Source organism: Mesorhizobium sp. SP-1A, assembly GCF_032460275.1.
Taxonomy (GTDB): domain Bacteria; phylum Pseudomonadota; class Alphaproteobacteria; order Rhizobiales; family Rhizobiaceae; genus Mesorhizobium.
Genome location: NZ_JAVXZD010000001.1, coordinates 793719 through 850493, shown reverse-complemented (window position 1 = coordinate 850493; position 56775 = coordinate 793719). Strand labels below are relative to the sequence as shown.

Genomic DNA, 56775 nt, shown 5'->3' with positions numbered 1-56775 from the left:
TCAAAACCGTGATGCGCTACGCATTCGACGAGCTTGGGCTTTATCGCCTGGACACCGATATCATCGAATATAATTCTGCTTCGCTTCGCCTTTACCTGGAGCGGTGTGGCTGGAAAAAGGAGGGCACCAGAGAAAAATGGTATTATAGGAAGGGAAAGCGCTGGGACAAAATTTTGATTGGAATATCCGAACCTCAATACAGATCATTCGTTTCGAACAGTGATATATAAGGCCAGCCCCTGTTGCACATAGACTTGATTTCCGACGCCGCTTCCTGGCGCGAAGCTATTGCCGAAATAGGACGGTATGACTACGCGCACACCTATGACTTCCATCAACTCAGCAGTTCTCGCGGAGAGGGCGAGCCTATCGCATTTGCCGCCCGCGACGAGAACAAAGGCACAATAGCATTCTGGCCCACATTGAAACGCAGCATAGACGGCAGCGGAGCCTTTGACCTGACAAGCGTCTATGGATATGCCGGACCAACAGTTCGCTCCGGCGCCGAGGGGACTTCGCCGATCGAGGCCATATTCTGCGCAATGAGCGACTTTGGCGCCGTGTCAGTATTTTCGAGAATGCACCCGCTTTTCACCGACCAGCTCGGAATGGCCGTTCGCGGCGACGAGATCGGCAGCATCGTTTTCATCGAAATCACCGCGCAGAAAGATGTCCTTCAATCCTATAGGGGCAGCCATCGAAGGGAAATCGTCAACGCGACCGCAAAAGGTTTGACAATAACCTGCGGAACAGATGAAAAATCCTTGGAAGATTTCTTATCCATATACACAGATACAATGAAAGAAGTTGAGGCAAAAGAATATTATTATTTCGACAAAGAATACCTTTCTTCCATCCTTAATTCAAAAGACTTCAAAACAATTATCTTGACCGCCAATTTTGAAGGCAAGCCGGTCGCTGCATCAATGTTTATCATAACCGGCTCGACTATGCAGTACTATTTGAGCGGAACGGTGGCGGCGTTCCGCAAGCTTGCTCCTTCCAAGGCGATCATCGCAGAAGCCCATCGTATCGCCGTGGAGCTTGGGCTCAAGAAGCTTGTATTGGGAGGCGGTGTCGGTTCCGCGAAAGACGCTCTCTACGCATTCAAGAAAGGCTTTTCCCAAGCAACCCTGCCCTTTCACGTCACTCGCCGGATACTGGATCAGCGGAAATATATCGATTTGTGCGTGAAACGTCGCATAGTTCCCGACCAGGTACAGTTCTTTCCCGCTTATCGCGCTCCGCTTTGAGGATTGCTCTTACGTGCTGAACACGCCCTTTTCCCCATGGCCGTCCTTCACCGAGCAAGAGGTCGAGGCCGTCTCGCGGGTGCTGCGCTCCAACCGCGTCAACTACTGGACAGGCGAAGAAGGCAGATCTTTCGAGCGTGAGTTCGCCGAGTGGGCCGGAACGGACCACGCGGTTGCCATGGCCAACGGCACGCTGGCCATCGACGCCGCATGGCCGGCGCTCGGCATAGGCGAAGGCGACGAGGTCATCTGCACGCCGCGCACCTATTGCGCGTCGGCTTCCTCCATCGCCATGGCGGGCGCACGGCCGATATTCGCGGACGTGGACCTGGACAGCCAGAACATCACGCCGGAAACGGTCGAACCGCTCATCACGAAGCAGACGCGCGCCATCATGTGCGTGCATCTCGCAGGCTGGCCCTGCGACATGGAAGGCTTCGTCGACCTTGCCCGCAAGCACGACATGGCGCTGGTGGAAGACTGCGCGCAGGCGCATGGCGCAGCGATAAGTGGACGGCCTGTAGGATCGTTCGGAAATATCGGCTCGTGGTCGTTCTGCCAGGACAAGATCATCACCACGGGCGGCGAAGGCGGCATGGTCACCACCAGCGACGAAGCGTTGTGGAAGAAGATCTGGTCATACAAGGACCACGGCAAAAGCTGGGACGCGGTCTACAAGCGCGAACACGCGCCGGGCTTCCGCTGGCTGCATGAAAGCCTTGGATCCAATTTCCGGCTCACCGAGATGCAGGCGGCGATCGGACGCATACAGCTCGCCCGCATGCCCGAATGGCACGCCGCACGGAAGTCGAATGCCGGCCGGCTGACCTCAGCTTTCCGGGAGATCGACGGCTTGCGCAACCCGGAAGTGCCGGCCGAAATGGAACATGCGTGGTATAAATTCTATGCCTTCATCGAGCCGGAAGCCCTGAAGGACGGCTGGTCGCGCGACCGCATCATGAATGCGGTCACGGCGGCGGGGGTGCCCTGCTATTCCGGCAGTTGCCCGGAAGTGTATCGCGAGAAGGTGTTCATCGAGGCCGGCATGGCGCCGCCCCAGCGTTTGCCGAACGCGCTGGCCTTGGGCGAGACCAGCCTGATGTTCCTGGTGCACCCCACCCTGACCGAGGCCGAGATCGCGCGCACCTGCGACGTGGTCGCTTCGGTCATGAAGGGCGCGGTTCGCTAGAGCGTCTCACCTTTCACCCTTTTGCTGGAAATGCTCCAGGCGTCTTCCCGAAAGGTATGGAGGCGGCGATCAGGACGGCGTTGAAGATGAAGAAACTGTCCATGATGTCGTGCCTGAACATGATCTGCGTCATCCCGGCTATGACGTAAACCGCACTGACAAGAATGGCGAGGAAAAGCCTGCGTTTGTAGTCGCCGTCCTTCGGTGCGGCCATTGCTATCACAATGGGCATGGCCAGGACGCCGATGACGGCTGCCAGCCCCAATATGCCGCCGTCGAGCGCAACGCTCAGAAAACCGTTATGCGCGTGCGAAAAGCGCAGCGCCAGCTCACCGCCAGCGCCGGGAATATTTGCCGCCACCGCCTCCATCCGGTTCTGCACGCCGTAGCCCAGAAACGGCGACTGGGCTAGGGCGCGCAGCCCCCCCTGCCAAAGCGAAACGCGGATATCCAGGCTCGTGACGCCTTGCGATTGGCGGAACTTGCCGGTCGCACTTTCGATGCTCGCCAGCTTCTCGGCTATCTGCGCGCCTGCCACGAAATATCCGATGCCGAGGATCGCCACCAGGCAGATCGCCCGCACGGGTGTTATCAGGGCAATCCATCGCCGAGGCGCAAAGACAAAACAGACGAACAAGACGATCGGAAAAGCAAGCAGCACGCCGCGGGTCATGGCCAGCGCGGAGGCAAGCAGGCCACATCCAAGCCCTATCCAAGACATTCGCTCGTAAAAGGCGTTGGGAGACTTCATGTTCAGGGCCGAAATACCGGCCAGGCAAAGAGAAATAATGGCAAAAACCGCGGAATTGCCCATGCCCCCTTCCGCTTCGTGCGCGCGGTGCAGCCATTGCCCGACCGCCACCAGCGCGCCTGCCATAGAGCCGCAGGCAGCGCCGCAAATGTAGACGGACAGGTAGTCGACGCGAGGGCTGACGCGAAGCCTCGGGATCAACACCCACAGCGACAGGAACGGCAGGCACGCCACCATCTTCGCGAACACGCCTGCCGGATGGGCTCCGAGCAGACCGGTCAGCAATATGACAGCCGGAAACGCCGTGAAGGCCCACGCGAGCGCCCTGTCGGTGCCGTTCATCCGAAAGGGAAAGCGTTTCAGCGCCAGCGACAGAACGGCCCACACGAAGAAGGCGACCAGAAGAACCGAGATCGCACTGCCGGCAACCGGCGGCAAAGCGGCCATCAGGAAAACGGCTACAAGATTATTGCGATCGAAAGAGGGCTGCCGCAGCAAAGCCCGCCCCGACGCCAGTGCGCCCGACTCCTGATTTTCCGCTTGTGAAGAAGACAACAGGTTTTCCTCTGGGCCTTGATGCTCCGGTCCTAAACCGCGCGCATTATTTTTCAAGCAGGTTTCAGTCATTGCATCGCGCGGGCGCAAATCCGGGGCCTTGATCGCCCCGCACACAGCCTATAGACAGCCAGTTCAAGCATCCTCCCGGCTCAATACGCGGCTTTGGCCGCCTCTCCCGCACGCGAAAGTCACAGATATGACCATTGCATTCATTGATCTCGCAGCCCAGCAGGCACGCATCCGCGCACGCCTGGACAGTGCCATCGGCGAAGTGCTCAACCAAGGCAGGTACATCATGGGCCCGCAGGTTGCAGAGTTCGAGCGCCAGCTCGCGGCATTCTGCGGCGCGACCCATTGCCTTTCCTGCGCCAACGGCACGGATGCACTGCAACTGGCTCTCATGGCCTTGGGCGTCAAGGCAGGCGATGCAGTCTTTGTTCCCGCCTTCACCTTCGCCTCGACGGCCGAGGTCGTGCCGTTCCTGAACGCCACGCCCGTTTTCGTGGATTGCCTGCCGGACACGTTCAACATGGACCCGGAGAGCCTGAAGCGCGCCATCGTCCACGCCAAATCGCTCGGGCTCAATCCTGCCTGCGTGATTCCGGTGGATCTCTTCGGCCTTCCGGCCGACTACGACAGCCTCGTCCCGATCGCGCGGGAGAACGGCATGAAGGTCATCGGCGACAGCGCGCAGGGCTTCGGAGCGGGCTATAAGGGCCGCATCACCGGCGCCATATGCGACATCACCACGACCTCGTTCTTTCCCGCGAAGCCGCTCGGCTGCTATGGCGATGGCGGCGCGCTCTTCACCGACAGCGACGAGCTGAAGGCATTGATCGATTCGTTCCGCGTCCATGGCAAGGGCTCGCACAAGTACCAGAACGAGCGCGTCGGCATGAACAGCCGGCTGGATACGCTCCAGGCAGCCATTCTGATCGAGAAGCTTGCCATCTATGCGGACGAGATCGAGCGCCGGCAGGCGGTCGCCGCGCGCTACGACGCGGGCCTGTCGAACCGCTTCAACACGCCTTATGTGCCGGATGGGCTGAAGAGCGTGTGGGCGCAATATACGCTGAAAACCGACTCCGAGGCCGCCCGCGACGCGCTGCGTGCCCGGGCCAAGGATGCGGGCGTGCCGACCGAAGTCTATTATCCGGTCCCGCTGCACCGGCAGAACGCCTACAAGGAATTCCCGGTCGATCCCGCCGGCTTGCCGGTAAGCGAGGACATGTCGAGCCGTGTCGTCAGCCTCCCGATGCACCCCTATCTCGAGCGCGAAGCGCAGGACCGCATCATAGCGGCCGTCATAGGCTGAGATAATCTGCGGCTGACAGGAGTTTTTGCGATCCCGCCTGGTTGAGCGGGATCGCTGTACAGCTGAAATGACAGCCGGCCCGGCAAGGCGCTGCCCGGTTGCAAAACCGCACCATCTATCTTGGCGTTTCACCGACGCGGCATGCAGCAGCGCGCGCTGCGACAAGCTAAAGGTCTTCCACGCGCAACTGGCTGCGCTGTTCCGAGGCTCCCGCTTCAGGGCGGCGGTATTCCGGAACGATGTGGTGAAGAAGCTCCACCACGCGCATCTTGTCTTCACGCGCTACGGCTTCCTGCAGCGTCGCGAGCGTCTTGTGGAGCAGGACCTTGTCGATCACGCGAGGCGAGGCGATGAAGTAGTCGTCCTCGTCATGGCGGTGATAGACCTCCGAGGGATCGAACAGCTCCTCATACAGCTTTTCGCCCGGGCGCAGGCCGGTGAAGACGATGTCGATGTCGCCGTACGGCTTGAGCCCCGCGAGCTGGATCATGCGCTCGGCGAGATCGACGATGCGGACGGGATTGCCCATGTCCAGCACCAGTATCTTGCCGCGCTCCTGCGCATCGCCGCTTCTATGGGCCGACGCGTTGAGCACGAGGCGCACCGCCTCCGGAATCGTCATGAAGAAACGCACTATGTCCGGATGGGTGACCGTGATCGGGCCGCCCTTTGCGATCTGGTCCTGGAAGCGGGGCACAACCGATCCGTTCGAGCCGAGCACGTTGCCGAAACGCACCGTCTTGAAGCGTGTCGTCTGGGAACCGATGTCGAGCGACTGGCAGTAGGCCTCGGCCGCGCGCTTCGTCGCTCCCATGACATTGGTCGGGTTCACCGCCTTGTCGGTCGAGATCATCACGAAATCCGCAGTGCCATGCAGGAGTGCCGCGTCCGCGACGTTTCGCGTGCCGAGAAGGTTGGTCTTGACCCCCTCGACGGGATTGTCCTCCACCAGCGGCACGTGCTTGAGCGCTGCGGCATGGAAAACCGCATGCGGCTTGAACTGGGAGAAGATGCTCGACACGCGGCCCTGGTCGCGGATGTTCATGATCGAGGTCACGATATCCAGGTCGGGGTAGCGCTCCCGCAGCTCGACGTCGAGCAGATAGAGGTGGAATTCCGAACTGTCGGTGATGATCAGCCGGCCCGGGCCGAAATGAGCGATCTGGCGGCACAGTTCCGAACCGATGGAACCGCCGGCGCCGGTGACCAGAACCACCCTGCCGTTGACCAGCTTGGCCACCTCGCCCAGGTTCGTCGTCACCTCCGGCCGGCCCAGCAGGTCGCCAAGGTCGATCGCCTTCGGCTGGAGCGCCGCCCCGTTCGTCAACAGCGATGTTTCGCTGAAATCCGGGATGCGCGAGGCCTTGATGTCCAGGCGGGCCGCCTCTTCCACAATCTCGGCCAGGTGCTGCCGGCTGGGCGAGGCCGCCGTCACGATGAGTTCGGAAACCTTGACGCCCTTCCTGTTGAAGCGCTGGATCACCTGTTCGAGCGCGGTGAGGTCGCCCAGCACCTTCACGCCGTGAACGATTCGCGACTGGCTCAGTATGGAATCATCGAGGATGCCCACCACATTGAAGTCGTTGCTCGCCCGTCTGCAGGCGCGAATGAAGCTCTCGGCATTGTCGGAGAGGCCGTAAAGCAGCACGTTGCGCGATTTTCGTGCCTGTGCGCCGGAGGAAACGGCCGGGAGGGCGAACGACCTCTCCATCAAAAGGCGGTAGGCCAGACGCGTGCAGGACAGGCCCGCGATCAGGTACAGCAGCGTCAGCACCGGCACCGAGCGCGGCACGTGGAGGCCGCGCGACTGCAGGAAGGCAGCCACGGTATAGGCGACCACCGCGGCAAGGCTGACCTTGAAGATCGTTATCAGGTTGGGGATCGAGACATAGCGCCAAGATCCCTTGTGCATGGAGAATATCCATGAAGAGGCAAAGAAGAATGCGGTGAAGGTCACGGTCTTGTCGACAAGACCCGGCAACACATGCAGCCGGTCATAGCCATATGTGGTCATATAGGCGAGCACGAAAGCGGCAGCGGCCGTCAGGAGATCGAGCACCGATGCGCCCACACGCCAGAGGCGCATGCGCTCAACGAAGTCGGGAGCTTTCATTCAGGGGACCTCATCCTTCCCGCCCTTGTATCCCGGCGAGTGACCCTCTTCAATGCTCCCGGCAGGATTTTGCTGGCCAGAGAGAAACTTGAACGCCCGCGATTTCTAGCAACGCACAAGTTTTTCGCAGTTCAGGGCACCATCGTCACACGTTGCGAAAACTCGACATTGCGTATCATCATGCTGACATCGCCGCTGGACTGATAATTCGGAAGCATGACCAGCTTCACGGTACGGGTCGCGGGCCGGAACTGGTTGGTGCTTATGTCCCCCTCGCCGGTGATGACCCCGCCTACCCTCACCCAGCCCTGGTTCGAACTGAGCACCATCTTGGCGGCGCCGGCATAGCGATAGACGCCGGGTCCGGAGCGGAGTTCGGTGCCGCTCGCGTCGAACGTCTGGACCCCGAAATAGAACATGGACGTCTGCGGCGATCCGTCAGGCCTCGGCAGCACGCGCACTTCCGCGCCGAGCTGGTAAACCCGGCTCGTGTCGACGGCTATCGTCTCCTTGGAGAACACCACCTTGGGGCCCTTGACGGTGATGGCCGGAGCTTCCAGCACGAAGCGCTCCGCCGGCGGCCAGACCTTGTCGAACCATTTGAACTGCAGCCCGAGCAGCGCACAGAGCCCCACCAAGGCGAGAATCCAGACGATGACGCGCAGATAGAACCACAGGAAAAACGCCGGCGGGTTTTTCCCGCCTACGCCGTCATCCGTCCCGGCCATTGCCTTTGGCACAGATCGCCCTTTCTGCCGGAAGCTACCGGAACGGCGCGGTTCGCCGCACCTTTCCGGCAGGCTCAAATCATTTCTCGTGGGGAAGCAGCGACCAGACGGCCGGCACGATGGAGCAGGCGAGAGCCACCTTGATGAGGTCGGGCAGGATGAAGGGCGCAACGCCGAACTGCCAGGCCTTTTCGGCGCCGATCAGCGTCGCCAGCCAGCCGAACCCCATCGCCAGCATGACGATTTCCGCCACAAGGACAGCTCCGGCGAACTTCAGCAGGGAGCGATCCCAGCCCCGGTCGGCGGCCCAGCCGACGATCGCGGCCATGGCCACGAAGCCGGCGAGATAGCCGCCGGTAGCGCCCAGCATGTAAGCGAGGCCGATGCCCTTTTCCGGCGTGGACTGGAAGACGGGGTAGCCCATCGCGCCCTCGGCCAGATAGAGAAGCAGGGTGGCGACCCCGAGCCGCAGCCCGAAGGCGGCCGCGATCAGGAACACGGCGAGCGTCTGCAACGACATGTCGACCGGCCCGAACACCACCTTGGTCTTGGCGGACAGGGTCAGCAGAATGGTCCCTCCGACCGCCAGCGCGAGCTGGGCCATCAGGCGCGCGGCGCCCTTCTGCGGCAAGGCGAGAGAAACAAGCGGGCGTGTGGTAGCGATTGCCATGGTCATCCCCATCCGGTCCGGCAGCGCGTCGCATGCGCATCGCGTTTCCCTATATTGGCTTCCATGTTAAGCGGCAATCCGTTTCGCCCTCTTCGCCCCGAGTTCCGCAAGGTTTCCGACGATGGCCCTGAAATTCGACGCCGAGTTCAATCCGGCCCATGGCGAGGCGGTGGCTGTCGCCCCCGGCGTCCTGCGCGTCACCGCGCCAAACCCCTCGCCTTTCACCTTCCACGGCACCAACAGCTATGTGGTGGGGCGCGAGACGCTGGCGGTCATCGATCCCGGCCCGGACGACGACGCACATCTTTCAGCCCTGCTCAAGGCGATCGCCGGCAGGCCGGTAAGCCATATCTTCGTCAGCCACACCCACAGGGACCACTCGCCGCTTGCCACGCGGCTCAAGGCCGAGACGGGCGCGGTCGTGCTGGCGGAAGGGCCGCACAGGCCGGCGCGCCCGTTGCGGATCGGCGAGACCAACCCGCTCGACGCCGCCGCCGACATGGATTTCCGGCCGGATATCGCGCTCGCCGACCGGTCGCTGGTCGAAGGCGACGGCTGGGCGCTCCGCACCGTGCTGACGCCGGGGCATGCTGCCAATCACGCCGCCTTCGCGCTGGAGGGCACCGGCATCCTGTTTTCCGCCGACCATGTCATGGCATGGTCGACCACCATCGTCGCGCCGCCGGACGGAGCGATGAGCGACTACATGGCTTCCCTTGACAGGCTGATCGCGCGCGACGACAGGCTGCTGCTGCCCGGTCACGGCGGCGCGGTGACGGCGCCGCGCACCTTCATGCGGGGGCTGAAGACGCACCGCAAGATGCGCGAGCGCGCCATCCTGGAACGGCTCAGGGCCGGCGACCGCACCATCAGGGCCATTGTGGAAGCGATCTATCGCGACACCGATCCGCGCTTGCACGGCGCCGCCGCCCTGTCGGTGCTGGCGCATCTGGAGGACCTTGTCGCACGCGGGCTTGTGCGCAGTGAAGCAGAGCCGTCCCTCGACGGCGTGTTCCGCCCCGTGCCCTGACCTATTGGTCCGGCGCCGTTCCGGTCCGGGCCGAGATCTCCTTGTCCAGTTCCGTCATGAAAGCTATCACCCGCGCGGCGTTGTCGCCGAGATCGTGACGGCCGTAGCGCGAGGACGAGCGCATATCGACGATGGTGGACTCGCCGTCGGCGGCGACGCGGATCGCCACGTCGCATGGAAGATCGAGGATGAAGCTGCGCGCCAGCACCGTGACCGTGGCTTCGTCCCGCGCATCGTCGGTGGACGGCAACGGCGCGGTCGGTTGCCACCCCATTGCGTTCACCACGGTTTCCACCGCGTCGAGCGTCTCATCGAAGGGCAGATCGTAGCGATGGCCGATCACCAGCGGATAGGCCTCGCTCTGGAGACGGACCTCCCCGGGCGTGGGGGAGGCGAGCGGATTCATGACGCCGGTGCGCAGCGAGGCCTCGAGCGCCGGCGGATCGTCCTGATCGGTCGAAATGTCGCGAAGCAGCGGATAGGCAAGCATGCGATAGGCGACGAATCCGTACGGCACCAGCACGAGTGCCGCCAGCAGCGCGCCGATGGTGAGGTCGCGGCCGCCGAGCGCGCCGTATTTCCACATCCGGGCAAAGGCCAGGCCGGCCAGAAGCAGCGCCAGCGCCGCCAGCAGCGCGGCAAGGCCGAGCACCCACAGGAAGGCTGGCGTCTCGGTCAGGCCGAAATGGTGCCCGACCCAGTCCGTGACCAGCAGCACAAGAGAAAAGGCGCCGATACCGCGTGCCCATCCGGCCGCCCTCGACACCTGTCGCTCGGGGTATTCCGTCATCTGTCGCCGCACCAGCCTGCCGATCCCGGCTGAGCTTTAGAGCCTTTTAGGAGCATACGGAAGCGTCATTGCGCGCCAGGCGACTCCGTCGGCAGGGAATGGTCCCGGAACATGGCGCGCAGCGCCGTCTTCTGGATCTTGCCGGTCGCCGTATGCGGAATCTCCGGGACGAATGCGACCTCGTCCGGCATCCACCACTTGGCCACCTTGCCGTCCAGAAACGCCAGGATCTCGTCGGCCGAAGGTTCCCTGCCGGGCTTGCGCACCACCACCAGCAGCGGCCTCTCGCCCCATTTCGAGTGCGGCAGGCCGATGACGGCGGCTTCCGCCACGTCGGGATGGCCGACGGCGAGGTTCTCCAGCTCTATGGTGGAGATCCATTCGCCGCCGGACTTGATGACGTCCTTGGCGCGGTCGGTGATGCGCATATAGCCGTTCGGGTCGATATGGGCGACGTCGCCGGTGTCGAACCAGCCTTCGGCGTCGAACTGTTCCGCGCCCGCGCCGCCGTAATAGGCGCGTGCGACGGCGGGGCCGCGCACTTTCAGCCGCCCGAAGGTCCGGCCGTCCCAGGGCAGTTCGACCTCGTTGTCGTCCGTCACCTTCATCTCGACGCCGAAGGGCGCGAACCCTTGCGTCTGCTGCACGTCGAGGCGCTCCTCGCCCTCGAGCCCGGCATATTCGGGCTTCAGCGTGCAAAGCGTACCGAGCGGCGACATCTCGGTCATGCCCCAGGCATGCACCACCTCGACATCGTACTCGTCCCGGAATTTGCGGATCATCGCGCGCGGGCAGGCGGAACCGCCGATCACCACCTTGTTCAGATAGGGAAGCTTCTTTCCGGTCTCCTCCAGATATTGCAGTAGCATGAGCCAGACCGTCGGCACCGCCGCTGTGAAACTGACCTTTTCCGTATCGAGCAATTCATAGAGCGAGGCGCCGTCCAGCCTGGCGCCCGGCATGACCAGCTTCGCGCCGATCATCGGCACGCTCTGGCCGAGCCCCCACGCATTGGCGTGGAACATGGGCACCACCGGCATGATGGTGTCGCGCGAGGACAGGCCCATGGCGTCGGGCATGGCGGCCATCATGGCGTGCAGCACGTTGGAGCGATGGCTGTAGAGCACGCCCTTGGGCTCGCCGGTCGTGCCGGAGGTGTAGCACATGCCCGCGGCGGTGCCCTCGTCGAAGCTCTTCCAACTGAAGTCGCCGTCCGCCTCGGCGAGCCACTCCTCGTAGGCCACGACATCAGGCAACGCCGTTGCTGGCAGATGCGCGGCATCGGTCAGCACCACCACCTTTTCCAGCGACGGCACCTGTGGCGCGATCTTTTCGACAAGCGGAAGGAAGCTCAGGTCGACGAACAGCAGCCGGTCGCCGGCATGGTTCATGATCCAGGCGATCTGTTCGGGAAACAGGCGCGGGTTGAGCGTGTGGTAGATGGCGCCGACGCCCATGATGCCATACCAGGCTTCGAGATGGCGCGCCGTGTTCCAGGCCATGGTGGCGATGCGGTCGCCGAGCCCGAAACCGTCGCGCTCCAGCCGCTGCGCGGCCTTCAGCGCGCGCGCTCTCAATTGCGCATAGGTGGTGCGGACGACCGGCCCCTCGAGCGAGCGGGTGACGATCTCGCGGCCGCCATGCTGCCTCGCCGCGTGATCCATCAGCTTGTGGCAGAGCAGCGGCCATTCCTGCATCAGTCCGAGCACGCGCGTTCCTCCCTTTTTGAGCCCATTGTGGAAGGAAGCGCGGCAATGTCCAGATATGGCCGAACGCTTTCCGCGGGCGCCACAATCCGGCCACTCTAGGCGGGAATCAATGTCTGCCGAGGGGCAATCTCGACAAACGTAACGAGGTTCACATGGGTCCTCAGCGCGACGAACCCCAACTCGACACGCTCGAGATCGACGAGCAGGAACTCGAAATGGCGCTTTCGGAAAGCCTGGCGGAAGAAGCTCCGCAGGGCGATACCGTGCCGCGCGGGCAGGCCGTTTCCGAACAGGATTTCGTGCGCGTGGTCGACGGCGCCCTTGAAGCCGTGGACGGCCATCTTCTGTTCAAGCTCTGCGTGCGCGACGGCGAGGACGGCGAGCACGTCGCCGTGGCCTCGGTGGGCGAAGGCGACAACCGCCAGTTCCTGCTCCTGACCCTGCCCGTGCATGGCGGCGTGCTGAAGGTCGAGACCACAGCCAAGAGCGAGAACCCGGTGGCAGGCATAGCGGCCGCCTATGCCGGCCTCATGGACGTGTTCCAAGCCGCGGCCTGAGCCGGCTTTCTTCCGCGAAACCGCCTTTGCCGGCGCTCAGTTTACCGCGCTCAGCGTCGCGGTCGTGCCGTCCGATCCATCGACCTCGACATCCGACAGCCTGACGAAGGCGAAGCCCTTGGCCTTGAGCGCCAGGATGCCCTTCACGACACCCTCGCCGGCAGAATGCGTCGGCTGGTTGATATGGGAGATCACCACGTCGCCGTCGCGCGCGGACGCGATGCGCTTCTGCGCCATGCCGGCGCCCAGCAGCGAACCGCCGTCGCCATTCACCGAATAGCCGGCGATGCGGAAACCGAGCTTGCGTATCTGTTCGATCGCCGAAGGACTGTAGAGCGCGGTCGAACCCCGGAACCAGTGCGGGTCGGCTGCCCCGGCTGCGCGGATGGCGGCAGCGCCGCCTTCCACCTCCGCATCCACCGCCGCGGGTGAGCCGGCCGCCGCGATGCCGTAGATCGTCGCCGGGTGGTCCACCGCCGGCACGTGCATGGCGCCGTGGTTCTCGATCTCGAACAGGTCCGGATGGGCCTGGAGCATGGCCAGGGCCGGCGCGTTGTGCCTGAGCCAGCGGCTGGTGACGAAAACGGTGGCCGGCACCTTGTTGTCGATCAAAGCCGACAGGATGCGCATGTCGGTCCTGCCCATGCAGGCGTCGAAGGTCAGCGCCACGCGCGGCCCCGCCGTTCCGCCCGGCGCGACATGGAGGCTCGGCTCGACCAGCCCCTTCTGCCCGGCCAAGGCGGGGCCGACGCACAGAAGGGTTGCGGCGAGAAGGCTGGCAAGAAGACGCATGACGGCTCCGACAGGGCTCAGCGGATGCGAATGTCGAATTCGTTCCGCAGAGGCGGGCTTTCCTCCGCGAAAGCGGCAAACTTGCGGCACTGCGCGAGGGCGTTCTCAAATCGAGTCGCACTCGCGCGGCAGACGCCTGTTTTTGCTTGCCTTTCAGCCCTTGCCGATGGCCGATTGCGCGGCGGCCAGGCGGGCGATCGGCACGCGGAAGGGCGAGCAGGACACGTAGTCCAGCCCGACTTCCTCGCAAAAGCGTATCGAGGCGGGATCGCCGCCATGCTCGCCGCAGATGCCGAGCTTGATGTCGGAGCGGGTCGCCCTGCCCTTCTCGGCGGCGATGCGCACCAGTTCGCCGACGCCGTCGATGTCGATCGACACGAACGGATCCTGGTCGATGATGCCCTTCTGGCGGTAGGCCTCCAGGAAGGAGGCCGCGTCGTCGCGCGAGATGCCGAAGGTCGTCTGCGTCAGGTCGTTGGTGCCGAAGGAGAAGAATTCGGCCGACTCGGCGATCACATGGGCGCGGATGGCGGCGCGCGGCAGCTCGATCATCGTGCCGGTGAGGTATTCGATCCGGACACCGGTCTCCTTCATCACCGCCTCGGCCACCTGGTCGATGCGCGCCTTGACGTAGTCCAGTTCCTTCTTGAGGCCTACCAGCGGCACCATGATCTCAGGCACCACCAGCGCGCCGGCCTTCCTGCCGGCTTCCACGGCGGCCTCGAAGATGGCGCGCGCCTGCATCTCGGCGATCTCCGGATAGGTCACGGCCAGCCGGCAGCCGCGATGCCCGAGCATCGGGTTGAACTCGTGCAGGAGTTCCGTGCGATGGCGCAGCTTGTCGGCCGAAACCTTCATGGCGGCGGCGACCTCCGCCACCTCCTCCTCCGTCTTGGGCAGGAATTCGTGCAGCGGCGGATCGAGCAGGCGGATCGTCACCGGCAGGCCGGCCATGATCTCGAACAGTTCAAGGAAGTCCGACCGCTGCATGGGCAGCAGCTTGGCGAGCGCGGCGCGGCGCTCCTTCTCGGTATCGGCCAGGATCATCTCGCGCATGGCGACGATGCGCTGGCCGTCGAAGAACATGTGCTCGGTGCGGCACAGCCCGATGCCTTCCGCGCCGAAGGAGCGCGCCATGCGCGCGTCGGCCGGCGTCTCGGCGTTGGTGCGCACCTTCATGCGGCGCGCGGCGTCCGCCCATTCCATGATGGCGGCGAAATCGCCGGAGAGCTCGGGCTGCAGCATGGCGACGGTGCCCTTCAGCACCTGGCCGTTGCTGCCGTCGATGGTGATGACCTCGCCCTTCTTCAGCGTCACGCCCATGGCCAGCAGCGTGCCGTTGCGCTGGTCCACGCGCAGGCCGCCCGCGCCGGAGACGCAGGGCTTGCCCATGCCGCGCGCCACCACCGCCGCGTGGCTGGTCATGCCGCCGCGCGTGGTGAGGATGCCTTCGGCGGCGTGCATGCCGTGGATGTCCTCCGGGCTCGTCTCGACGCGCACGAGGATGACCTTGCGGCCCTGCGCGCGCAGGTCTTCCGCCTCGTCGGAGGAAAAGACGATCTCGCCGGTGGCCGCGCCCGGGGACGCCGGCAGGCCGACGCCGATGACGTCGCGCTTGGCCTTCGGGTCGATGGTGGGATGCAGAAGCTGGTCCAGCGAGGCCGGGTCGATGCGCGTCACCGCCTCCTGTTTGGTGATCAGCCCCTCATTGGCCATGTCGACGGCGATCTTGAGCGCGGCCTTGGCCGTACGCTTGCCGGAGCGGGTCTGCAGCATCCACAGCTTGCCGCGCTCGATGGTGAATTCGAGGTCCTGCATGTCGCGGTAGTGGTTTTCCAGCCGCCGGGAAATATCCACGAAGGAGGCGAACGCGTCCGGCATCAGCTTCTGCAGCGAGGGCCGGTCCGAGCCGGCGGCGATGCGCGCGGCCTCGGTGATGTTCTGCGGCGTGCGGATGCCGGCCACGACATCCTCGCCCTGCGCGTTGACGAGGAACTCGCCGTAGAGCGCCTTCTCCCCGGTGGAGGGGTTGCGAGTGAAGGCGACGCCGGTAGCCGAAGTCTCGCCCATATTGCCGAAGACCATGGCCTGCACGTTGACGGCCGTGCCCCAGCTTTCGGGAATGTCGTGCAGGCGGCGGTAGGTGATGGCGCGCTGGTTCATCCAGCTCGAGAACACCGCGCCGATGGCGCCCCACAGTTGCTCGCGCACGTCCTGCGGGAACGGCTTGCCCAGTTCCTCCTCGATGCGGGCCTTGTAGAGCGCGATGACCTTTTGCCACTCCAGCGCGGTGAGATCCGTGTCCAGGTCGTGGCCGAGGCTCGCCTTGCAGTCTTCCAGGATCTCCTCGAACACCTCGTGGTCGAGGCCCAGCACCACGTCGGAATACATCTGGATGAAGCGGCGGTAGCTGTCATAGGCGAAGCGCGCGTCGCCCGAATCGGCGGCGAGCGCCTCCACCGTCTCGTCGTTGAGGCCGAGATTGAGCACCGTGTCCATCATGCCCGGCATCGAGGCGCGCGCGCCCGAGCGCACGGAGACCAGAAGCAGCCTTTCCGGATCGCCGAAGCTGCGGCCGGTAAGCCGGCCGATATGGCCGAGCGCTTCGTCGACCTCGGCTTCCAGCGCGGCCGGATAGGCGCGGCCGTTGGCGTAATACCAGTTGCACGCCTCCGTGGTGATGGTGAAGCCGGGTGGCACGGGCAGGCCGAGGCTGCACATCTCGGCGAGATTGGCGCCCTTGCCGCCGAGCAGGTTCTTGTCGCCGGCACGGCCTTCCGCCGCTCCGTCGCCGAAAGTGTAGACCCACTTGGTCATGCTTGCTCCCTGTTGGCGGATGTCCGTCCCCATGTCCGAGGCGAGCGATAGGGGGACAAATCGGTAAAGGCAAGGCATCAGCGGAATGCCCGGCATTTACAATCGATTAGAGGCGTTCACGTTCCTTTTCGGCGCCGTCCGGAACGCGAGCACTTGCGCGCCGGCGGCAGCCGCATTAGAACATATCAAGAACATGAAGGTGCGACATGAGACAGACCGGCAAGCTCGACTATATCGAAATGGCGGCAACCGCCGGCACGCTGGACAGCGTCAAGGCGTTCTACAGCGAGGCTTTCTCCTGGTCCTTCACCGATTACGGCCCGACCTATTCGGCCTTCAGCGAAGGACTGGACGGCGGCTTCCAGGCCGAGGGCTCGGAAGCCGCGGCCAAGCCGCTGCCGGTTCTCTATTCGGAGAACCTCGATGAAACGCTGGCGGCGGTGAAGAATGCAGGCGGCCGGATCGTGAAGCCGGTCTTTGCCTTTCCCGGCGGCCGCCGCTTCCATTTCACGGATCCGGCCGGCAACGAGCTGGCCGTGTGGGGCGAATGAACCAATCCGTCGAGAGGGGCAAGGTCCCTTCCCGGCATGCCGATTCCTATCCGGAATCAGCGGTTAGCAATTGTGCTTTTGCCCGGCTCTGCCTATAAGGCCGCTCACATCGATTCAGGGCCTGGCCTTCAGGCGCTGCAACGGTGGGGCGTCGCCAAGCGGTAAGGCATCGGTTTTTGGTACCGACATTCCCAGGTTCGAATCCTGGCGCCCCAGCCAGATTTCCTTGAATCCCTGCGGGCAGTTGCCAGGCGCGCCTCACGCGCCGCGCGAACCGTTGGCCCAGCTAGCAATTGGCCCCGCTAGAAATTGGCCAGGGTCTCGACGATGCGCTGGGCCGCGCGGCCGTCGCCATAAGGGCTCTCGGCGCAGCTCACCTTCCTGTATTCGTCGGGCGAATCCAGCAGAAGCTCCGTTTCGGCGACGATGCGGGCGGTGTCCGTGCCGACCAGCCGCGCCGCATTCGCGGCCACGGCCTCCGGCCGCTCCGTCACCTCGCGCGTGACCAGCACGGGCTTGCCGAGCGCCGGCGCCTCCTCCTGTATACCGCCGGAATCCGTCACGATGATGTGCGAGCGGTTCATCAGATAGACGAAAGGCAGATATTCCAGCGGCTCGATCAGGAACACGCCTTCGACGCCCGACAATATCTCGGACGCGGCGCGGCGCACATTCTCGTTGAGATGGACCGGATAGACGATCTGGACGTCGCCGCGCCGGGCGAGCCGCGCCAGCGCCTCGTAGATGCCGCGCAGGCCACCGCCGAAATTCTCGCGCCGATGCGCGGTGACGAGGACGAGCCTCTTGTCCGGCTGGAGGAAGGGGAACTGGTCCTTGCACAGCCGCTTCACGGCGGGATCGGTCCTGATCCGCTCGGAGGCGATGAGCAGCGCGTCTATGACCGTGTTGCCGGTGACGACTATCCTTTCCTCGGGAATGCGTTCGGCGAGAAGCGCGGTGCGCGCGGTCTCGGTCGGCGCAAACAGCCAGCGCGCGAACAGGTCGATGACGCAGCGGTTCATTTCCTCCGGCCAGGGCTGCCACATATTGTGCGTGCGCAGGCCCGCCTCGACATGGCCGACGGGGACCTGCTGGTAGAAGGCGGCTGTCGCCGCCGCCATCGCCGTGGTCGTGTCGCCGTGGACGAGAACCATGTCCGGCTTCGCGGCCGAGAGGACGTCGCTGACGCCCTGCAGCACGTTCACGGTGACGTCGGTGAGCGTCTGGCCCGGCCGCATGACCTTGAGGTCGATGTCGGGAACGATGTCGAAGGCCGAAAGCACCTGGTCCAGCATCGAGCGATGCTGCCCCGAGACACACACGACAGTCTCGAACCTTGGATCGGATCGGAACGTCTTGACCACGGGCGCCATCTTGATCGCCTCCGGCCTCGTTCCGAACACGATGACGACCTTCTTCATGGTTGCCCGCGCCCACGCCGATGATGCTTGAATTTAGCTCTCTTGATCGGGTCGGGCGGAGTTAGCCTTTTGACATAGGAGGCCGCGAACCACCCTCCTAAGGATGCTGGACGTTCCCCATGCGACCTGCCACGGGTGAGCCGCCGAACATGGTTGACAGAGGGTGAACCGCACAAACCGTCAAAAAGGCCAAGTGGCCTGCCGCCTCGAACTGCCGCCAGACTGACGGCGAGCCTTTTTCGGGTCGGAGGCGCTTCCATGAAACGGCAGAAAATTCCGGAACAGTCGAAAGTCACTGAAAAACAGATCATCGGCATGCTGAAGCGGCCACCGGCCCGGCCCCGCCGATGGCCGGCGGTTCCGACCGGCGGCGCCGGCATCAGGGCGCGGTCCGAATTCCGCACTGTTTCGGTGATCGGGCTGGGCTATATCGGCCTGCCGACCGCCGCCACGCTCGCCAGCCGCGGGCTGGACGTGATCGGCGTCGACATCAGCAACCGGGCTGTGGATGCCATCAATGGCGGCCATACCTATTTCAGCGAGCCGGACCTCGACGGACTGGTGCAGGCCGCCGTGATGAGCGGACGCCTGCGCGCCTATACGGAGCCGAGGCCCGCCGACGCCTTCATCATCGCCGTGCCGACCCCGGTGCAGCGCGACAAGGCGCCCGACATGCGCTTCGTCGAATGCGCGGCGCGCTCGGTGGCCCGGGTGCTCAAGGAGGGCAACCTGGTCATCCTGGAATCGACCAGCCCGGTCGGCACCACCAGGAGCCTGGCCGGCATCATCGCGGAGGAAAGGCCGGACCTGATCGACCCCGCGAACGTCGAATGCGGATTGAAAATCTCCCTCGCCTACTGCCCCGAGCGCATCCTGCCCGGCAGGATGGTCTACGAGCTGACCGAGAACGACCGCGTGGTCGGCGGCGTCGATCGCGAAAGCGCGGCGCGCGCCAAGGCGCTCTATTCCACCTTCGTGCGCGGCGCGATCTACGAAACTTCGTCTTCCGCCGCCGAACTGGTCAAGCTGATCGAGAACGCCTATCGCGACGTCAACATCGCTTTCGCCAACGAGGTCGCCAACATCTGCGACCGCATGGACCTCGATCCATGGGAGACGATCAAGCTGGCCAACAGGCATCCGCGCGTGAACATCCTCAATCCCGGCCCGGGCGTCGGCGGCCATTGCATCGCCGTAGATCCGTGGTTCCTCATCGCCCAGCATCCCGACCTGACCCCGCTGCTGCGGGCGGCGCGCAACGTCAATGACGGGCGGCCCTCCGGCGTGGTCAGGAGAGTGATGGAAGCGGCGGCGATCGCGGGAAGCCGGCGGGTCTGCTGTCTCGGCCTCGCCTACAAGAGCGACGTCGACGACCTTCGCGAAAGCCCCGCGATGGAGGTGGCGACCGAACTGGCCGAGAAGGGCTACGACGTCGTCGCGGTCGAGCCGAACATCTGCGCATTGCCCGAGCATCTTGCCCATGCCGGCCATGTCAGCCTGGCGGCCACCGAGGACGCCGTCAGGCAAAGCGACGTCGTGGTGCTGCTGGTCGGCCACAAGGCCTTCCGCGACATCGACCGCCAGATGCTCGCCGGCAAGAAGGTGGTGGATTGCGTGGGCCTGTGGCCATGGGCAAAGACCGCCGACGAGGCGCAGGCGATCGCCCGCGCGCTCATCGCCAGGACGGCGCTGGAGGCGGCCTATTACGTGCAGCCCGCCGCCGCCGTGCAGGGCCCTACCAAACTATGAGCGCCAGTCGCCGCGGTACCAGTCCACGAAGCGCTTCAGCCCCTCCTCGATCGAAGTCCTGGGGCTGAAGCCGAAATCGCGTTTGATCGCAGTCAGGTCGGCATAGGTGCGCTCGACGTCGCCCGGCTGCATCGGCTCATAGGCGCGGACCGCCTCGACGCCCAGCAGGCGCTCCAGCACGGCAATGAAATCGCCGAGCCGGACCGGCCTGTTGTTGCCGACATTGTAGACGCGCGCCGGCGGCGTGAGACCGGACGGCGGCCGGTCGAGGACAGCCAGCACCGCCTCCACAACGTCGTCCACATAGGTGAAGTCGCGCCACATCTCGCCATTGTTGAAGACGCGGATCGGCCTGCCGGCGAGCATCGCCTCGGTGAAGAGCCAATAGGCCATGTCCGGCCGGCCCCACGGCCCGTAGACGGTGAAGAAGCGCAGGCCCGTCTGCGGAATGCCGTAGAGATGCGCGTAGGTATGGCTGATCAGTTCGTCGGCCTTCTTGGTGGCGGCATAGAGCGAGACGGGCCGGTCGACCCGGTCCTCCTCGCTGAACGGCACCTTGGTGTTGCCGCCATAGACGGAACTGGACGAGGCGTAGACGAGATGCTCGCAGGCCGGCAGGTTGCGGCAGAATTCCAGCACCTCCAGATGGCCAACGACGTTTGAGCGGATATAGGCGCGCGGGGCCTCCAGCGAATAGCGCACGCCGGCCTGGGCGGCGAGGTGCACGACCCTGGCGACGCCGAGCCGGGCGAATCGCTCAAGCGCGCCCTCCTCGCCGATATCCAGTTCATGGAAGGAAAAGCCCGGCTTGCCCTGGAGCCGCGCCAGGCGGGCGCGTTTCAAGGAGGGATCGTAATAGGCGTTCAGATTGTCGACGCCGATCACCTCGTCGCCCCGTTCCAGAAGGCGTTGGCAGACATGGCTGCCGATGAAGCCGGCGGCGCCGGTGACGAGTACGGGCAAGGGATTCTCCTGTCGGCTCGAACGGCCGCTTCCGGCCGGCAAGACCGGGACCGTTCGACATTCAGCGGTTGGTCCTAGCACCAGGGAGGCATGGCCTTCAACCGATCGGGCTCCGCCCGGCTTCGTCCGGAAATGCACCGCTTTCATGGCCGCACAAATTTGACCGTATGGACAAAGGGATAGCGCCGCTCCATAGTTTTCCGGTCGATTTTCCCTACACAGCCGACTCCAAACGACACAACCACACAGAGGGGCAATGCAATGGCGAACATCATGGGTGGACGCTCTCAGGGGCTTACGCGGCGAACCGTGCTGCAACTGGGCGCGGCGGGCGCCGTCGCGGCGATGCTGCCGGGTCGCCTCTTCGCGGCGGACAAGAAGCTGAAGGTGGCGGCGATCTTCGCCACGCCGATCGAGGAGCCGTGGGACAACCAGGTCCATGTCGCGCTGCTCAAGGCCGAGAAGGAACTCGGCATCGAGTACAAGTGGTCGGAGAAGGTGCAGGCCGCTGATTTCGGCCGCGTCATGCGCGAATACGCGCAGGGCGGCTACGAACTGGTGATGGGCGACGCCTTCGCCGCCGAGCGCGAATCGCGCCGCACCGCCAAGCAGTTCCCCAAGACCGCCTTCCTGTTCGGTTCCGGGGCCGGACCGGCCGAGCCGAATTTCGGCGTGTTCGACAACTGGATCCACGAGCCGGCCTATCTGTCGGGCATGATCGCCGGCAAGATGTCCAAGTCGGGCACGGTCGGCGCCGTGGCCGCCATGGGCATCCCGGAGGTCAACCGCCTGGTCAACGCCTTCTTCGCCGGCGCGAAGGAGACGAACCCGAACGTGAAGAAGAAGGTTTCCTTCATCGGCTCCTTCTTCGACCCGCCCAAGGCCAAGGAAGCTGCCATCGCGCAGATCGATGCCGGCGTGGACGTCATCTATGCCGAGCGCTTCGGCGTGATCGAGGCGGCGCAGGAAAAGAAGATCTACGCCATTTCCAACATGTCGGACCAGTCGAGCCTGGCGCCCGACACCGTCATTACCGGTCCTGTGTGGGACATGTACCCGACGGTCGAGCAGGCGGTGAAGCTGGTCAAGGCCGGCGTCTTCACCGCGCAGGACTACGGCGACTTCTCGCGCATGGCCAAGGGCGGCTCCTCGCTCGCGCCGTACCACAAGTTCGACACGATCCTGCCGGCCGACCTGAAGGACACGATCGAGAAGAAGAAGGCCGAGATCCTGGACGGCACCTTCCGCGTCGACGTGGACGAGAACACGCCGGTCTCGGACTGAGCCTGACAACTCGTCGAGCGCAGTGCTCCTCCGCACCCCTCCGGCCGGCAGGCCAGAGGGGTGCAATCAGCTTCCCCTGTGGCGGTCCACAGGCGCAAACCAAGGCACCCGGCAGGACCATGTGGCAGGACCATGTCGCCTAACCCTCCCCTCATAGAAATGCGCGGCATTTGCAAGAGCTTCGGCCCCGTGAAGGCGAACGCCGACGTGGACCTGTCCGTTGCGCCCGGCGAGATCCTCGGCCTGCTGGGCGAGAACGGCGCCGGCAAGACGACGCTGATGAACATCCTGTTCGGCGCCTACCAGCCGGACGCGGGCAGCATCCTCGTGCGCGGCGCGCCGGTGAGGATAAGCAGTTCGGCCGATGCGCTGGCCGCCGGCATCGGCATGGTGCACCAGCATTTCCATCTGGCCTCGCGGCTGACCGTGCTGGAAAACCTCCTGATCGGCATTCCCGGCCGGGGCGGCCGGCTGGACCGTGCCGGTGCCTTGAAGCGGCTGGACGAGATCGCACGCACGCACGGGCTGAGGCTCGATCCCGACCTTGCCGTCTCCTCCCTTTCCGTGGGCGAGCAGCAGCGGCTGGAAATCGTGAAGGCGCTGTTCAGGGGCGCGCAGTTGCTGATCCTCGACGAGCCGACCGCCGTTCTGGCGCCGAGCGAAGTGGACGGGCTGTTTACGGCGCTGCGCTCCATGGCCGCGCAGGGGCTCGGCATCATCTTCATCTCGCACAAGCTGAACGAGGTGCGCGCGCTCACCCATCGCTGCCTTGTGCTGCGGCATGGCCGCATCGCCGGCCGCATCGACAATCCGGCCGAAACGACCTCGGCCGAAATGGCCCGCCTGATGTGCGGCCACGAGATCACCTCGCCGCAAAAGGGACCCTCGACGCCCGGCGCGGAGATGCTGACGCTGTCCGGCATCTCCACGCCCCGCCACGGCGGCGCCGAACTGCGCGACGTGTCGCTTGCCGTGCGCGGCGGCGAAATCCTCGGCGTCGCCGGCGTCTCGGGCAACGGCCAGCGCGCGCTGGCCGACGTGATTTCCGGCATGCTGACGCCGACCGCCGGCACCATGACCATAGCGGGCAGAGAGGTCAAAAGCTTCCAGCCGCGCGAGGTGCAGGCGCTGGGGCTCGGCCGCATTCCCGAGGACCGCATGACGACCGGGCTGGTGACCAACCTGCCCCTGGCGGACTCCATGGTGCTGCCGCGCATCGGCACGGCGGCGTTTTCCAGCAAGGGCCTCTTGAAGCCCGGCGCCATCCGCGCCTTCGCCGAGGAGCAGATCAAGGCTTTCGACATACGCTGCCCCGGGCCGATGGTGCGGGCCGGCGCGCTCTCGGGCGGCAACCTGCAAAAGGCGCTGCTGGCGCGCGAGCTGGCCTTCGATCCCAAGGTGCTGATCGCCGCGCAGCCGACGCGCGGCCTCGACATCGGCGCCGCGCGCTTCGTGCACGAGAAATTCCTCGACCTGCGCGCCAGGGGCTGCGGCATCGTGGTCATCAGCGAGGATCTGGAGGAACTGCTGGTCCTCTCCGACCGCATCGCGGTGATGTATGAGGGGCGCTTCGCCGGCACGCTCGACGCCGCCGAGGCGACCATCGGCCGGCTCGGCCTTTTGATGACCGGCGCGGAACGGAGGGCCGCCTGATGCTGCGCCTGGAAGCCCGCACCAGCACCCCGGCCTGGCTGAACCTGACCCTGCCGCTGCTCGCGGTGGTGGTGGCGCTGGTCCTGTGCAGCGGCCTGATCGCCGTCGCCGGCGCCGGCGTGCTGGACGCCTACGGCATCATGTTCAAGGCCGCGTTCGGCGACAGCTACGCCATCACCGAGACGCTGGTGCGCGCGGCGCCGATGATCTTCACCGGCCTTGCCGTCGCCGTCGCCTTCCGCGCCAAGTTCTGGAACATCGGCGCCGAAGGGCAATTGCTGGCAGGCGCAATGGCAAGCTGCTTCGTCGGCGCTTTCCCGATGCCGGGACCGCTCGCCATGCTGTCGATGGCGGTGGCGGGCGCGCTTGCGGGCGCGGCGGTTGCGCTTGTCCCTGCGCTGCTGCGCGTGCGCTTCAAGGTCGACGACGTGGTCAGTTCGCTGCTGTTGAACTCCATCATCTTCTACGCGCTGATGGCGCTGATCGAGACTGTCTGGAAGGACCCGTTCAGCGGCTATCCCATCTCGCCGCCGATCGAGGATACGGCCAATTTCCCGGTGCTGATCGAAGGCACGCGGCTGCATCTCGGCGTGCTGGCCGCGTTCGTCGCAGCGCCTCTGGTCTGGTTCCTGATCGTGCGCACCACGCTCGGCTTCAGGATCCGCGTGACGGGAGAAAACCCGGAAGCCGCGCGCTACGGCGGCATCAATGTCGGCCGGGTGCTGGTGGCGGCAGCCGCACTTTCGGGCGCGCTTGCCGGTCTGGCGGGCGTCGGCGAAGTCGGCGGCGTGCATTTCCAGGTGATGAGCGACATCTCGCCGGGCTACGGCTATTCCGGTATCGTGGTGGCGATGCTGGCGCGGCTGAACCCGCTCGGCGTGGTGCCGGCCGCACTTTTCCTCGCCGCCGTGATGACCGGCGCGGAGGCCATGTCGCGCGCGACCGGCGTGCCGGCCTTCCTCAGCGACGTGATCCAGGGCACGGCGCTGCTCGCCATGCTGGTGGCGCTGCTGTTCACCGCCTATCGCATCCGCCGCACGGGAGCCACCCAATGAACGCGGTGCTGGAGCAGATTTTCCAGGTCGGCTTCCTGGCGGCGATCATCCGCATTGCCACGCCGCTCGCCTTCGCCACGCTGGGCGAGATGTTTTCCGAGCGCGCCGGCGTGCTGAACCTCGGCATCGAGGGCATCATGCTGCTCTCGGCCATGGTCGGCTTCACCGTGGCCTATTTCAGCGGCAGCCTGTGGCTGGGCGCATTGGCCGCCGTCCTGGCGGGCGCGGCCATGGGCGCGCTGCATGCCGTGTTCACCGTTGCGCTGGGCCTCAGCCAGCATGTCTGCGGCATCGGCATCACCCTGTTCTGTTCAGGCCTCGCCTATTTCCTCTACAGGCTGATTTTCGGCCAGCAATCCGTGCCGCCGGCCATCAAGGGGTTCGGGACCGTACCGATCCCGATCCTGTCGAGCATCCCGGTTCTGGGGCCTGCCGTATTCAACCAGTTCACGCTGGTCTACATCGCCATCCTGGCCATTCCGGTCGCCGCCTTCGTGCTCTACCGCACGCCCTGGGGCCTTTCGGTGCGCATGGTGGGCGAAAACCCGCGCGCGGCGGATTCGGCCGGCGTCAGCGTCATCGCCACGCGCTTCCAGGCCGTCATCCTCGGCGGCGCGCTGATGGGGCTGGCCGGCGCGTTCCTGACCATGGCGCAGTTCAACGCCTTCACCTTCGGCGTCGTCTCGGGGCGCGGCTGGGTGGCCATCGCGCTGGTCGTGTTCGGCCGCTGGGACCCGTGGCGCGCGGCGGGCGCAGCACTTCTGTTTGCCTTCGTGGACGCGCTGCAACTGCGCATGCAGGCGGCCGGGCTCGGCCACATCCCCTACGAAGCGTTCCTGATGCTGCCCTTCGTGCTGACCATCGTTGCCATGGCGCTGATGTCGCGCAACGCGGTGGCGCCGTCGGCCCTGCTCAAGCCGTTCCGGCGCGAGGAGCGCTGAGGGCAACGGCAACACCCCTCATCCGTCTCGGCGCTGCGCGCCGAGCCACCTTCTCCCACAAGGGGAGAAGGAAAAGCGCGGCTCCGCCGTCCACGTGGAGTTTCCCTGTCCCCGGTCCGTCACGCGGCGCTGAGAGGTCTTCCCTTCTCCCCTTGTGGAAGAAGGGTGGCCGAGCGCAGCGAGGCCGGATGAGGGGTGCCTGTCGCACGAAAGCCGCGCCGCCGCTCAGCTCGCCTCGCGCATGGCCTCGGCAGCCTGGAGATCCACCGAGACGAGCTGGCTGACACCCTGCTCGGCCATGGTGACGCCGAACAGGCGGTCCATGCGGGCCATGGTGATGGGATTGTGGGTGATGACGACGAAGCGCGTCTCGGTGGAGGCCGACATTTCGTCCATCAGGTTGCAGAAACGCTCGACATTGTGGTCGTCCAGCGGCGCATCCACCTCGTCCAGCACGCAGATCGGCGCGGGGTTGGTGAGGAACACGGCGAAGATCAGCGACATGGCCGTCAGCGCCTGCTCGCCGCCGGAAAGCAGCGTCATGGTCTGCGGCTTCTTGCCGGGCGGGCGGGCGAGGATTTCCAGCCCGGCGTCGAGGGGATCTTCCGATTCGATGAGCTGCAATTCGGCCGTGCCGCCGCCGAACAGATGCGTGAACAGGCGCTGGAAATGGCCGTTGACCACGTCGAAGGCGGCAAGCAGCCGCTCGCGCCCCTCGCGGTTCAGGCTCTGGATCGCCTGACGCAGCTTGCGGATGGCCTCGATGATGTCCTCGCGCTCCGAAACGATGGTTTCCAGCCGTTCCGAAAGCTCGCGCTGCTCCTCCTCGGCACGCAGGTTGACCGCGCCCAGCCGTTCGCGCTCGACCTTCAGTCGGTCCAGCCGCCGCTCCACCTCGCCCATGTCGGGCATGGGTTCGTCGGCTTCCAGCCCGGTGTGGCGGATGACGAGATGCGGCGGCGTGTTCAACGCCTCCTGAATGCGGGCCTCGACCTCCCGGCGGCGCTCGTCGGCGGCCGTCAGCCGCTCCTCGGCGCGGGCGCGGGCCTCGCGCGCCTCAGCCAGTCCCTGAATGGCTGCGGTGGCGGCCTTGTCCAACTCGCCCTGCCGGTTCTCGGCCTCCTGCAGCCGGTCGGCGGCCGCCTTGCGCAGGGTCTCGGCTTCGGAAAGCTGCGAAAGCAGCGCACGGCGGCGGGCGTCGATCTCGTCCGGCGCTTCAGCCAGACGCTCGCGCTCCTCCTCCGCCTCGGCCTTGCGCTCGCCCAGCGAGGCGATCTGCTGCGAGGCGTTTTCCGCGCGCGACAGCCAGTTGCGGCGCTCGGTGCCGATCGCCTCCAGCCTGCGCGTGCGCGCCTGCGCCTCGCGCGTCAGCCCGTCATGCACGGCGCGCGCATCGGCCAAGGCGGCGCGGTCGCGCGCGACATGGGCGGCCGCCTGCTCCAGCCGAAGCTGAAGATCGCCAATGTCGGGTGCATCGGCGAGCTGGGCCTCGGCTTCCTCGACCGCAGCGGCGGCTTCCTCATGGCTTTCGACCACCCGGCCCTGCGCCTCGGCCAGCGCGTCGCGCCGGCTGGACAGTTCGCCCGCCGCCTTTTCCGCCTGCGACAGGGCGGTGCGGGCGGCATCCAGCGCATGCTGGGCATCGCGCACGGCCTGGCGCGCGGCGCGCTCGGCTTCCGCGTTGCGAGCCAGCGCGGCCTGGGCCTCGGCCAGAGCCGTTTCGGCGGCGCGCAAGGCGCGGGTGGCCTCGATCGCCTCGGCGTCAAGCTCGGCAAGACGGTTCTTCTGCGCCAGCCGCAAAGCGGCGGGCGTCGGCGCGTCGGCGCTCGCGGTAAAACCGTCCCAGCGCCATAGCGCGCCTTCGCGGCTGACCAGACGCTGGCCGGGGGCCAGAAGCTTTTGCAACCGCACCCCGTCTGCGGCTTCCACGATGCCGATCTGCGCCAGCCGGCGGGCAAGCTGGCTCGGTGCGCGCACCACGCTGGCGAGGCTTCTTGTCCCCTCCGGCAAGGCCGGATCGGCGGGCTGGATCCCGCTCTCGCCCCAATGGACAGGCGCGGCGCGATCCAAAGGCACGTCGAGGTCTTCGCCAAGCGCCGCCCCCAGCGCGGTCTCGTAACCGCGCTCGACGCCGATCTGCTCGAGAACGGCCGGGAACAGGTCGCCGCCGCCGGCCGCATTCAGCATCTTTGCCAGCGTGCGCGCTTCCGTCTCGACCCGCGCCAGCTCGGCCTTGGCCTCCTGCAGCGGCGCGCGGGCAGCCTCCTCGCTCTCGCGCGCCCCGGCGACCGCCTGTTCGGCATGTTCGGCAGCGGCTTCGGCCTCCTCCAGCGCGGCGACGGCCTGCTCGACCAGCAGCCGCTTTTCGGCCGGGTCGGCAAGCGCCGCGATGCGGGCGCCGATCTCGGACAGGTCGCGGTCGATCTCGGCGAGCTGGCGGGCGAAGCGGTCGCGCCGTTCGGCTGCGTCGCGCAATGTCCGCTCGATCTGCGTGCGCGAAGCGGCGGCCTCGGCCCTTTCGGCGGTGAGCCCGGCCAGCCTCTCCTCGCTGGCGGCCAGCGTCGCCGCCGCTTCCTCGAAGACGGCGCGGGTGGTCGCTTCGCGCTCGGCCGCGCCGGCATTCTCCTCGTTCAGCGTGGCCTCTTCCTCGGCCAGCCGCTCCAGCACGTCCGCGTTCTCGCGCACCATGCGCTCCTCGCGGGCAATGTCGGCGTCGAGCTGCTGCAGGCGGCGGTCCAGTTCGCTCTGGCGCGAGCGGATGCGGGTCGCCTCCTCCTCGATCTGCGTCCTGGCGATCGAAAGCCGCTGGAAGGCGGCGGCGGCGGCGGCCTCGGCCTCGCGCAGTTCCGGCAGCTTGTGCGCGCCGATCGCCTGCGCCTTGGCGGCCTCCATCTGGGCGGCCGCGCGGTCGCCGACCAGCGCGGTTGCGGTGGCGAGCGCCGAACGGGCCTCGCCTTCCTGCTCCTTGGCCTGCACCCAGCGCAGATGCAGAAGCGTGGCCTCGGCCTTGCGGATGTCGGCCGACAGGCCCTTGAAGCGCGATGCCTGCCGGGCCTGGCGCTTCAGGTTCTCGATCTGGCCGCCCAATTCGCCGACGACGTCGTCCAGCCGTTCGAGGTTCTGCTCGGCCGCCTTGAGGCGAAGTTCCGCTTCATGGCGACGGGTATGCAGGCCGGAAATGCCGGCCGCCTCCTCCAGCAACGCGCGGCGCGCCTGGGGCTTGGCCTGGATCAGCTCGCCGATGCGCCCCTGCCCCACCATGGAGGGCGAGCGCGCGCCGGTGGACTGGTCGGCGAAGAGAAGCTGCACGTCCTTGGCGCGCGCCTCCTTGCCGTTGATGCGGTAGACCGAGCCGGCCTCGCGCTCGATGCGGCGCGAGACCTGCAATTCATCCGCGTCGTTGAATGCGGCAGGCGCGGTGCGGTCGGCATTGTCGAGGAACAGCGTGACCTCGGCCGTGTTGCGGGCCGGCCGCGTGTTGGAGCCGGAGAAGATGACGTCGTCCATGCCGGACGCGCGCATGTTCTTGTAGGAGCTTTCGCCCATCACCCAGCGCAGCGCCTCGACCAGGTTCGACTTGCCGCAGCCGTTCGGGCCGACGATGCCGGTCAGCCCGCGCTCGATGACGAACTCGCCGGGCTCCACGAAGGATTTGAAACCGAGCAGGCGCAGGCGCGAGAATCTCATGCGCAGCCCCCCGCCCTCTGCCCATGCGGGAGAAGGTGTCGAGGCGGAACCGAGACAAATGAGGGCTGCCGGCCGTGGCGCAGTGGCGCGTTTCCGTCGGCACGCCTCATCCGCCCCTTCGGGGCACCCTCTCCCGCAAGGGGGGAAGGAAGACCGTCAGAGCAGAGGGTCGATGATGGCCGACATTTCCTCAATCGACATCGCGCCTTTGTAGGTCTTGCCATTGATGAAGAAGGTGGGTGTGGAGTCGATCTTGAATTCGTCCGCGCCGCGCTTCTGCACAGCTCTGACTTGGTCCAGAAGTTTCTGGTTCGTCAAGCAGGCGTTGAAGCTCTCTTGTGTAAAACCGGCCAGCTTGGCCAGTTGGAACATCGCGTCCTTGACGTTCTCGGCCATCACCCAGTTTTCCTGCTGCTTGAACAGCACGTCCACCATGGGGAAATAGTTGTCGCCGGCGCAGCGCGCCAGCATGAAGCCGGCCTCGGCGCGGGGATCGAACGGGAATTCACGCAGGATGTAGCGCACCTTGCCGGTATCGATGTATTTCTTCTTCAATTCCGGCAGGGTGGTTTCGCTGAAATGCGCGCAGTGCGGGCAGGTCATCGAGGCGTATTCGACGACGGTGACCGGGGCGTCTTCCTTGCCCATGGACTCGTCGGGCAGCGCGCCCGGCTTCATTAGTTCCTTCATATCCACGTCGCCGGAAGACTGGGGCGCCGCTGCGGGCTCCGTCGCCGCCGTCTTCATGGCATCGACCGGCTTTGCGGTTTCTGCCTCGGCCTTGTCGCCGGAGTCGCTACAGGCCGCGAGAGCGACGGCTGCCGGAACGGCGGCCAACGCGGACAGGACTGTTCTACGGGACAAGAAGCGGTTCATGCGAATCACCTGAGTTATGGTTGAAGTTTGCTATGCAAAGACACGAAAAGGCGAGAACTTATGCGCATTAAGCCATGCCATAAGGCATTCCGAATTCAAAACTTCCCGCCTGCGATCACTAAAACGCGAGATTTGCGACGATTTCGCGTCAGTCCGGGCGTCGCTTGCGCTCTCCCAGCATCGAGGCGCCAAGTCTTTCCAGCGAGGCACGCAGTCCCTCGTCCTCGATCTTCGCGACCGTTCCCGACAATCTCGCCTTTTCGGTTTCCGACAAGGGCCGGGGCACCGGCTTTTCCTTCCCCTTGCCGGCCGAAACCGGCTTCTGCACGATGCGGATGCGGCCGACGGCGTTGAAGCCGATGAAGGCGTTGACGCGGCCGATGATCTCGCCGGTCTCGTGCTGGAGATGCAGCGCCGCGAGCCCCTCGCAGGCGATCACCAGCGTGGCGGGCTCGAACGGGTCGTCCTCGTGCAGCCGGCGCGGCCACTGGATCTTTTCTGGCCGCGAGCGGGCGGCAAGGCGCGGCCCGGCGATCTCCTCCCAGGACTGCACCAGCGCCAGCGACATGCCGGTGCGCTTGCGCAGCATCGGGTCCAGGATGCCGCTGGCAAGGTCGCTGACCGCGACGGGCTTGCCGAAAGGTGCTTTGCCTGCCATGCCTTCACCCGTCCGCCGCGGGTGGTTCCCGCAGCACCGACGACCTGTTCCATTTCGTTTCGATCAATGACACTCCAGACCGCCAGCCGCAAGCCGCAGAGACAAGACAGCATCGCCGCACGCCTGCTCGGCTGGTACGACGCGCATCATCGCGACCTGCCTTGGCGGGTGTCGCCGCGCGAACTGGCGCGCGGGGTGCGGCCCGATCCCTACCGGGTGTGGCTGTCGGAGGTGATGCTGCAACAGACCACCGTGGAGGCGGTGAAGGCCTATTTCCGCGCCTTCACCGAAAAATGGCCGACCGTGGGGGCGCTGGCCTCCGCGCCCGGCGACGACGTGATGAAGGCATGGGCGGGACTCGGCTATTATTCGCGCGCCCGCAACTTGAAAGCCTGCGCCGACCGGATCGTCGAGGAGGGCGGCGCCTTCCCCGACACGGAGGACGGCTTGCGCGCCCTGCCCGGCATCGGGCCCTACACGGCGGCGGCGATCGCCGCCATCGCCTTCGACCGGCCAGCGGCGGTGGTGGACGGCAATGTCGAGCGGGTCATCTCACGGCTGTTTTCCATCGATACGCCGCTGCCCGACGCGAAGGCGGAAATCCGTTCGCATGTCGAGGCCATGGTGCCGGCGGAACGGCCCGGAGACTTCGCGCAGGCGATGATGGACCTCGGCGCCACCATCTGCTCGCCCCGGCGGCCGCGCTGCATGCTTTGCCCCCTCAGCGAGGATTGCGGCGCGCTGGCAAGCGACGATCCGGAGCGCTTTCCGGTCAAGGCCGCCAAGCCCGACAAGCCGTTGCGGCGGGGCGCGGCCTTCGTCGCGGTGCGCGGCGACGGGGCGGTGCTTTTGCGCAAGCGCCCCGACAAGGGCCTGCTCGGCGGCATGAGCGAGGTGCCCACAACGGGCTGGACGGCGCGTATCGACGGCGAAACCGGGGCGGAGGCCGCGCCTTTTCCCGCCGACTGGCGCCATGCCGGCCGCGTCAGCCACGTGTTCACGCATTTCGCGCTGGAACTGGAAATCTGGCGCGCGGCAGCGGCGGACGACGCCCCCGCAGGGCATTTCTGGTCCGGCCCGGCCGATATCTCCGGCGAGGCCCTGCCGACCGTCATGAAAAAGGCGATCGAAGCGGCCATTCCCGGCGCGACGAAGAAGAGGCCGAACTGAACGAGGAACGCATGACCGAAATCCGCCACATCGTCTTCGACATCGGCAAGGTGCTGGTCCACTACGATCCGGACATTCCCTTCAGCCGCCTCATTCCCGATCCGGCGGAGCGCAAATGGTTCTTCGACAATGTCTGCACCAGCGCCTGGAACATCGAGCAGGACCGCGGCCGGACGTGGGAGGAAGCGGAAGCGCTGCTGATCGCCGAGCATCCGGACCATGAGCAGAACATCCGCAATTTCCGCCGCCACTGGCACGAGATGGTGCCGCACGCCTATGACGACAGCGTCGCGCTGATGGAGCGGCTGATCGACGCCGGCCACGACGTGACCTTGCTGACCAACTGGGCGGCCGACACTTTCGTCGAGGCGCGCGGCCGCTTCCCGTTCCTGGACAGGCCGCGCGGCATCACCGTGTCGGGGGAGATCCGGCTCATCAAGCCGGACCGCGCCATCTTCGACCATCACGCCAGGTCTTTCGGCCTCGAACCGGCGGCGTCGCTGTTCATCGACGACAGCCAGAAGAACGTCGACGGCGCCAGGGCCGCCGGCTGGCAGGCCGTGCTGTTCACCGATGCGGCGACGCTCAGGTCCGACTTGAAGGCGTTCGGAATCGTCGCGTGATTTGAATCATTTGGCGGTGGCGCCTGAGTTTCTGATTCAACCTCGCGATGGCCGCGGCGGCACCGCCGCCGGGCTTGGTCACGCGCCTGCCCTTTCCATGCCGAGGCGCGCGATGCGGCGCAGTTCGTCGATGGGCGTGAGGCCGCCGGCGCGCTCGTAGTGCCAGAAGGTCCAGCCGTTGCAGGCGTCCAGCCCCTGCACCTGCGCGCCGACGCGATGGATCGAGCCGGCCTGGTCGCCCACGGCCAGCGTGCCGTCGGCGCGCACCTTGGCGGCCCAGCGCTTCCTGGCGTCGTAGAGCGTGGCGCCCGGCTTCATCAGGCCGCTGTCGATCAGGCTGACGAAGGCGACGCGCGGTTCGGCGCGCTTGCCGGAAAGCACCGTGAGTTCGGTGTCGGCCAGCGGCTTCACCGCCGCGATGCGTTCGTTGGCGGCGTCGATATAGGCCTGCTCGCGCTCGATGCCGACGAAATGGCGGCCGAGGCGCTTTGCGACCGCGCCGGTGGTGCCGGAGCCGAAGAACGGGTCGAGCACGATGTCGCCGGGCTTGGTCGAGGACATGAGGATGCGGGCGAGCAGCGCTTCCGGCTTCTGCGTCGGATGCAGCTTGTCGCCGTTGTCGTCCTTCAGCCGTTCCGAACCGGTGCAGATCGGGAACAGCCAGTCGGAACGCATCTGCACGTCGTCATTGGCGGCCTTCAGCGCCTCGTAGTTGAAGGTGTAGCCCTTGCCCTTCTGGTCGCGCGAAGCCCAGATCAGCGTCTCATGCGCGTTCTGGAAACGGCGGCCGCGGAAATTCGGCATCGGGTTGGTCTTGCGCCAGACCACGTCGTTCAGGATCCAGAAGCCGAGATCCTGCATCTTGGCGCCGACGCGGAAGATGTTGTGATAGGAGCCGATCACCCAGATGGTGCCGTTCGGCTTCAGCACACGGCGCGCGGCCAGCAGCCAGGCGCGGGTGAAGGCGTCGTAGGCCTCGAAGCTCTCGAACTGGTCCCAGTGATCGTCCACGGCGTCGACCTTGGACTGGTCGGGACGATGCAGGTCGCCGTCGAGCTGGAGGTTGTAGGGCGGGTCGGCGAAGATCACGTCCACCGATTTTTCGGGCAGCCTGTCGAGCGCCGCGACGCAGTCCCCTTTCAGGATCGTGTCCACCCATTCGGATTCAAGGGCAGCGGAAGAAAGCTCGTCGAGAAGACGTACGGCAGACATCGAAACACCTGAACACGTTACTGTTTACAGGCTGTTATGGTTACCGTTCTCAGTAAAGATTTAATGAAGCGGGCGGCCCGAATTTGCCGGCGCGGGCCCGTTGGTGTATGCCGCAGGCAAATTGCGCGAGACGCGCGCCTTGCCCCCAACTTTCCGGAAGACCATGACCAAACCAGAACTCGTCATCTTCGACTGCGACGGCGTGCTCGTCGATTCGGAGATCGTCGCCGCCCGCGTCGAGGCGGACCTTCTCACCGCGGCCGGCTACGAGATCTCGGCCGAGGAACTCGCCGAGACCTATGCCGGCCTGACCTTCAAGGACATTCTGATGGCCGTCGAGGAGAAGGCCAGCATCCCCTTCCAGATATCGATGATCGACCAGGCCGAGGAACTGGTGGACCAGCGGCTGCGGCGCGACGTGCGTGCCATAGACGGCGTGCGCGAGGCGGTGGCCGCGGTGACGATGCCGCGCTGCATCTGCTCCAACTCGCGCACCGAGCGCATCGAGTTCATGCTGGAGAAGACGGGGCTGCTGCCGCTGTTCGCCGGGCGCATCTTCTCGGCGCTGGAGACGCCGACGGGCAAGACCAAGCCGGCGCCGGACGTTTTCCTCTACGCCGCCGACAAGATGGGCGCCGACCCGGCCGCCACCTTCGTCATCGAGGATTCCGTGCACGGCGTTGCCGGGGCGCGGGCGGCGGGCATGCGCGTGATCGGCTTCACCGGGGCGAGCCACAGCTATCCCGGCCATGCGGACGCGCTGACGGAGGCCGGCGCGGAAACGGTGATTCGCCGCTGGGCGGAACTCAAGGGCGTGCTGGCGGCGCTTTCGGAGTGGTCCGAACACGCCTGAAGGACGGCCGGCGGCGCCACCGCCGGCCAAACCCGCTCCCGGGCGGGTTACCCGCGCGGAATGTCGGATTCGTGCGTCTGCGTCGGCGCCTGGGCGGGCGCGGCGGCGGGTGCTGCCGCGGCAGGCGCGGGCCTCTTCTTCCTCACCTTCCTGACCGCGGGCTTGGAAGCCGCCTCGGACTTGGCCTTCTGGGCAGGCCCTTCGTCGAAGCCGGCGAACACCTGATAGGTGCTGGCGGCCGGCAACGGCACGGAGACGTTCGGATCGTTGAAGACGAACTGCGTCGCGGCCGACGTGTCGTTCACATGGACCTGATACTGGTAGAGCTTGGAATAGAGGACCTGGCTGCCCTGCACGACCGCCACGCGGATCGGCAGGGTGACGGTGCCGGCCTTGCCGAGCGGGCCGGGAACGACCTTGCCGGCCACGGCCACTTTCATGCCGAGGGTCGAATCGGTGCGGGTGCAGTCGCGGGTGACGTCGGAAAGAGCGGCCTGATAGATCAGCTTGGTGGAATCGTCCTGGCCGCCCTTGGCGTAGTTGTTGTAAAAGGCCGTGCCTTCACGCAGGGTCACCGACGGGCAATAGCCCCTGAGATCGCTGGCCTTGACCTTTGTGGCGTCGGGCTTGAGGGCCCCGCTGTCAATGGCCTTGCCGGTCGATTGGCAGCCGGCGACGGCAAATCCGGTGAGCAGCAGACCCGCAATGGCGCGGCTGTTGAAAGTACGAAAGACCATTAACTGCACTTCCCTCTCGCAAAGCTGGTGTCCTATAGCAACCCAACGGCAAAAATGCGACTGAGCACGCACAGAAATCCACTTGTCCGCCGCCCGGCGGCGGACCTGTCGACAACGGATGGTCGAAGATGCGCTATGTGAGCACCCGCGGGGAAGCACCCGCCCTTGGATTTTCGGATGCGGTCCTGACCGGACTGGCCCGCGACGGCGGGCTCTATGTCCCGCAGGAGTGGCCGCAATTCTCGGCCGCCGAGATCCGCGCCATGCGCGGCCTCGCCTATTCCGACCTGGCCATCAGGGTGCTGACGCCGTTCCTCGGCGGCGAGATCCCGGCCGCCACGTTCGAGAAGCTGGTGCGCGAGGCCTACGGCACCTTCCGCCATGCCGCCACCTGCCCGCTGGTGCAGATCGGACCCAACAGCTTCGTGCTCGAGCTTTTCCACGGCCCGACGCTGGCCTTCAAGGACGTGGCCATGCAGCTGCTCGCCCGGCTGATGGACCATGTGCTGGCCGAGCGCGGCCAGCACGCCACCATCGTCGGCGCCACCTCCGGCGACACCGGCGGCGCGGCCATCGAAGCCTTCGGCGGACGCGACCGCACCGACGTGTTCATCCTGTTCCCGCATGGGCGCGTCTCGCCGGTGCAGCAGCGGCAGATGACGACCTCGTCTGCGCAAAACGTGCACGCGCTGGCCGTCGAAGGCAATTTCGACGATTGCCAGGGGCTGCTGAAGGACATGTTCAACGACCATGCCTTCCGCGACCGCATCTCGCTGTCGGGCGTCAATTCCATCAACTGGGCGCGCATCATGGCCCAGATCGTCTATTATTTCTCCTCGGCGCTCTCGCTCGGCGCGCCGGACCGGCCGGTTTCCTTCACCGTGCCGACCGGCAATTTCGGCGACATCTTCGCCGGCTACGCCGCCAAGAAGATGGGACTGCCGGTGGAGCGGCTGGTCATCGCCACCAACGACAACGACATCCTGGCGCGCACGCTGGCGAGCGGCGAATACTGCATGAAGGGCGTGGTGGCGACCACCTCGCCCTCGATGGACATCCAGGTGTCCTCCAATTTCGAGCGGCTGCTTTTCGAGGCAGCCTGGCGCGACCCGGCGGCGGTGCGCCGCTACATGGGCGCGCTGAAGCAGTCCGGCGCCTTCACCATGGCGGACGAGGACCTTGCCCGCATCCGCGCCGAATTCGACGCCGGCCGCGCTTCCTCCGACGAGGCGGCCGCGACGATCCGCGCGACATGGACCGGCTCCGGCTACCTGCTCGATCCGCACACGGCGTCCGGCGTGCATGTGGCGGGCCAGCAGCCCGCAAGCGCCACGCCGATGGTGGTGCTGGGAACCGCCCATCCGGCAAAATTCCCCGCCGCGGTGGAAGCGGCCAGCGGCGTGCACCCCGCGCTGCCTGAATGGCTTGCCGGCATGATGCAGACCCCGGAAAAATTCACGGTACTTCCATCGGACCTTAAAATGTTGGAAGATTATATAGGCCGCCGTTCACGGGCGGCGCAGTGAGGAGTTCCATATGGGTGTTGAGGTAAGCCGTCTGTCGAACGGCCTGACAGTCGCCACCGAAACGCTTCCAAGCATCGAATCCGTCGCTCTAGGGGTATGGGTCAAGTCCGGCGCCCGCAACGAGCGGGACGAAGAGCACGGCATAGCCCATCTGCTCGAGCACATGGCGTTCAAGGGCACGAAGCGGCGCACCGCCTTCCAGATCGCCTCGGAGATCGAGAATGTCGGCGGCGAGATCAACGCCGCCACCAGCGTGGAGACCACGTCCTTCTACGCCCGGGTGCTCAGCGGCGACGTGCCCCTGGCCGTCGATATCCTTGCCGACATATTGCAGGAATCGGAGTTCGACCCCGAGGAGCTGGAGCGCGAGCAGAACGTGATCCTGCAGGAGATCGGCGCCGCGCACGACACGCCCGACGACATCGTTTTCGACCGGTTCACCGAGACCGCCTTCCGCCACCAGACCATCGGCCGCTCGATATTGGGCACGCCCGAGACGGTGAAGTCCTTCACCTCCGGGCAGCTCCACGATTTCATGGAGCGCCAGTACGGCGCCGAGCGCATGGTCGTGGTGGCCGCCGGCGACGTCAGGCACGACGAGTTCGTCAAGGAGGTGGAGGCCAAGCTCGGCGGCTTCCGCAGCAAGGCCGAGAGCGCCGTGCCCCGCTATGCGCAATATGTCGGCGGAGACTTCCGCGAGGATCGCGACCTGATGGACGCGCAGGTGGTGCTGGGCTTCGAGGGCCGCGCCTACCATGTGCGCGACTTCTACGCCAGCCAGGTGCTGTCGATGATCCTGGGCGGAGGCATGTCGTCTCGCCTGTTCCAGGAAGTGCGCGAGCGTCGCGGCCTGTGCTATTCGGTCTATGCCTTCCACTGGGGCTTTTCCGACACCGGCATCTTCGGCGTTCATGCCGCGACCGGCCAAGCCGACATCGCCGAGCTGGTGCCGGTGATCGTGCGCGAATTGCAGAAGGCGGGCGCAGGCATCCAGCAGGACGAGCTCGACCGGGCGCGCGCGCAATATCGCGCCGGGCTCATCATGTCGGGCGAAAGCCCCGCCAGCCGGGCCTCGCAGATCGCGCGGCAATTGCTCCTGTTCGGCCGCCCGGTGCCGAAGGAAGAGTTGATGGAGCGGCTTTCGGCGCTGACCGTGGACAGGCTGACGGACCTGTCGGCGCGGCTTTTCACCACCAAGCCCACGCTTGCGGCAGTCGGTCCCGTGGGCACGCTCGCGCCCTATGAAGCGATCCTCGATACGCTTCCCGGCGCCGAAGCCACGGCCCGAAGGCTCGCCGTCTGACCAGCCGGCCGTGTTCGGGCTCCCTTTCTTCCGCCGCGACCTGCAGGCGCTGGAAGGCGACAAGGTCCGGCTGCGCGTGCCGCTGACGGGCGACTATCGCGAGTGGGCGGCGCTGCGCGGCGAGAGCCGCGCCTTCCTGGAACGATGGGAGCCGCGCTGGACGGCGGACGAGCTGGAGCGCGGCGCCTGGCGCCACCGCATCAGCCGCTATCGCGAGGACTACGAGCGCGGCTCGGCCATCGCCTTCCTGATCTTCGAGCGCGAACATGGCAGGCTGGCTGGCGGCATCACGCTCGGCAACATCCGCCACGGCGTCTCCCAGAGCGGCCATCTCGGCTACTGGATCGGCGAGCGCTATTCGGGCCAGGGATTGATGACCGACGCGGTCAAGGTGCTGGTGCGTTTTTCATTCGAGACCTTGCGGTTGCACCGGATCGAAGCTGCCTGTATTCCCGACAACGCCCGCTCCATTCGTGTGCTTGAAAAAGCCGGATTCCAGCGCGAAGGACTTTTGCGGTCCTACCTCAGGATCAACGGCCTCTGGCAGGACCACTATCTCTACGCGCGCATCGCAGACGACATTCCGGGCGCAGGAACGAAGGACTGATTCTTGACGAAACTGCTGCGCGACGGCGCCCTGCCGGAGCAGATGAAACGGGTGCTCGCCTTCGTCCTCGCGACGATGACGCTTTTCTTCGCGGCCTCGTCGGCGTTCGCCGTGGAGCCGATCAAGATCGCGCGCGACGACGTGGCGCTGGACCTGACCGGGGCGGTCGAGATCTACCGCAACCAGGGCGAGAATTTCCAGGTTTCCACCGCACCGGGCCCGGACGGCATCGTGCGGCGCATCGAGGTGGAAGCCAAGGACGCGCGCTCGACCGGCGACTGGGCCGTGTTCGCGCTGGCCAACACGACGGACCAGCAGCTCGACCGGCTGATCGTGGTGCCGCATTTCCGGCTGGTGAATTCCGGCATCTTCTGGCCGGACCTCGGCGCCACCCGCATCGCCGCCATCACGCCAAGCGAGGGCTTCGCGCTCGACCGCCAGGCAAGCCCTGACGCCGACGTGTTCCGGGTGACGCTCAACCCCGGCACCGTGGTCACCTTCATCGCCGAACTCGCCTCGCCCAAGCTGCCGCAGGTCTATCTGTGGGAGCCGGAGGCCTACAAGGACACGGTCAATTCCTACACGCTCTATCGCGGCATCGTCATCGGCATCGCCGGCCTGCTGGCCCTGTTCCTGACCATCCTGTTCGTGGTCAAGGGCACCTCGATGTTCCCCGCGACCGCCGCGCTGGCCTGGGCGGTGCTGGCCTATATCTGCGTGGATTTCGGCTTCCTCGCCAAGATCATCGAGATCTCGCCCGGCAACGAGCAGATGTGGCGGGCCGGAACGGAGGTGGCGCTGGCCGGAACCTTCGTGGTGTTCCTGTTCACCTATCTCAACCTCAACCGCTGGCACGGGCATTTCAGCTACGGCGCGGTGGTGTGGATACTCGGCCTGCTGCTGATCGCGGGCGTGGCGATCGTCGATCCGGCGGTCGCCGCCGGCATCGCGCGCATCTCCTTCGCGGCCACGGCCATCGTCGGCCTCGGCCTCATCGTCTTCCTCGGCATTCGCGGCTACGACCGCGCCATCATGCTGGTGCCGAGCTGGGTCATGGTGCTGATCTGGATGGTCGGCTCGTGGATGGCCATCACCGGCCTGCTCGACAACGACATCGCCCAGCCGGCGCTCGGCGGCGGGCTGATCCTCATCATCCTGCTGATCGGCTTCACCGTCATGCAGCACGCCTTCGCCGGCGGCGCGCTCTACCACGGCCTGTTCTCGGATCTCGAGCGGCAGGCGCTGGCCGTGGCCGGTTCCGGCGACATCGTGTGGGACTGGGACGTGCTGCGCGACCGCGTGGTGACGCGGCCCGACGTCTCGCTGCAGCTCGGCCTCGCCCCCAACAGCCTGGGCGGGGCGGCGCGCAACTGGCTGCCCGTGCTGCACACGGACGACCGCGACACCTTCCGCACCACGCTGGACGTGGTGCTGGAGCACCGGCGCGGGCGGGTGGCGCAGAATTTCCGCCTGCGCGGCGCCGACGGCCACTATCACTGGTTCTCGCTGCGCGCACGCCCGGTGATCGGCTCCGACGGAGAGGTCATCCGCTGCGTCGGGACCATGGTGGACGTGACCGAGCAGAAGAAGGCGGAAGAGCGCCTGCTGCACGACGCCGTACACGACAATCTGACCGGCCTGCCCAATCGCGAACTGTTCATGAACCGGCTGGAAGCGGTCATCTCGATCGCCCGCACCGAGGAGAAGGTTTGCCCAACCGTGTTCGTCATCGACATCGACCGCTTCAAGCAGGTCAATGACGGGCTCGGCATCTCGGCCGGCGACACCATCCTGCTCACCGTCGCGCGGCGGCTGCACCGGCTGCTGAAGCCGAAGGATTCGCTCTCCCGCTTCGCCGGCGACCAGTTCGCGCTGATGCTTCTGTCCGAGCACGACCCGGCCCGCATCGCGGCCGTCGCGGATGCGGTCAAGCACGCCATCAGCGCGCCCATCACCTTCGCCAAGCGCGAGATCGTGTTGACGGCCTCGATCGGTCTGGTGACCTGGACCGCCGGGCAGGCTTCCGCGGAAGACCTGGTCAAGGACGCCGAGCTTGCGATGCACCAGGCCAAGCGCTTCGGCGGCGACCGCATCGAGCCGTTCCGGCCCGCGTTCCGCACCGTCGGCACCGACCGCCTGCAATTCGAATCGGACCTGCGCCGCGCCATCGAGCGGCGCGAATTCACCCTCGCCTACCAGCCCATCGTGCGGCTGGAGGACAGCAGCATCGCCGGTTTCGAGGCGCTGCTGCGCTGGGACCATCCGCGCCGCGGCACCATACCGCCGGCCGACTTCATCCCCGTGGCGGAGAATTGCGGGCTGATCGTGCAGCTCGGCCTGTTCGCCATGCAGAAGGCCGCCGAGGACCTGGCGGGCTGGCAGAAGCAGCTCGGCGAGACGCCACTGTTCGTGTCCGTCAACCTGTCGAGCCGGCAGCTGATACGCCGCGACCTGGTGAGCGACGTGCGCTCGGTGCTAGCCCGCGCCGGCCTCAGGGCGCGCTCGCTACGGCTGGAACTGACCGAATCGCTGGTGATGGACAATCCCGAGCAGACGGCGCATGTGCTCGGCAAGCTCAAGCATCTCGGCATCGGGCTCTCGCTCGACGATTTCGGCACCGGCTATTCGTCGCTCTCCTACCTGACCCGCTTCCCCTTCGACACGATCAAGATCGACAAGAGCTTCGTGGACGACACGACGCCGAAGCGGGCGGTGCTGCTGCGCTCCATGGTGCACATGGCGCATGAGCTCGGCCTGTCGGTGGTCGCGGAGGGCATTTCCGACGAGAGCGATGCGCTGGAACTACGCCAGATGGGCTGCGAATATGTGCAGAGCTTCATGTTCGGAGCGCCCGTGAGCGGCGAGGCGGCGCTGAAGATGCTCAAGGAGCAATACTCGACCGCCGCATAGGCCGGGTGACGGCCGCCGTCGGCGCCGTGTGATCAGGCGTGGCCGGCGGCGGAGCTGAGACGGCTGAGATCGATGCCGATCGAAGCCAGGATGCGGTCGTATTTGTGCTCGATATCCGCATCGAAGAGCAAATCCGGCGTGGCCGGGCAGGTCAGCCATCCATTTTCGGCGATTTCGGTTTCGAGCTGCCCCGCGCCCCAGCCGGAATAGCCGAGCGCCATGAGCGCCTGGCGCGGGCCGCGCCCGGCGGAGATCGCGCGCAGGATGTCGACGGTGGCGGTGAGGCAGATGTCCGACGACACGGTGAGCGAGGACTCCACGCGGTAATCGCCGGAATGCAGCACGAAGCCGCGGCTGCGGTCCACCGGCCCGCCATTGCGCACGACGAAATCGCGCGTCTGCCTCGGCAGGCGGATCACTTCCTGCTCGTTCATGATGCCAAGTTGCACCAAAAGGTCTGGGAAGAGCATCTGCTGGGTCTGGTTGATGATCAGCCCCATGGCGCCCTCTTCGCTGTGGGCGCAGACATAGATCACCGAACGCGCGAACCTGTCGTCCTTCATCCCCGGCATGGCGATGAGGAACTGGTCGTCGAGGAAGCCGCCGCTGCCGGCTTCATGCTTGCTGCGCAGCAGGTCCATGACCAAAGCCTATCGCTTTTCCGCTCGGCATGAAAGATGGAACCGTCGCGATTTGCGCTCGCGATCACTGCCGGGGTCACGCAAAAATGATGCCCCGGCGGGCCGCAGACGGTTGCGCCGCCGCATTGTGCCGGTCAAATCAGCCTCATGCGACATTCCCGTTTCCTGTCCGGCATCGCCGTCCTGTGTCTGTCCGCCCTGCCGGCCGCCGCCTCGTCCTCGGCCTGGCACGACACTGAGGGCGGCCGGGTGCGGCTGGTCACCACCGGCCAGCCGGATGCGCAGGGCCGGCTGCAAGGCGCGCTCGACATCCAGCTCAAGCCCGGCTGGAAGACCTATTGGCGCGATCCCGGCGACAGCGGCGTGCCGCCGCAGCTGACCGTGGAGGCCAGCCCGAACGTCGCTAACGCGCAAATGTCGTTTCCCGCGCCGCGCCGGCATGACGACGGCTACGGCCAATGGGCCGGCTACGACCATTCGGTGTCGCTGCCGGTGACGTTCACGCTCGCCTCGCCGCAGGACAAGTCCGCCATCGACGCGGACATCTTCATCGGCATCTGCGAGACGATCTGCATTCCGGTGCAGGCACGGCTGGAGGTCGATCCGGGTTCCGACCCGGACAACGACGACGACGCGCAGTTGATAAAGGCCGCGACGGCTGCCCTGCCGCCGCAGGCGCATCCCGGCTTCCAGGCAACGCCGCAACACAGCGACCACGAGACGCTGGTCGTCGAGGCCGAGGTCCAGGGCGATCCCGCCTCGGCTGACTTCTTCATCGCCGGCGCGGACGACTATATGTTCGGAGCGCCGAAACGCAGCGAAAAGGACGGCAAGCTGATCTTTTCAGTGCCGATCCTGGACCGGCCGGGCACCGCGCCGGACGGCGGCGGCCTGCACTACACGCTGACCTCCTCCGCCGGAGCCGTGCGCGGCCTGCTGCCCTACCCGTGAGCCGGGCGCGCGATTGCACGGCGGAACCCACTCCGCTATCGCTGGTTATCGAACCATAGTGCTCATTCAGCGAGGACCGCGATGACGATTTCAGTCGGCGAGAAGCTACCGGAAGCCAGCTTCAAGACCAAGGGGCAGGACGGCCCCATGACGGTGACCACAGGCGACGTCTTTTCCGGCAAGAAGGTGGTTCTGTTCGCGGTGCCCGGGGCCTTCACGCCCACCTGCTCCAACAACCACCTGCCCGGCTATCTGGAGAACCATGACGCCATCCTCGCGCGCGGCGTCGACACCATCGCCGTGGTCGCGGTCAACGACGTGCATGTGATGAACGCCTGGGCGCGCTTCACCGGCGGCGAAGGCAGGATCCTGTTCCTGGCCGATGGCAACGGCGACTTCGTCAAGGCGCTCGGGCTCGATTCCGATCTTTCCAGCGCCGGCATGGGGCTGCGCTCCAAGCGCTTTTCCATGATCGTGGACGACGGCAGGGTCACCGCGCTGAACGTCGAGACCAAGCCCGGCGTCAGCGAGTCGGGCGCGGCGAAAATCCTCGAACAGCTTTGAACCGGCCTGCGAACCCGGCGCCGGCAATGCCTCAGTAGCTCTGCGTCGAGCGGCGCGGCGGCCTTCGCGCCGGCCGCAACGGTTCGGGGCCGCCCTCTGGCGATGCGGCGGCGGTCTGCGGTCGCGCCGGCTTCATCTTGAACGGCGCCATGCCCATGCGGGCCAGCTCGTCGGCGCGCTCGTTCTCGGGATGACCGGCATGGCCTCGCACCCAGTGCCAGGTCACCTTGTGGCGCTTGCGCGCCTCATCCAGCGCCTGCCACAACTCGGCGTTCTTCACCGGCTTCTTCTCGGCGGTGCGCCAGCCATTGCGCTTCCAGCCCTCGATCCATTTGGAGATGCCGTCGCGCACATAGTTGGAATCGGTGTGCAGATCGACGGTGCACGGCTCCTTCAGGGCGCTCAGCGCCGAGATCGCCGCCAGCAGTTCCATGCGGTTGTTGGTGGTGTCGGCCTCGCCGCCCGACAATTCCTTCTCGGTGCCGTTGAAGCGCAATATCGCGCCCCAGCCGCCGGGGCCCGGATTGCCCGAGCAGGCGCCGTCGGTGAAGATTTCCACGTGCTTCATTGCAATCCGTATTCCGAAGGCGAGCGAATGGCGCGGTGGAAGCGCATGCGGCGGATATATTCGGTCGGGTCGCGCTTCATGACCAGATCGCCGCCGGGGCCGTGCAGCCAGTCAAAGAGCCGGGTGAGCATGAAGCGCAGCGCCGAGCCGCGCGCCAGGACCGGCATGGCAGCCTTCTCGGCGGCGTTCAGCGGGCGCACGCTCTGGTAGCCGTCCAGCATGGCCGCGCCCTTGGTGAGGTTGAAGGAGAAATCCTTCTCGAAGCACCAGGCGTTCAGGCAGGTGGCCAGATCGTAGGCATAAAGGTCGTTGCAGGCGAAATAGAAGTCGATTAGCCCCGAAAGCTTCTCGCCCAGGAAGAAGACGTTGTCGGGGAAGAGATCGGCGTGGATGATGCCGGCAGGCAGGTGCTGCGGCCAGATGCGCTCAAGCTCCGCGAAATCGGCATCGACTTCGGCCGCGAGGCCGGGCTCGACCTCGTCCGCACGAGCGCGCGACCCTTCCCACAGCTTGCGCCAGCCGTCCACGGCAAGCGCGTTGGGACGGCGCATGGCAAAATCCGCGCCGGCAAGATGCAGCGCGGCCAGGGCCTTGCCCACCTCGCGGCAATGCACCGCCTTCGGCCGGCGCAGCCACATGCCTTCCAGGAAGGTGATGATGACGGCCGGCCGGCCGGCCAGCGTGCCGATCATCTGCCCGTCATGCCGGTGCACAGGCAGGGGGCAGGAAATGCCCTTGCGCGCGAGATGGTCCATCAGCCCGAGGAAGAAAGGCAGGTCCGCCTGCTCCACGCGCTTTTCATAGAGGGTGAGGATGTAGGAGCCGCCGGTGGTATGCAGGAGAAAATTGGAGTTCTCCGTGCCTTCCGCGATGCCCTTGTAGGAGAGCAGGCCGCCGATCGAATAGTCGCGCAGGAACGCTTCCAGTTCGCCTTCGCTGACATCGGTATAAACCGCCATGACCCCTCACCGCGATCCGTTGACGAAGGCCATGTCGGCGACCGTGAGCGTGACGTCGCGCAGGGCGCGCATCACCGGGAACTCCTCCGTCTCGGTCGCGGTGACGGCGAGGTCCACCGACACGTCGAAGCGCTCGCGGAAGGCATCGATGATCTCGTCCACGATGATCTCGGGCGCGGATGCGCCGGCCGAAAGGCCGAGCACCGAAATGGCGCCGATGGCGTCCCACGGGATCTCGGAGGCACGCTGCACCAGGAGCGACATGGTGGCTCCCGCTCGCTCCGCCACCTCGACCAGACGCCGGGAATTGGAGGAATTGGGCGCACCGACGACCAGGAACAGGTCGGCGCCGGCCGCCGTCTCCTTTACCGCCTCCTGCCGGTTGGTGGTGGCGTAGCAGATCGATTCGGCCGCCGCCGCCTGCATGTCCGGGAACCGCTCCTGCAAGGCGCGGATGATGCCGGCCGTGTCCTCGACGGACAAGGTCGTCTGGGTGACGAAGCCGAGCGCGGAAGCATCGGCCGGCACGAAGCTCCTGGCGTCGGCCTCGGTCTCGATCAGGGTCACCGCGCCTTCCGGCAATTGCCCCATGGTGCCGATCACCTCCGGATGCCCGGCATGGCCGATCAGCAGCACATGCCGCCCGAGGCGCTGGTGGCGCATGGCCTGCTTGTGCACCTTGGAGACCAGCGGGCAGGTGGCGTCGAGATAGAACAGGTTGCGCTCCTCGGCGTCGGCGGGCACCGATTTCGGCACGCCGTGCGCGGAGAAGACCACCGGACAGTGCCTGTGCCCGGCCGGGATCTCGTGCAGTTCCTCGATGAACACGGCGCCGAGGTTCTGCAGGCCTTCGACAACGTAGCGGTTGTGCACGATCTCGTGCCGGACATAGACCGGAGCGCCGTATTTCTTCAGCGCCAGAACCACGATCTGGATGGCGCGGTCGACGCCCGCGCAGAAGCCGCGCGGCTGGCAGAGCCTGATCGTGAGCGGAGGCTTTGGGGCGGTCTGAGGCATCTTGTTCCGTGAGTTGGCCAATCCGGCAGATGGGCCGCGGGCCCCCGTCCTGTCAAGGGCAGCGTTCAGCCCAATGTCAAGAGCGCGGCGTCAGGAGCCCGGCTGGCGCCCCTTCGATTGCCGCGCCAGCCACAGCACGAGCACGCCGGCCAGCGCGACCGCCAGCCCGTACCAGGTGATGGCATATTGCAAATGATTGTTGGGCAGGTCGACGATGGTCACGCCGCCGATGGGCAGGCCGCCGGGATTCGGCGTCTTGTCCGCGTCGACGAAGATCGGCACCAGCACGGCGCCAGCGGGCAGGCCGGCCGTGGCGGCCATCGCGTCGCGGTCCTTCCAGAAGAAGATGTTCTTGGCCGGATCGTTGTCCGGCAGCATCATCGACGGCTTGCCCGGCAAGGGATTGCGGGCAAGGCCCGTGACCGTCACCGCGCCTTGCACTTCTCCTTGCGGACGCCTGGCCCGGTCCTTGAGGTCGTAAGGCACGAAGCCCCGGTTGACGAGGACGTAGCGGCCGTCCTCCAGCTTGAGCGGTGTATAGACGTTGAAGCCGGAGGCGCCCTGCCAGGTGGCGAAGAAATGGCGCTCGCCGCTGTGCAGGAAGGTGCCGGTGACGGTGACCGGCATGTAGTCCACGTCGCCTGTTTCGGCGAATTTGCGCTCGATCTCGGCGAGCGGACGCGGCGCGGAATGCATGCGCGTGTCGATCGTCTGCAGCAGCGCTTCCTTCCAGTGCAGGCGCTGCACCTGCCAGGTGCCGAGCGCGACCAGGATGAGGAAGAGGATGCCGCCGCAGACCAGCGCAAGGCCTTTGCGGGGGCCGCGCGCTCGCTCGCGCGTGGAAGCTTCGCTCATTCGTCCTGGTCCAGCCGCCCTTCGGCGGCCTGCTTGCTGTATTGCAGAGTGATGAGCACGCCCTTGATGAGGCGCAGCGCCGTCAGGCAAAGGACGATCGTCAGCGGTATCCAGAGCAGGAAGTGCACCCAAAGCGGCGGCGCAAGCGTCACTTCCATCCACAGCGCCAGCCCTACGACGATGAAGCCGATGATCAGGATGACGAAAACGGCGGGACCGTCGCCGGCATCGGCGAAGGAATAGTCGAGGCCGCAATTGCCGCAGCGCCGGCCCACCGTCAGGAAACCGGAGAACAGGCTGCCCTCGCCGCAGCGCGGGCAGCGTCCCTTCAGGCCGGCCTGGATGGGGTCGATCGGCGGCCAGATCGCCTTGTCGTCGCTCATGCTTGCCATCCTATCAACTTGCGCTGTCAAAAAATAAGGCGGCCACGTTGCCGCAGCCGCCCGTTCGACCCCTGCGGCCGATATCAGTGACCTTCGATCAGTCCGCCGGACGAGCCCCAGACGTAGATCGCCGAGAAGAGGAACAGCCACACGACGTCGACGAAGTGCCAGTACCAGGCGGCGGCCTCGAAGCCGAAATGCTGCTTGGGCGTGAAGTCGCCCTTGATCGCACGGATCAGGCACACGATCAGGAAGATCGTGCCGATGATGACGTGAAAGCCGTGGAAGCCGGTGGCCATGAAGAAGGTGGCGCCGTAGATGGAGTCCTTGAAGCCGAACGGCGCGTGCATGTACTCGTAGGCCTGCACGCAGGTGAACAGCAGGCCGAGCGCGACCGTCAGCGCCAGTCCGTTGATCAGGCCCTTGCGGTCGTTGTGCAGCAGCGCATGGTGCGCCCACGTGACCGTCGTGCCGGACAGCAGCAGGATGACCGTGTTGTAGAGCGGCAGGTGGAAGGGATCGAGCACTTCCATGCCCTTCGGCGGCCAGACGCCGCCCGTATAGGCGGCCCGCGCCACCTGCTGGGCCTCGTTGGGGAACAGGCTGGCGTCGAAGAAGGCCCAGAACCAGGCCACGAAGAACATCACCTCCGAGGCGATGAACATGATCATGCCATAGCGCAGGTGCAGCGACACGACGCGGGTGTGATGACCCTCATGCGCTTCCTTGATGGTGTCCGACCACCAGGAGAACATGGTGTAGAGCACGATCAGCACGCCGATGAAGAATATCCAGGGCGTCGCGAGGTTCACACCCAGCAGGTGGAACTGGTTGCCCTTGAGATACTGCATGTAGCCGACGCCGCCGAAGGCCATGACCAGCGCGCCGACGGAGCCGGTGAACGGCCACGGGCTGGGATCTATGATGTGGTAGTCGTGTTGCGGTTTTGCGTGCGCGTCTGCCATGTCAGCCCCCGAGGTTCTCTCCGGTGTCCTTGTTGGTCTTGCCGCCCGTTTCCGGCGCCGAGGCGACCGGCTTGTTCTCCTCGCTGGAGAACATGGTGTAGGACAGCGTGATGGTATCGATGTTCTTCAGTTCCGGCGCGTTGACAATGTCGGGATCGACATAGAACAGGACAGGCATATCGGCCGTCTGGCCCGGTTTCAAGGTCTGATCGGTGAAGCAGAAGCACTCCACCTTGTTGAAATAGGAGCCCGCCAGCAGCGGCACGACGTTGAAGGTGGCGCGGCCGGTCACCGGTTTGTCGAGCCTGTTGGTCGCCGTGTAATGCGCCTCCGCCGTCTCGCCGATCCTGATCGTCATGGAGCGCTGGGCCGGCTGGAACTCCCACGGAATGCCGGAAGTGTTGGCGTCGAAGCGGATGGTGATCTTGCGGTCGAGCACCTTGCTTGCATATTGCTCGGTGGCGCGGCGCGTGGTGCCGCCATAGCCGGTCACCTGGCAGAACAGGGAATAGAGCGGGACCGCCGCATAGGCCATGCCGACCATGCCGGCGAAAAAGGCCAGGCAGATGCCGGCGATCACGCCGTTCGAGGCTCTCCTGACGGGCGGCGGCGGGTTCGCGGATTGCTCGCTCATCTCCACCTCAGAACGGCTTGTTCAGGATGGCGGGGCCCTTCACGAAAGTGGCCACGTAGAAGATGATGACCAGCGCGCCGAGCGCCAGGCCGATGGCGACCGAGCGGTTGCGGCGCGCCTTGCGCTGACGTTCCGTCAGGGTGACCAGTTCGGGCTTTTCGTCGGCCATCGTCATGCCCCCGCCAGCCCGAGGGCTCGCTCCACGACACTGTCGGCCAGATAGGCGGCGAAGATGGCGAAGAGATAAAGCAGTGAATAACCGAACAGCGCCTTGGCCGGCTTCATGACCCGGTCGCTGTCGGGCATCATCAGCACCTTCCAGGAATACCAGACGAAGCCGGCGCCCAGCAGGGCCGAGGCGATGCCGTAGCCCGCGCTGGCATAGCCCAGATACCAGGGCAGCACGCCGATGGGCGCGAGCACAAGCGCATAGGCGAAGATCTGGCGGCGGGTGGACGTCTCGCCGGCGACGTTGGGCATCATCGGGATGCCGGCGCGCTCGTAGTCGCCCGACTTGAACAGTGCCAGCGCCCAGAAATGCGGCGGCGTCCACAGGAAGATGATGAGGAACAGGATGACGCTTTCCAGGCTGACGCTACCGGTGGCGGCCGCCCAGCCGATGACCGGAGGAAAGGCGCCGGCAGCACCGCCGATGACGATGTTCTGCGGCGTCGAGCGCTTCAGCCACATCGTGTAGATGACGGCGTAGAAGAAGATCGTGAAGACAAGCAGCGCCGCCGACAGCCAGTTGACCAGCACGCCGAGCGTCATCACCGAAAGCACCGAAAGGATCAGGCCGAAGACGAGCGCTTCGCCCGGGCGGACGCGGCCGGAGGGCACCGGGCGCTCGGCGGTGCGGGTCATGACGGCGTCGATGTCGGCGTCGTACCACATGTTGAGCGCGCCGGACGCGCCCGCGCCGATGGCGATCGCCAGGATCGCCACCACCGCGAGGAACGGATTGATCGTGGCCGGCGCGGCGACAAGACCGACGAAGGCCGTGAACACCACCAGCGACATCACCCGCGGCTTCAGCAGCGCGAAGAAGTCGCCCGCGGTCGCTTCCGACATGCGGAAGGACGTATCGTCGATGCGGGTGTTGTCGACCAGGGCCATTACGTCAAAGCAGTCCGTTCATTCGGTTTGCCGGCATTTCCGATCCGCCGGAGCTGTGCCGGGACCGCCGCGGACGACGGTCCCGAATTCATGCAAGGTCGCCCTACTTGATGCGGGGCAGCTGCTCCCACTGGTGGAAGGGCGGCGGCGACGAAAGCTGCCATTCCAGCGTCGTGGCGCCCTCGCCCCACGGATTGGCGCCGGCCACCCGCTTCTTCAGGAAGGCGTCGAAGACGCCGTACAGGAAGATCAGCACGCCGACGGCGGAGATGTAGGAACCGATCGAGGAGATGTGGTTCCAGCCGGCGAACGCGTCCGGATAGTCGATGTAGCGGCGCGGCATGCCGGCGAGGCCGAGGAAATGCTGCGGGAAGAACACCAGATTCACGCCCACGAACATCACCCAGAAATGGGTGTTGGCGATGGCCGGCGAGTACATGTAGCCGGTCATCTTCGGGAACCAGTAGTACCAGGCCGCGAAGATGGCGAACACGGCACCCAGCGACAGCACGTAGTGGAAGTGCGCGATCACGTAATAGGTGTCGTGCAGCGAGCGGTCGAGGCCGGCATTGGCGAGCTGGACGCCCGTGACGCCGCCGATGGTGAACAGGAAGATGAAGCCGAGCGCCCACAGCATCGGCGGCTTGAAGCTGATGGAGCCGCCCCACATGGTGGCGATCCACGAGAAGATCTTCACGCCGGTCGGCACCGCGATGACCATGGTGGCGAAGACGAAGTAGCGCTGCGTGTCGAGCGACAGGCCGGTGGTGTACATGTGGTGGGCCCACACGACGAAGCCGACCGCGCCGATGGCGACCATGGCGTAGGCCATGCCGAGATAGCCGAAGATCGGCTTGCGCGAGAAGGTCGACACGATGTGGCTGACGATGCCGAAGCCCGGCAGGATCAGGATGTACACCTCGGGGTGGCCGAAGAACCAGAACAGGTGCTGGTAGAGGATCGGGTCACCGCCGTTTTCCGGCACGAAGAAGGAGGTGCCGAAATTGCGGTCGGTGAGCACCATGGTGATGCCGCCCGCCAGGACCGGCAGCGAAAGCAGCAGCAGGAAGGCGGTGATCAGCACCGACCAGGCAAACAGCGGCATCTTGTGCAGCGTCATGCCCGGCGCGCGCATGTTGAAGATGGTGGTGATGAAGTTGATCGCGCCGAGGATGGAGGACGCGCCGGCGATGTGCAGCGACAGGATCGCCAGGTCGACGGCAGGTCCCGGCTGGCCGGACGTGGCCAGCGGCGGATACATGGTCCAGCCGCCGCCATGGCCCCAGGCGCCGGGTGCGCTCGGCACGAACATCGAGGTCAGCAGCAGGATGAAGGCCGGGGGCAGCAGCCAGAAGGAGATGTTGTTCATGCGCGGGAACGCCATGTCCGGCGCGCCGATCATGATCGGAACCATCCAGTTGGCGAAACCGCCGATCAGGGCCGGCATGACCATGAAGAAGATCATGATCAGGCCGTGGGCGGTGGTGAAGGCATTGTACATGCTCTTGCCGGCGTCGATGGATTCGTCGGCGCCGACGCCGTAGACCATCTGGGCAAGGCCGTTGAAGATCTGGATGCCCGGCTCGGCCAGTTCCCAGCGCATCAGCACGGAAAGCCCGCCGCCGATGAGGCCGGCGAAGATCGCGAAGATCAGGTAGAGCGTGCCGATGTCCTTGTGGTTGGTCGAATAGACCCAGCGTGTCCAGCCCGTTGGCTTATGGCTGTGGTCGTCGTGAGCTGCCGCGTGCGCCATTTTCCGCTCCGTTCCCTATTCTTGCTTGGCCGTACTCAGTTGCCGGCGGCCGCTACCTTGTTGGTACCATCGACCTCGGCCATGAGCGCCTTGTTGGCTCCGGGGAGATCGGTCTTGGCCGCTGCTAGCCACGTTTCATACTGCTTTTCGGAGACGACCCGGATCGCGATCGGCATGAAGGCGTGATCCTTGCCGCAGAGCTGCGAGCACTGGCCGTAATAGAGGCCTTCCTTCTCCGCCTTGAACCAGGTCTCGTTGATGCGGCCCGGCACGGCGTCCATCTTGATGCCGAAGGCGGGCATGGCGAAGGAGTGGATGACGTCCGCCGCCGTGACCAGCACGCGCGTCATGGTATTCACCGGAACGACCATCTCGTGGTCGACCGCCAGGAGACGCGGGTAAAGCGCCTTGTCCTGCTTGCCGAGGCCGGCGCGGTCGCCTTCCTCGAGAATCGCCGAGTTGAAGGAAAGCGGCTTGTCGACCTGGTATTCGTAGTCCCAGTTCCACTGGTTCGCCGTCGCCTTGACGGTGAGCTTGGCTTCCTCGTTCGGCGTGTATTGGGCGGTGAGAAGCTGGAACGACGGCACGGCGATGAACAGCAGCACCACGACCGGCCCGACGGTCCAGATCACCTCGATCAGCGTGTTGTGGCTGGTGCGCGAGGGCGTGGGGTTGGCCGAGGCCCGGAACCGGACGATGCAATAGGCCAGCAGCACCAACACCAGGATGGTGATCGGGACGATGAACCACAGCGTGTAATGCTCGAACCAGGCAATCTGACGCATGATGCCGGTGGCCGGCGGCTGGAAGGTCATCTGCCACTCCACCGGTTGCGCAGCATGCGCGGGAACCCCCGCCAAGTAAGCCGCCGCGGCGCCGGCACCTGCAAAAATTTTCTTCATCGCCCTCATCATCTCCCAGTTCCCCGCGAACTCGCCGCAAGAATACAGAACAGCGCCGGAATGGGAATCCCGAGCGGTCCAAGGTGGTTCAAACCACACTCTCATTCGCGCTGCAAGGAAGGAGCACCGGAAATCGTGCGGCATTTTTGCGCGCGGTCAAAGTATGGACGCCACAGACATGCAAAGGAGGCGATTCGCCTTGCAGCCGCCGTGACCGCAACAGCCACGGGGCGCGATCGTCCGGCTCGGGGCCGTCCGGCAGCGAAAACCTGTCCAAACCGTTGGAAAAACCGCATTGTCGCCGCAGTCGCGGCCGATTGAGCGCGCGGGCGCGCTTTCCCTCGGCTATGGCCGGGCTTAAAGTGCCGTGATTCGCGAATGGAGCCGTCATGAACTCTTGGGTTTCGAGAACCTTGGCGAAGGTCATCTTTCTCGCCGCCCTGTCCACAGCCGGCCTGGCTATTTCGGGCCCGGCGCAGGCCGCACAGCCGACCGGGACGGTGAAATCCACCCATGGCGCCTGGTCGATCATCTGCGACACGCCGGCCGGAGCCTCCGCCGAGCAATGCGTGATGATGCAGAACGTGGTGGCCGAGGACAGGCCGGAGATGGGCCTTTCGGTCGTCGTTCTGCGCACCGCCGACAACAAGGCCGAAATCCTGCGCGTGCTGGCGCCGCTCGGCGTGCTTTTGCCCAACGGCCTCGGCCTCAACGTGGACGGCAAGGACATCGGCCGCGCCTATTTCGTGCGTTGCTTCCAGGACGGCTGCTATGCGGAGGTGATCCTGGAGAAGCCGCTGCTCGACACGCTGAAGAACGGCAAGGCCGCGACCTTCATCGTGTTCCAGACGCCTGAGGAAGGCATCGGCATCCCCGTCGACCTGAAGGGCTTCGCAGAAGGCTTCGCCGCCCTGCCCTGAGCCGGCCCGGCCGGGGACGCATTGCCGAAGCGGCTTGCGGCGCCTACATCGGGGTGGATCCGTTTCTCTCAAGGACAGCGCGCCATGACCAGCCTGACCGGCCGATTCGACATTTCCGACGAACGCATCAAGCGCATCGTCGCCGACACGATGACCGGCGCCGACGACGGCGAACTCTATCTCGAATATCGCGAGAGCGAGGCGCTGATGTTCGACAATGGCCGGCTGAAGACGGCCAATTTCAACACCGACCAGGGCTTCGGGCTGCGCGCCGTGGCGGGCGAGGCCAGCGGCTACGCGCATTCCAGCGAATTGTCGGAAGCCGCGCTGCTGCGTGCCGCCGACGCGGTCTCGGCGGTCAAAGGCGGCCATTCGGGCACGCTCGCGGCCGCGCCGGCCCGCACCAACCGCCATCTCTACAGCGACGAGAACCCGATCCCCTGCCCCAGCTTCGAGGCCAAGGCGAAGCTCTTGCAGGAGATCGACGCCTGGCTGCGCGCCGAAGACCCGCGCGTGCGGCAGGTCACCGCCTCGCTCGCCTCCTCCTGGCAGCAGGTGGAGATCCTGCGCGGCGACGGCGAGATCGTGCGCGACATACGCCCGCTGGTGCGAATCAACGTGGCCGTGGTGGTCGGCGACGGCGACCGGCAGGAAAGCGGCTCCTACGGCATGGGCGGACGCGTCGGCTTCGGCGAGTTCCTGGCCGAGGACAGTTGGAAGCTCACGGCCAGGGAAGCGCTCAGGCAGGCGCTGGTCAATTTGGAGGCCGTGCCGGCGCCGGCCGGCACGTTCGACATCGTGCTTTCCAGCGGCTGGCCTGGCGTGATGCTGCACGAAGCGGTGGGCCATGGGCTGGAAGGCGATTTCAACCGCAAGAAGACCTCCGCATTCGCCGGGTTGCTCGGCCAGCAGGTGGCCGCCAAGGGCGTCACCGTCGTGGACGACGGCACCATCGCCGAGCGGCGCGGCTCGCTGACCGTGGACGACGAGGGCACGCCCTCGGGCCGCAACGTGCTGATCGAGGACGGCAAGCTGGTCGGCTACATGCAGGACCGCCTGAACGCCCGGCTGATGGGCATGCAGGCCACCGGCAACGGAAGGCGCGAGAGCTACGCGCACCAGCCCATGCCGCGCATGACCAACACCTACATGACCGCCGGCGAACACACGCCGGAGGAGATCATCGCCTCGGTGAAGAAGGGCATCTACGCCGTTTCCTTCGGCGGCGGACAGGTGGACATCACGTCCGGCAAGTTCGTGTTCGGCTGCACCGAGGCCTACATGATCGAAAACGGCAAGGTGACCAACCCGATCAAGGGCGCCATGCTGATCGGCAACGGGCCGGACGCCATGCACCGCGTCGCCATGGTCGGTAACGACATGAAGCTCGACCCGGGCATCGGCATGTGCGGCAAGGGCGGCCAGAGCGTGCCGGTCGGCGTCGGCCAGCCGCATCTGCGAATGAACCAGATGACGGTCGGCGGCACGCAGGTGTGATCGCGCACCACCAGCAAGAGGAGTCAGCGCCGCTTCCTCGGCTTCTCCAGCAGCGCCACCGCCTCGACATGGGGCGACCACAGGAACTGGTCGATCGGCGTCAAGCTCTTGAGAGCGTAGCCGCCGGCAAGGAGGATCGCCAGGTCGCGCGCCAGCGTGACGGGATTGCACGAAACGGCCGCGACGAAGGGAACGTCGGAACGCGCGATCTGCCTGGCCTGGTCCTCGGCACCCGCGCGCGGCGGATCGAACACCACGCCGTCATAGGCGGCGAGTTCCTTGAACGTCAGCGGCCGGCGGAACAGGTCGCGCTTCTCCACGGTGACGCGCTTCAGCCCGCTCGCCTGCCGGAAACCCCGGTCGAGCGCGGCGAGCGCTGCCGCATCGCCTTCCACGGCGTGGACTTCCGCCTTCGCGGCCAGGCGCAGCGCGAAGCTGCCGCAGCCCGAAAACAGGTCCGCGACGCGTCTGGCGCGCGCCATGTGCCGCCCGACGAGGCCGGCCATGGCCTGCTCCGCCTCCGACGTGGCTTGCAGGAACACGCCCGGCGGCGGATTGACCGCGACATCGCCGAACATCACCACCGGCTTTTTAGGCTCGACGACGATCTCGCCATCGACCGAGAGACGGGCCAACCCTTCCCGTATGACGAAATCGGCGGCAGCGCGGCGCTGCTTCTCCTCCATGCGGCCGGACCCCTGGGCGGCGACATCCAGCCCCGAGGCGGTGACGGTAACCGCCAGGTGGAAGGGCTGGCGCGTCGCGCAGACCAAACCCGCCAGCGTCCGTAACTTGTCCAGTGCCGAGACGATCCCCGGCAGGGTCACCGGGCACTCCTCCAGCGGGATGATCTCCGAGGACAGGTGCCGGTTGAAGCCGAGCAGCATGCCGGCCTCGGTGTGCCGTGCGGCGAAGGTGGCGCGGCGGCGCGTGTGCGGCTGGCAGGCAATGATGCCACCGACTTCACAGGCGATGCCCTTCGACTTCAACGCCTGCACG

At 65.8% G+C, this 56775-nt stretch carries 52 protein-coding genes and 1 tRNA gene (2 of these 53 running past the window's edge); 24 read left to right on the top strand and 29 right to left on the bottom strand.

Annotated elements, in window-relative coordinates:
• The 3 genes in view from QU595_RS04090 to QU595_RS04080 are tightly spaced (at most 24 nt apart) and all read left to right on the top strand, a layout consistent with a single transcriptional unit that may run on beyond the window.
• Nucleotides 1-230 carry the end of a GNAT family protein gene (locus tag QU595_RS04090; protein ID WP_315919355.1) on the top strand. Its footprint begins 322 nt before the window's first position, so 230 of the gene's 552 nt are visible here — the last part of the coding sequence; the start codon falls outside the window, past its left edge; its stop codon occupies nt 228-230.
• 24 nt (nt 231-254) lie between these two features.
• Nucleotides 255-1253, top strand: a complete 999-nt coding sequence (locus QU595_RS04085) for a peptidoglycan bridge formation glycyltransferase FemA/FemB family protein (RefSeq protein ID WP_315919354.1) — start codon at nt 255-257, stop codon at nt 1251-1253.
• A 13-nt stretch (nt 1254-1266) separates the two neighbouring features.
• Nucleotides 1267-2442 carry a DegT/DnrJ/EryC1/StrS aminotransferase family protein gene (locus QU595_RS04080; RefSeq protein ID WP_315919353.1) on the top strand — a complete coding sequence of 392 codons (1176 nt, stop codon included), beginning with the start codon at nt 1267-1269 and terminating at the stop codon, nt 2440-2442.
• A gap of 13 nt (nt 2443-2455) precedes the next feature.
• On the opposite strand, the gene QU595_RS04075 is transcribed toward QU595_RS04080, so the two are convergent.
• On the bottom strand, nt 2456-3820 hold the full coding sequence (locus QU595_RS04075) for an O-antigen ligase family protein (protein WP_315919352.1): 1365 nt from the start codon (nt 3818-3820) through the stop codon (nt 2456-2458).
• Nucleotides 3821-3947: 127 nt separating this feature from the next.
• Between QU595_RS04075 and QU595_RS04070 the strand changes: the two genes are divergently transcribed.
• Nucleotides 3948-5066 carry a DegT/DnrJ/EryC1/StrS family aminotransferase gene (locus QU595_RS04070; RefSeq protein ID WP_315919351.1) on the top strand — a complete coding sequence of 373 codons (1119 nt, stop codon included), beginning with the start codon at nt 3948-3950 and terminating at the stop codon, nt 5064-5066.
• A 166-nt stretch (nt 5067-5232) separates the two neighbouring features.
• On the opposite strand, the gene QU595_RS04065 is transcribed toward QU595_RS04070, so the two are convergent.
• The 3 genes from QU595_RS04065 to QU595_RS04055 all read right to left on the bottom strand — a co-directional run bounded on the left by QU595_RS04065 (nt 5233) and on the right by QU595_RS04055 (nt 8577).
• On the bottom strand, nt 5233-7179 hold the full coding sequence (locus tag QU595_RS04065; RefSeq protein WP_315919349.1) for a nucleoside-diphosphate sugar epimerase/dehydratase: 1947 nt from the start codon (nt 7177-7179) through the stop codon (nt 5233-5235).
• A gap of 131 nt (nt 7180-7310) precedes the next feature.
• The gene (locus QU595_RS04060) at nt 7311-7907 is read right to left on the bottom strand and encodes a hypothetical protein (RefSeq protein ID WP_315919347.1); all 597 of its coding nucleotides are present in this window, start codon (nt 7905-7907) and stop codon (nt 7311-7313) included.
• Between the two features lie 79 nt (nt 7908-7986).
• Nucleotides 7987-8577: a biotin transporter BioY gene (locus tag QU595_RS04055; protein WP_315919345.1), complete on the bottom strand. Its 591-nt coding sequence runs from the start codon at nt 8575-8577 to the stop codon at nt 7987-7989.
• A gap of 121 nt (nt 8578-8698) precedes the next feature.
• Here QU595_RS04055 and QU595_RS04050 point away from each other — a divergent pair, with 121 nt between their 5' ends.
• On the top strand, nt 8699-9607 hold the full coding sequence (locus QU595_RS04050; protein ID WP_315919343.1) for an MBL fold metallo-hydrolase: 909 nt from the start codon (nt 8699-8701) through the stop codon (nt 9605-9607).
• 1 nt (nt 9608) lies between these two features.
• On the opposite strand, the gene QU595_RS04045 is transcribed toward QU595_RS04050, so the two are convergent.
• Together QU595_RS04045 and QU595_RS04040 are read right to left on the bottom strand one after the other, a co-directional pair.
• The gene (locus tag QU595_RS04045) at nt 9609-10397 is read right to left on the bottom strand and encodes a DUF1499 domain-containing protein (protein WP_315919342.1); all 789 of its coding nucleotides are present in this window, start codon (nt 10395-10397) and stop codon (nt 9609-9611) included.
• Between the two features lie 65 nt (nt 10398-10462).
• The gene (locus QU595_RS04040; protein WP_315919340.1) at nt 10463-12106 is read right to left on the bottom strand and encodes a long-chain-fatty-acid--CoA ligase; all 1644 of its coding nucleotides are present in this window, start codon (nt 12104-12106) and stop codon (nt 10463-10465) included.
• 152 nt (nt 12107-12258) lie between these two features.
• Here QU595_RS04040 and QU595_RS04035 point away from each other — a divergent pair, with 152 nt between their 5' ends.
• Nucleotides 12259-12663 (top strand): hypothetical protein, encoded by a 405-nt coding sequence (locus QU595_RS04035; RefSeq protein WP_315919339.1) that lies wholly within the window; start codon nt 12259-12261, stop codon nt 12661-12663.
• 36 nt (nt 12664-12699) lie between these two features.
• On the opposite strand, the gene QU595_RS04030 is transcribed toward QU595_RS04035, so the two are convergent.
• Nucleotides 12700-13455, bottom strand: a complete 756-nt coding sequence (locus tag QU595_RS04030; RefSeq protein ID WP_315919337.1) for a polysaccharide deacetylase family protein — start codon at nt 13453-13455, stop codon at nt 12700-12702.
• Nucleotides 13456-13608: 153 nt separating this feature from the next.
• A complete protein-coding gene (ppdK, locus tag QU595_RS04025) occupies nt 13609-16272 on the bottom strand; it encodes a pyruvate, phosphate dikinase (RefSeq protein WP_315919335.1) in 2664 nt (887 codons plus the stop codon).
• Between the two features lie 206 nt (nt 16273-16478).
• On the opposite strand from ppdK, the gene QU595_RS04020 reads away from it, so the two are divergent.
• Together QU595_RS04020 and QU595_RS04015 are read left to right on the top strand one after the other, a co-directional pair.
• Nucleotides 16479-16823: a VOC family protein gene (locus tag QU595_RS04020; RefSeq protein WP_315919333.1), complete on the top strand. Its 345-nt coding sequence runs from the start codon at nt 16479-16481 to the stop codon at nt 16821-16823.
• A gap of 144 nt (nt 16824-16967) precedes the next feature.
• A tRNA-Gln gene (locus QU595_RS04015) sits at nt 16968-17042 on the top strand.
• Between the two features lie 83 nt (nt 17043-17125).
• Here QU595_RS04015 and wecB read toward each other — a convergent pair.
• Nucleotides 17126-18244 carry a non-hydrolyzing UDP-N-acetylglucosamine 2-epimerase gene (gene wecB, locus QU595_RS04010; RefSeq protein WP_315919332.1) on the bottom strand — a complete coding sequence of 373 codons (1119 nt, stop codon included), beginning with the start codon at nt 18242-18244 and terminating at the stop codon, nt 17126-17128.
• A 258-nt stretch (nt 18245-18502) separates the two neighbouring features.
• Here wecB and wecC point away from each other — a divergent pair, with 258 nt between their 5' ends.
• Nucleotides 18503-19993: a UDP-N-acetyl-D-mannosamine dehydrogenase gene (gene wecC, locus QU595_RS04005; protein ID WP_315919331.1), complete on the top strand. Its 1491-nt coding sequence runs from the start codon at nt 18503-18505 to the stop codon at nt 19991-19993.
• Here wecC and QU595_RS04000 read toward each other — a convergent pair.
• Nucleotides 19988-20956 (bottom strand): NAD-dependent epimerase/dehydratase family protein, encoded by a 969-nt coding sequence (locus QU595_RS04000; RefSeq protein WP_315919330.1) that lies wholly within the window; start codon nt 20954-20956, stop codon nt 19988-19990. The genes wecC and QU595_RS04000 overlap by 6 nt on opposite strands.
• Before the next feature lie 273 nt (nt 20957-21229).
• On the opposite strand from QU595_RS04000, the gene QU595_RS03995 reads away from it, so the two are divergent.
• The 4 genes from QU595_RS03995 (at nt 21230) to QU595_RS03980 (ending at nt 25889) form a co-directional block, all read left to right on the top strand.
• A complete protein-coding gene (locus tag QU595_RS03995; protein ID WP_315919328.1) occupies nt 21230-22240 on the top strand; it encodes a BMP family protein in 1011 nt (336 codons plus the stop codon).
• 132 nt (nt 22241-22372) lie between these two features.
• Entirely contained in the window at nt 22373-23893 is a 1521-nt protein-coding gene (locus tag QU595_RS03990; RefSeq protein WP_315919326.1) for an ABC transporter ATP-binding protein, read from the top strand.
• Entirely contained in the window at nt 23893-24948 is a 1056-nt protein-coding gene (locus QU595_RS03985; RefSeq protein ID WP_315919325.1) for an ABC transporter permease, read from the top strand. The genes QU595_RS03990 and QU595_RS03985 overlap by 1 nt, the downstream gene beginning before the upstream one ends.
• On the top strand, nt 24945-25889 hold the full coding sequence (locus tag QU595_RS03980) for an ABC transporter permease (RefSeq protein WP_315919323.1): 945 nt from the start codon (nt 24945-24947) through the stop codon (nt 25887-25889). Before QU595_RS03985 ends, QU595_RS03980 begins: the two co-directional genes overlap by 4 nt.
• A 225-nt stretch (nt 25890-26114) precedes the next feature.
• Here the strand turns inward: QU595_RS03980 and smc are convergent, their stop codons facing one another.
• From smc to QU595_RS03965, 3 genes are all read right to left on the bottom strand, one after another.
• Nucleotides 26115-29576, bottom strand: coding sequence for a chromosome segregation protein SMC (smc, locus tag QU595_RS03975; protein WP_315919322.1), 3462 nt, complete (start codon nt 29574-29576; stop codon nt 26115-26117).
• Nucleotides 29577-29732: 156 nt separating this feature from the next.
• Nucleotides 29733-30452: a DsbA family protein gene (locus tag QU595_RS03970; RefSeq protein ID WP_315919321.1), complete on the bottom strand. Its 720-nt coding sequence runs from the start codon at nt 30450-30452 to the stop codon at nt 29733-29735.
• 148 nt (nt 30453-30600) lie between these two features.
• Nucleotides 30601-31110, bottom strand: coding sequence for a DUF721 domain-containing protein (locus QU595_RS03965; RefSeq protein ID WP_315919319.1), 510 nt, complete (start codon nt 31108-31110; stop codon nt 30601-30603).
• A 66-nt stretch (nt 31111-31176) separates the two neighbouring features.
• Here QU595_RS03965 and mutY point away from each other — a divergent pair, with 66 nt between their 5' ends.
• Both mutY and QU595_RS03955 read left to right on the top strand, forming a co-directional pair.
• The gene (gene mutY / locus QU595_RS03960) at nt 31177-32280 is read left to right on the top strand and encodes an A/G-specific adenine glycosylase (protein WP_315919317.1); all 1104 of its coding nucleotides are present in this window, start codon (nt 31177-31179) and stop codon (nt 32278-32280) included.
• An 11-nt stretch (nt 32281-32291) separates the two neighbouring features.
• On the top strand, nt 32292-32903 hold the full coding sequence (locus QU595_RS03955; protein WP_315919316.1) for an HAD family phosphatase: 612 nt from the start codon (nt 32292-32294) through the stop codon (nt 32901-32903).
• Nucleotides 32904-32981: 78 nt separating this feature from the next.
• Here the strand turns inward: QU595_RS03955 and QU595_RS03950 are convergent, their stop codons facing one another.
• Nucleotides 32982-34115 (bottom strand): site-specific DNA-methyltransferase, encoded by a 1134-nt coding sequence (locus QU595_RS03950; protein WP_315919315.1) that lies wholly within the window; start codon nt 34113-34115, stop codon nt 32982-32984.
• Nucleotides 34116-34278: 163 nt separating this feature from the next.
• Here QU595_RS03950 and QU595_RS03945 point away from each other — a divergent pair, with 163 nt between their 5' ends.
• On the top strand, nt 34279-34968 hold the full coding sequence (locus tag QU595_RS03945) for an HAD family hydrolase (protein WP_315919313.1): 690 nt from the start codon (nt 34279-34281) through the stop codon (nt 34966-34968).
• Nucleotides 34969-35015: 47 nt separating this feature from the next.
• Here QU595_RS03945 and QU595_RS03940 read toward each other — a convergent pair whose 3' ends face one another.
• Complete coding sequence (locus tag QU595_RS03940; RefSeq protein ID WP_315919311.1) at nt 35016-35705, bottom strand: hypothetical protein; 690 nt, start codon at nt 35703-35705, stop codon at nt 35016-35018.
• A gap of 128 nt (nt 35706-35833) precedes the next feature.
• Between QU595_RS03940 and thrC the strand changes: the two genes are divergently transcribed.
• Genes thrC through QU595_RS03920 form a run of 4 tightly spaced genes read left to right on the top strand, consistent with a single transcriptional unit; the run spans nt 35834 to nt 42051 of the window.
• Complete coding sequence (gene thrC, locus QU595_RS03935) at nt 35834-37231, top strand: threonine synthase (protein WP_315919310.1); 1398 nt, start codon at nt 35834-35836, stop codon at nt 37229-37231.
• Between the two features lie 10 nt (nt 37232-37241).
• On the top strand, nt 37242-38534 hold the full coding sequence (locus QU595_RS03930) for a pitrilysin family protein (protein ID WP_315919308.1): 1293 nt from the start codon (nt 37242-37244) through the stop codon (nt 38532-38534).
• 10 nt (nt 38535-38544) lie between these two features.
• Nucleotides 38545-39141 (top strand): GNAT family protein, encoded by a 597-nt coding sequence (locus QU595_RS03925; protein ID WP_315919307.1) that lies wholly within the window; start codon nt 38545-38547, stop codon nt 39139-39141.
• Between the two features lie 42 nt (nt 39142-39183).
• On the top strand, nt 39184-42051 hold the full coding sequence (locus tag QU595_RS03920; protein WP_410000493.1) for an EAL domain-containing protein: 2868 nt from the start codon (nt 39184-39186) through the stop codon (nt 42049-42051).
• A gap of 32 nt (nt 42052-42083) precedes the next feature.
• On the opposite strand, the gene QU595_RS03915 is transcribed toward QU595_RS03920, so the two are convergent.
• On the bottom strand, nt 42084-42692 hold the full coding sequence (locus QU595_RS03915; RefSeq protein WP_315919306.1) for a YqgE/AlgH family protein: 609 nt from the start codon (nt 42690-42692) through the stop codon (nt 42084-42086).
• 147 nt (nt 42693-42839) lie between these two features.
• On the opposite strand from QU595_RS03915, the gene QU595_RS03910 reads away from it, so the two are divergent.
• Both QU595_RS03910 and QU595_RS03905 read left to right on the top strand, forming a co-directional pair.
• Entirely contained in the window at nt 42840-43643 is an 804-nt protein-coding gene (locus tag QU595_RS03910; protein WP_315919305.1) for a protein-disulfide reductase DsbD domain-containing protein, read from the top strand.
• Between the two features lie 81 nt (nt 43644-43724).
• Nucleotides 43725-44207: a peroxiredoxin gene (locus QU595_RS03905; protein WP_315919303.1), complete on the top strand. Its 483-nt coding sequence runs from the start codon at nt 43725-43727 to the stop codon at nt 44205-44207.
• Between the two features lie 31 nt (nt 44208-44238).
• Here the strand turns inward: QU595_RS03905 and rnhA are convergent, their stop codons facing one another.
• From rnhA to QU595_RS03845, 12 genes are all read right to left on the bottom strand, one after another.
• Nucleotides 44239-44775 carry a ribonuclease HI gene (rnhA, locus tag QU595_RS03900; protein WP_315919302.1) on the bottom strand — a complete coding sequence of 179 codons (537 nt, stop codon included), beginning with the start codon at nt 44773-44775 and terminating at the stop codon, nt 44239-44241.
• The gene (locus QU595_RS03895; protein WP_315919301.1) at nt 44772-45734 is read right to left on the bottom strand and encodes a homoserine kinase; all 963 of its coding nucleotides are present in this window, start codon (nt 45732-45734) and stop codon (nt 44772-44774) included. The genes rnhA and QU595_RS03895 overlap by 4 nt, the downstream gene beginning before the upstream one ends.
• Before the next feature lie 6 nt (nt 45735-45740).
• Entirely contained in the window at nt 45741-46751 is a 1011-nt protein-coding gene (gene ispH / locus QU595_RS03890; protein ID WP_315919300.1) for a 4-hydroxy-3-methylbut-2-enyl diphosphate reductase, read from the bottom strand.
• A 90-nt stretch (nt 46752-46841) separates the two neighbouring features.
• Complete coding sequence (locus tag QU595_RS03885; RefSeq protein WP_315919298.1) at nt 46842-47606, bottom strand: SURF1 family protein; 765 nt, start codon at nt 47604-47606, stop codon at nt 46842-46844.
• On the bottom strand, nt 47603-47989 hold the full coding sequence (locus tag QU595_RS03880) for a DUF983 domain-containing protein (RefSeq protein ID WP_315919296.1): 387 nt from the start codon (nt 47987-47989) through the stop codon (nt 47603-47605). Before QU595_RS03880 ends, QU595_RS03885 begins: the two co-directional genes overlap by 4 nt.
• A gap of 83 nt (nt 47990-48072) precedes the next feature.
• Nucleotides 48073-48954, bottom strand: coding sequence for a cytochrome c oxidase subunit 3 (locus QU595_RS03875; RefSeq protein ID WP_315919295.1), 882 nt, complete (start codon nt 48952-48954; stop codon nt 48073-48075).
• A gap of 1 nt (nt 48955) precedes the next feature.
• Nucleotides 48956-49588, bottom strand: coding sequence for a cytochrome c oxidase assembly protein (locus QU595_RS03870; RefSeq protein WP_315919293.1), 633 nt, complete (start codon nt 49586-49588; stop codon nt 48956-48958).
• 7 nt (nt 49589-49595) lie between these two features.
• Nucleotides 49596-49763, bottom strand: coding sequence for a hypothetical protein (locus QU595_RS03865; protein WP_315919291.1), 168 nt, complete (start codon nt 49761-49763; stop codon nt 49596-49598).
• Nucleotides 49760-50704: a heme o synthase gene (locus QU595_RS03860; RefSeq protein WP_315919290.1), complete on the bottom strand. Its 945-nt coding sequence runs from the start codon at nt 50702-50704 to the stop codon at nt 49760-49762. The genes QU595_RS03865 and QU595_RS03860 overlap by 4 nt, the downstream gene beginning before the upstream one ends.
• A 103-nt stretch (nt 50705-50807) precedes the next feature.
• A complete protein-coding gene (gene ctaD / locus QU595_RS03855; protein WP_315919288.1) occupies nt 50808-52457 on the bottom strand; it encodes a cytochrome c oxidase subunit I in 1650 nt (549 codons plus the stop codon).
• Nucleotides 52458-52492: 35 nt separating this feature from the next.
• Nucleotides 52493-53359, bottom strand: a complete 867-nt coding sequence (coxB, locus tag QU595_RS03850; RefSeq protein ID WP_315919287.1) for a cytochrome c oxidase subunit II — start codon at nt 53357-53359, stop codon at nt 52493-52495.
• Nucleotides 53360-53447: 88 nt separating this feature from the next.
• Nucleotides 53448-53786 (bottom strand): hypothetical protein, encoded by a 339-nt coding sequence (locus tag QU595_RS03845; RefSeq protein WP_315920771.1) that lies wholly within the window; start codon nt 53784-53786, stop codon nt 53448-53450.
• Between QU595_RS03845 and QU595_RS03840 the strand changes: the two genes are divergently transcribed.
• Nucleotides 53749-54279: an invasion associated locus B family protein gene (locus tag QU595_RS03840; RefSeq protein ID WP_315919285.1), complete on the top strand. Its 531-nt coding sequence runs from the start codon at nt 53749-53751 to the stop codon at nt 54277-54279. The genes QU595_RS03845 and QU595_RS03840 overlap by 38 nt on opposite strands.
• A gap of 84 nt (nt 54280-54363) precedes the next feature.
• The gene (gene tldD, locus QU595_RS03835; protein ID WP_315919284.1) at nt 54364-55776 is read left to right on the top strand and encodes a metalloprotease TldD; all 1413 of its coding nucleotides are present in this window, start codon (nt 54364-54366) and stop codon (nt 55774-55776) included.
• A gap of 23 nt (nt 55777-55799) precedes the next feature.
• On the opposite strand, the gene QU595_RS03830 is transcribed toward tldD, so the two are convergent.
• Nucleotides 55800-56775, bottom strand: the 3' portion of a protein-coding gene (locus tag QU595_RS03830; RefSeq protein WP_315919283.1) for a class I SAM-dependent RNA methyltransferase. 266 nt of this gene lie beyond the right edge of the window; 976 of the gene's 1242 nt are visible here — the last part of the coding sequence; its start codon lies beyond the right edge, outside the window — the gene reads right to left on this strand; it ends in the stop codon at nt 55800-55802.

Bases quoted from the DNA above. Each gene is read 5' to 3' on its own strand.
- thrC (WP_315919310.1), top strand. From the start codon at position 35,834: ATGCGCTATGTGAGCACCCGCGGGGAAGCACCCGCCCTTGGATTTTCG.
- ppdK (WP_315919335.1), bottom strand. From the start codon at position 16,272: ATGACCAAGTGGGTCTACACTTTCGGCGACGGAGCGGCGGAAGGCCGT.
- wecC (WP_315919331.1), top strand. From the start codon at position 18,503: ATGAAACGGCAGAAAATTCCGGAACAGTCGAAAGTCACTGAAAAACAG.
- QU595_RS04030 (WP_315919337.1), bottom strand. From the start codon at position 13,455: ATGCGTCTTCTTGCCAGCCTTCTCGCCGCAACCCTTCTGTGCGTCGGC.
- QU595_RS03965 (WP_315919319.1), bottom strand. From the start codon at position 31,110: ATGGCAGGCAAAGCACCTTTCGGCAAGCCCGTCGCGGTCAGCGACCTT.
- QU595_RS03950 (WP_315919315.1), bottom strand. From the start codon at position 34,115: ATGTCTGCCGTACGTCTTCTCGACGAGCTTTCTTCCGCTGCCCTTGAA.
- QU595_RS03865 (WP_315919291.1), bottom strand. From the start codon at position 49,763: ATGACGATGGCCGACGAAAAGCCCGAACTGGTCACCCTGACGGAACGT.
- QU595_RS03875 (WP_315919295.1), bottom strand. From the start codon at position 48,954: ATGGCAGACGCGCACGCAAAACCGCAACACGACTACCACATCATAGAT.
- ctaD (WP_315919288.1), bottom strand. From the start codon at position 52,457: ATGGCGCACGCGGCAGCTCACGACGACCACAGCCATAAGCCAACGGGC.
- QU595_RS03930 (WP_315919308.1), top strand. From the start codon at position 37,242: ATGGGTGTTGAGGTAAGCCGTCTGTCGAACGGCCTGACAGTCGCCACC.
- QU595_RS03910 (WP_315919305.1), top strand. From the start codon at position 42,840: ATGCGACATTCCCGTTTCCTGTCCGGCATCGCCGTCCTGTGTCTGTCC.
- QU595_RS03970 (WP_315919321.1), bottom strand. From the start codon at position 30,452: ATGAACCGCTTCTTGTCCCGTAGAACAGTCCTGTCCGCGTTGGCCGCC.
- mutY (WP_315919317.1), top strand. From the start codon at position 31,177: ATGACACTCCAGACCGCCAGCCGCAAGCCGCAGAGACAAGACAGCATC.
- QU595_RS03995 (WP_315919328.1), top strand. From the start codon at position 21,230: ATGGGTGGACGCTCTCAGGGGCTTACGCGGCGAACCGTGCTGCAACTG.
- coxB (WP_315919287.1), bottom strand. From the start codon at position 53,359: ATGAAGAAAATTTTTGCAGGTGCCGGCGCCGCGGCGGCTTACTTGGCG.
- QU595_RS03920 (WP_410000493.1), top strand. From the start codon at position 39,184: ATGAAACGGGTGCTCGCCTTCGTCCTCGCGACGATGACGCTTTTCTTC.
- QU595_RS03840 (WP_315919285.1), top strand. From the start codon at position 53,749: ATGAACTCTTGGGTTTCGAGAACCTTGGCGAAGGTCATCTTTCTCGCC.
- QU595_RS03990 (WP_315919326.1), top strand. From the start codon at position 22,373: ATGTCGCCTAACCCTCCCCTCATAGAAATGCGCGGCATTTGCAAGAGC.
- QU595_RS04035 (WP_315919339.1), top strand. From the start codon at position 12,259: ATGGGTCCTCAGCGCGACGAACCCCAACTCGACACGCTCGAGATCGAC.
- QU595_RS03860 (WP_315919290.1), bottom strand. From the start codon at position 50,704: ATGGCCCTGGTCGACAACACCCGCATCGACGATACGTCCTTCCGCATG.
- QU595_RS04065 (WP_315919349.1), bottom strand. From the start codon at position 7,179: ATGAAAGCTCCCGACTTCGTTGAGCGCATGCGCCTCTGGCGTGTGGGC.
- QU595_RS04070 (WP_315919351.1), top strand. From the start codon at position 3,948: ATGACCATTGCATTCATTGATCTCGCAGCCCAGCAGGCACGCATCCGC.
- QU595_RS04050 (WP_315919343.1), top strand. From the start codon at position 8,699: ATGGCCCTGAAATTCGACGCCGAGTTCAATCCGGCCCATGGCGAGGCG.
- wecB (WP_315919332.1), bottom strand. From the start codon at position 18,244: ATGAAGAAGGTCGTCATCGTGTTCGGAACGAGGCCGGAGGCGATCAAG.
- QU595_RS03895 (WP_315919301.1), bottom strand. From the start codon at position 45,734: ATGGCGGTTTATACCGATGTCAGCGAAGGCGAACTGGAAGCGTTCCTG.
- QU595_RS03980 (WP_315919323.1), top strand. From the start codon at position 24,945: ATGAACGCGGTGCTGGAGCAGATTTTCCAGGTCGGCTTCCTGGCGGCG.
- QU595_RS03915 (WP_315919306.1), bottom strand. From the start codon at position 42,692: ATGGACCTGCTGCGCAGCAAGCATGAAGCCGGCAGCGGCGGCTTCCTC.
- QU595_RS03985 (WP_315919325.1), top strand. From the start codon at position 23,893: ATGCTGCGCCTGGAAGCCCGCACCAGCACCCCGGCCTGGCTGAACCTG.
- QU595_RS03845 (WP_315920771.1), bottom strand. From the start codon at position 53,786: ATGACCTTCGCCAAGGTTCTCGAAACCCAAGAGTTCATGACGGCTCCA.
- rnhA (WP_315919302.1), bottom strand. From the start codon at position 44,775: ATGAAGCACGTGGAAATCTTCACCGACGGCGCCTGCTCGGGCAATCCG.
- QU595_RS04020 (WP_315919333.1), top strand. From the start codon at position 16,479: ATGAGACAGACCGGCAAGCTCGACTATATCGAAATGGCGGCAACCGCC.
- QU595_RS04060 (WP_315919347.1), bottom strand. From the start codon at position 7,907: ATGGCCGGGACGGATGACGGCGTAGGCGGGAAAAACCCGCCGGCGTTT.
- QU595_RS04045 (WP_315919342.1), bottom strand. From the start codon at position 10,397: ATGACGGAATACCCCGAGCGACAGGTGTCGAGGGCGGCCGGATGGGCA.
- QU595_RS03945 (WP_315919313.1), top strand. From the start codon at position 34,279: ATGACCAAACCAGAACTCGTCATCTTCGACTGCGACGGCGTGCTCGTC.
- QU595_RS03955 (WP_315919316.1), top strand. From the start codon at position 32,292: ATGACCGAAATCCGCCACATCGTCTTCGACATCGGCAAGGTGCTGGTC.
- tldD (WP_315919284.1), top strand. From the start codon at position 54,364: ATGACCAGCCTGACCGGCCGATTCGACATTTCCGACGAACGCATCAAG.
- QU595_RS03905 (WP_315919303.1), top strand. From the start codon at position 43,725: ATGACGATTTCAGTCGGCGAGAAGCTACCGGAAGCCAGCTTCAAGACC.
- QU595_RS03870 (WP_315919293.1), bottom strand. From the start codon at position 49,588: ATGAGCGAGCAATCCGCGAACCCGCCGCCGCCCGTCAGGAGAGCCTCG.
- QU595_RS04055 (WP_315919345.1), bottom strand. From the start codon at position 8,577: ATGGCAATCGCTACCACACGCCCGCTTGTTTCTCTCGCCTTGCCGCAG.
- QU595_RS03940 (WP_315919311.1), bottom strand. From the start codon at position 35,705: ATGGTCTTTCGTACTTTCAACAGCCGCGCCATTGCGGGTCTGCTGCTC.
- ispH (WP_315919300.1), bottom strand. From the start codon at position 46,751: ATGCCTCAGACCGCCCCAAAGCCTCCGCTCACGATCAGGCTCTGCCAG.
- QU595_RS04075 (WP_315919352.1), bottom strand. From the start codon at position 3,820: ATGACTGAAACCTGCTTGAAAAATAATGCGCGCGGTTTAGGACCGGAG.
- smc (WP_315919322.1), bottom strand. From the start codon at position 29,576: ATGAGATTCTCGCGCCTGCGCCTGCTCGGTTTCAAATCCTTCGTGGAG.
- QU595_RS03880 (WP_315919296.1), bottom strand. From the start codon at position 47,989: ATGAGCGACGACAAGGCGATCTGGCCGCCGATCGACCCCATCCAGGCC.
- QU595_RS03885 (WP_315919298.1), bottom strand. From the start codon at position 47,606: ATGAGCGAAGCTTCCACGCGCGAGCGAGCGCGCGGCCCCCGCAAAGGC.